The sequence below is a fragment of the Kitasatospora sp. NPDC098663 genome, assembly GCF_044760075.1.
In the GTDB taxonomy this organism is placed as follows: Bacteria; Actinomycetota; Actinomycetes; order Streptomycetales; family Streptomycetaceae; genus Kitasatospora.
Genome location: NZ_JBIWAP010000013.1, coordinates 1 through 57,671, shown reverse-complemented (window position 1 = coordinate 57,671; position 57,671 = coordinate 1). Strand labels below are relative to the sequence as shown.

The following is a 57,671-nucleotide window of genomic DNA, read 5'->3' as shown; positions in this document are numbered from 1 at the left end:
GCGCTCAGCTCGTCGTGGGCGACCAGGTAGGCGCCGGCGGCGAGGGCGCAGCCGAGGGCGATCTCGGGCAGGCCGACGATGACCGCCCAGAGGTTGGCGAGCAGTCCGGCCTTGCGCAGTTCGGTGCGGCGCAGGTCGTGGGCCTGGGCGCGGAAGCGCTCGGCCATCGAGCGGTGGCGGCCGAAGGCCTTGAGGATGCGGATGCCGAGGACGGACTCCTCGATGACGGTGGCGAGGTCGCCGTTCTGGTCCTGGGCGCGGCGGGAGGCGCCGGAGTAGCCGGCCTCGAACCGCCGGGTGAGCACGAACAGCGGGACGGCGGGCAGCAGGATGATCAGGGCGAGTCGCCAGTCCTGGGTGAACATCACCGCCGTGCCGACGAGGAACATCACCGAGTTGACGACCAGGAAGACCAGCGGGAAGGCCAGAAAGAGCCGCATGGTGTACATGTCGGCGGTGGCCCGGGAGAGCAGCTGGCCGGATCCCCAGCGCTCGTGGAAGGAGATCGGCAGCCGCTGGAGCTTGGCGAAGAGGTCGCCGCGCATGGCCGTCTCCAGCCCGGCCAGCGGGCGGGCCAGGACCACCCGGCGGGTGTAGAACAGCGTGGCCTCGACCAGTCCGAGGACCAGCAGCACGCCGATCAGCGGCCAGAGCCCGCTCAGGTCGTGCTCGGCGAGCGGGCCGTCGACGATCCGGCCGAGGACCAGTGGGACGCCGAGGACGCTCAGCATGGCGACCAGGGCGGCGGCCACCGAAACGGCCAACCGGCGGCGAACGGCTCGGGCGTAGGGCCACAGGCGCAGGAGGGAGCGGACCGTGGAGCGGTGCCCGGTCGCGGTGTCGTCGTCTTGTCGGTTCTCGGCCATCGTCGTGAGGGTAGGACGAGGTCGCGTCATTTCTCATCAGGTTTTTCACCCCTGACAGAACGCTTCGGCGAGAACCGGCCACCTGTACGGGTGGGGCGCGGGTGAACAAGCGGGGCGGGTGGGGCCGGTCGCGCGGGCCGAAGTGCGCCGCACGCGCGGCCGACACCGCTCAGTTCGTGGCGGCGGGCGCGCGCAGCAGCCGCAGCGAGCGCCCGGCCAGCAGCGTCGCGCCCTGCGGACAGGGCTCGCCGCCGCCCTCGACGGCGGTGTCGACCACCGTCTCGTACGCCTCCTCCGGCGCGGCCCAGGGCTCGCCGGGGAGGGTGAACAGCACCGGTTCGTGACCGGCGTTGAGCAGCAGCAGGAAGCTGTCGTCCAGCGTCGGCCGCCCGGCCTCGTCCCGTTCGGACATCGCGGTGCCGGACAGCAGCATGCCCAGGCAGGCGGTCGGGGTGAACCAGTCGGCCTCGGTCATCTCCTTGCCCAGCGGCGTGAACCAGGCGAGGTCCGGCTGGCCGCCCGGGGCGGCGGCCCGGCCGGAGAAGAACGCCCGCTGCCGCAGCACCGGGTGGGCCCGGCGCAGCCGGATCAGCCGGGCGGTCAGCTCGCACAGCCCGCGCCAGCGGGGATCCGCCAGGAGCGACCAGTCCAGCCAGCCGAGCTCGTTGTCCTGGCAGTAGGCGTTGTTGTTGCCGCCCTGGGTGCGGCCCAGCTCGTCCCCGGCGGTGAGCATGGGGACGCCGGTGGAGAGCAGCAGCGTGGCCAGCAGGTTGCGCAGTTGGCGCAGCCGCAGGGCGTTCACCTCCGGGTCGGTGGTCTCGCCCTCGACGCCGTGGTTCCAGGACCGGTTGTCGTCGGTGCCGTCCCGGTTGGCCTCGCCGTTCGCCTCGTTGTGCTTGCGGTCGTAGCTGACCAGGTCGCGCAGCGTGAAACCGTCGTGCGCGGTCACGTAGTTGACGGAGGCGTACGGGCGGCGGCCGCCGCGCTGGTAGAGGTCGGAGGAGCCGGACAGCCGGTAGCCCAGCTCGCGCACGTCCGGGCGGGCGCCGCGCCAGAAGTCCCGCACGGTGTCCCGGTACTTGTCGTTCCACTCGGCCCACAGCGGGGGGAAGCCGCCGACCTGGTAGCCGCCCGGGCCGACGTCCCAGGGCTCGGCGATCAGTTTCACCCGGCTGAGCAGCGGGTCCTGGGAGACGGCGGCGAGGAAGGGGTGGTCCATGTCCACGCCGTCGGTGCCGCGGGCGAGGGCGGCGGCGAGGTCGAAGCGGAAGCCGTCCACGCCCATCTCGGTGACCCAGTACCGCAGCGAGTCGGTGACCAGCCGGACCACCTGCGGGCGGCGGGTGTCCAGGGTGTTGCCGCAGCCGGTGAAGTCCGCGTAGCCGCGCGGGCGGTGCGGGGCCGGGCGGTAGTAGGCGGTGTTGTCGATGCCGCGCAGCGAGAGCATCGGGCCGAGTTCGGAGCCCTCCGCGGTGTGGTTGAACACCACGTCGAGGATCACCTCGATCCCGGCGGCGTGCAGGGCGCGGACCATCCGCTTGAACTCGCCGACCTGGCCGCCGCGCGAGCCGGCCGCCGAGTAGCCGGCGTGCGGGGCGAAGTAGCCGATCGTGTTGTAGCCCCAGTAGTTGACCAGGCCGCGCGACTGGAGGTGGTCCTCGCTGGCGTACTGGTGCACCGGCAGCAGCTCGACGGCGGTCACGCCGAGGCGGGTCAGGTGGGCGACGGCGGCCGGGTGGGCCAGGCCCGCGTAGGTGCCGCGGAGCTCCGGCGGGATGTCGGGGTGGCGCATCGTGAAGCCGCGCACGTGCAGTTCGTAGAGCACCGTCTCGGCCCACGGGGTCTTCGGGCGGTGGTCGTCGTACCAGTCGTCGTCATCGTGGACGACCACGGATCTGGGCACGTAGCGGGCCGAGTCGCGGTTGTCCCGGACGGTGTCGGCGACGTCCGCCTCCGGCCAGTTGCGGACGGCGGCGCAGACCGCGTCGTGGCTGGTGTAACAGCCGTCCACGGCACGGGCGTACGGGTCGAGCAGCAGCTTCGCCGGGTTCCAGCGGGCGCCGGTCCACGGGTCCCACCGGCCGTGCACGCGGAAGCCGTACCGGGTGCCGGGGCGGACGCCGGGCAGGAAGCCGTGCCAGGTCTGGAAGTCCTGCTCGGTGAGGCGGTGCCGGCCCTCCCGGCCGTCCTCGTCGAACAGGCAGAGGTCGACCGCCTCGGCGCCGGCCGCCCAGAGCGCGAAGTTGGTTCCCTGGCGGCCCTGTTGGTCGGTCCGGAAGCGGGCGCCGAGCGGCTGCCAGCTGCCGGGCCACGGTGGCTCGGCGGTGTCCCCGCCGGGCGGCCGCACTCCGGCTTCCAGCTCCTGCCCTGACGCCATGGCCGCACCCTCCCTGGACGGGGTGTCCCGGACCCCGTTCACTTCCTCTTTCCCGGATTGCGCAGATCGGAAGCGGCTGAACGGGGGCTTACCGGCGGATGGCGGCCGATGGATGGGGGGATTTCGCGCGGCCGCGCGTGTCCCCGCCGCGATTGCCCTCGTTGTTCCCGGTATCGGGCGTTCCCGCTACCGGACGTTCCCGGCACCGGGACTTCCCGGTAGCGGGCGCCCCCGGTACCGGACCTTCCCGGTACCGGACGTGGACAGTGGGAGGCCCCGGTATGCGGCGCCGAGGACGGGTGTGGGCGCGGCGGGCGGCGGCGGTGGCCTGGGGCCTCGCCGTCCTGACGGGGTGCGGCGGCTCCCCGGCGGCCCCCGCGCAGGACGCCGCCGGGTCCGGGGCGCACACCCCGCCCCCGCCGCCGTCCCGGGCGGTCGTCACGGCGCTGCCCGCCGACGGCGCCCAGGACGTGCCGCCGGAGGGCCCGGTCCGGGTGACGGCGACGCAGGGCCGGCTGGTCACCGTCCGGCTGGCCGACAGCAGGGGCACCGAGATCCCCGGCACGATCGCCCCGGGCGGCGCCGCCTGGACGCCCGACGGCCCGCTGCCGCTGGGCACCGCGTACACCCTGGACGCCGTCGCCGAGGACGACCAGGGCCAACGGGCGGCCCAGCACTCGGCGTTCTCCACGATGGCCCGGGCGCACACCTTCGTCGCCTTCTTCACCCCGGAGGACGGCTCCACCGTCGGTGTCGGCATGCCGGTGTCGTTGCGCTTCAGCCGGCCGATCACGGACCGGGCAGCGGTGGAGAAGGCCGTCCAGGTGAGCGCCGACCCGCCCGTCCCGGTGGCCGCGCACTGGTTCGGCAACCAGCGGCTGGACGTCCGCCCGCAGCAGTACTGGGCGGCCGGCACCAAGGTGACGGTGGCGCTGCGACTGAAGGACGTGCAGGGCGCGCCGGGCGAGTTCGGCACCCAGACCAAGGACCTGCACTTCACCGTCGGCCGGGCGCAGGTCTCCACCGTCGACCTGGACGCGCACACCCTGACCGTCCGGGCCGGGCAGGGCGGCAAGGTGCTGCGGGTGCTCAAGGTGTCCGGCGGCAGCCGTGACCACTCCACCTACCGGGGCGTCATGGTGGTGTCGGAGAAGTACAAGGTGACCCGGATGAACTCGCAGACCGTCGGGATGGGCGACGAGTACGACATCAAGGACGTGCCGCACGCGATGCGGCTGACCAACTCCGGCACCTTCGTGCACGGCAACTACTGGGCGGATCCCGGGGTGTTCGGCGCGGCCAACACCAGCCACGGCTGCATCGGCCTGGCCGACGCCAAGGGCGGTGCGAGCAAGGACTCCCCGGCGGGCTGGCTGTTCGAGCACACCATCCCGGGGGACGTGCTGGAGGCGAAGGCCTCGGCGGGGGACTTCGTGCCGCCGCAGAACGGCCTCAACGGCTGGAACATGCCGTGGGAGCAGTGGGTGGCGGGCAGCGCCCTCGGGCCGGTTGCCGGGCCGGTCTCCGGGCCCGCGGCCGACCCCGTCGCGCAGTAGTCGATCTTCACCGCCGATTCACCCCCGATCCACCCACCTCCCCCCGGGATCCGCTCGGACGGCCCGGCTATCCTGCTCCGGCGCGCCCCGGTCCGGCGCGAAAGATCGGCGCCCGGTGCAACTCATGGGGGCACTCAACGCGTCAAGAGAGTGAATACCGGGAGGGGAGAAACCGTGAAGACGGGGAAGACGGCCGACGCCGCGATACGTACCACCAGCCGCTACGGGCGCAGGGGTGCGATGGCGCTGGTCATGGGCGGGGTGCTGCTGCTCACCGCGGCCTGCGGCGACGACAAGGGCGGAACGGGCGGCGGGGGCGACAACGCGGCGTCCGCGGCGACGGCAGGTGCGGGCGGGACGGCGGCCCCGGCGGGCGCGTCGGGCGAGCCGAAGGCCTCCGCCGCGGTGCTGGCCGTCGAGCCGAAGGACGGCGCCCAGGACGTCGCACCGAGCAACGCGTTGCAGGTGTCCGTCTCGAACGGCAAGCTCACCACGGTCGAGGTGACCGACAAGAACGGCAAGCCGGTCGACGGGGCGATCACCCCGGACGGCATCGGCTGGAAGCCCGCCGCCGCGCTCACCGTCGGCATGGCGTACAAGGTGAACGCGCAGGCCAAGGACGCCGACGGCCTGGTGACCGCGTCCACCACGACGTTCACCACGCTGACGCCGGACAAGAAGGTCTCCACCAACGACAACATCAGCGACGGTGCCACCTACGGCGTCGGCATGATCGTCTCGGTGAACTTCAGCAAGACCGTCAAGAACAAGGACGCCGTCCTCAAGGGCATCACCTTCGAGACGAACAACGGCACCGAGGTGAAGGGCCACTGGTTCGGCGACAACCGGCTGGACTTCCGCCCGGCCGAGTACTGGAAGCCGGACACCAAGGTCACCATCAAGTACCGGCTGAAGAGCGTCGAGGTCGCCCCGGGCGTCTACGGCGACGTGGACAAGGACGAGCCGTTCACCATCGGCCGCTCCCAGATCGCCACCGCCGACGCCAAGACGCACCAGATGACGATCGAGCGGGGCGGCAAGAGCACCACCGTGCCGGTCACCCTGGGCGCGGACGCGACGCCGTCCTGGGGCGGGACGATGGTGATCATGTCCAAGGAGAAGGTCACCCGGATGAACTCGCAGACGGTGGGCCTCGGCGGCGAGTACGACATCCAGGACGTGCCGCACGCGATGCGGCTGACCACCTCCGGCACCTTCGTGCACGGCAACTACTGGGCCAGCCCGTTCGGCAGGACCAACGCCAGCCACGGCTGCGTCTCGATGGCGGACGAGAAGGGCGGCAGCGACACCTCCGTCGCGGGCAAGTTCTTCAACGACTCGATGGTCGGCGACGTGGTCAAGATCGTGAACACCAAGGAGAAGACCGTCGCGCCCTCCAACGGGCTGGGCGGCTGGAACATCGCCTGGGCGAACTGGTAGATCCTGCCCGCCGACCGACCGGATAGTCCCGGTTCGTCGGCGCGGTGCGGACGAGCGGCCCGATCCTCACCCGTTGGGGTCGGGCCGTTCGCGTTTTCGGAGCGCACCGGGCCCCGGATGGCGCAACCTTTCCGGAGGCCGGCGCGTGTAGTGGTCGGGTCCGCCGTGTGCGCGGGGTCGTGTGCGGGGTTTCGGGTCGTGGGGTGCGGTCCGTGGGGTTCGGTCCGTGGGGTTTCTTTCGTGGGGTTTCTGAGGGAGGGATCGACGTTGAGGTCGATACGCAGAGTGGTGGCCGTCGGTCTGGTGGGCGGCGCGATGGCGCTGACCGCCGCGTGCGGCGGCGGGAGTGGCGGGAGCGGTAACGGGGGCGGGAGCGCGGCCAAGGCGGACCTGGGGGCCGGAGCGGCCGCCGGAACTGCCTCCCCGGGCGCCGCAGCGGCGAGCAGCGCGGCGCCGAAGGTGTCGCAGGCCGTGGTGAACATCGAGCCCAAGCCCGGCACGGTGGACGTCGCGCCCGACGCGCTCAAGGTCGGCGCGACCGGCGGCAAGCTCACCACCGTCAAGGTCAGTGACAAGACCGGCGCGGAGGTGCCCGGCACCATCGCCGCGGACGGCTCCAGCTGGACCCCGTCGGCCGGCCTCGCCGTGGGCAGCACCTACCAGGTCAGCGCGATGGCCGCGGACGCCAACGGTGTGGTCGCCAGCGCGGACAGCAACTTCTCCACGCTGACGCCGACGGCCCTCGCCAAGGCCGCCGACAACGTGGACAACGACGCGACGTACGGCGTCGGCATGATCGTCTCGGTGAACTTCAGCAAGGACGTCAAGAACAAGGAGGTCGTCGCGAAGGGCATCACCTTCGAGACCGACAACGGCACCGTGGTCAAGGGCCACTGGTTCGGCAACCGCCGACTGGACTTCCGCCCCGAGCAGTACTGGAAGTCCGGCACCAAGGTGACCGTGCACTACCGCCTCAAGAGCGTCGAGATCGCCCCTGGGGTGTACGGCACCGACCGGGACGAGCCCTTCACGATCGGGCGATCTCAGATTTCGACGGTTGACGCCGCCGCGCACCGGATGACCGTCGAACTGGACGGCAAGCCGTCGGACATCGACATCACCTCCGGCTCGCCCGAACACCCGACCTGGAACGGCACGATGGTCGTCATGTCCAAGGAGGGCGTGGTGCGGATGCAGTCCAGCACCCTCCCCGGCATGAGCGGCTCCCCGTACGACCTCCAGGTGCCGCACTCGATGCGGCTCACCGACAGCGGCACCTACCTGCACGGCAACTACTGGAGCAAGCTCATCGGCGAGGACAACGTCAGCCACGGCTGCGTCGCCCTCAAGGACGTCGAGGGCGGCGGCGAATCCACCTCGATGGGCAAGTTCTACGCCGGCTCGCTCGTCGGCGACGTGGTGGTCGTGAAGAACTCCACCAAGAAGGAGACCCTCGACCCGGCGAACGGCCTGAGTGGCTGGAACGTGCCCTGGAGCGCCTGGTAGGCCGACCGGTAGCCGCCCTGGTCGGGGCGGTTCCGTGGCAACCCGGGATTGACGCGGACGCGCCCCGGGTTGCCTGCTCTCCACCCTCTCCCCACCGTCTGCCGGCCCCCTCCAGGCCTCTGCCTGGCACTCTCCGCGGGGTCTCCTTGCACGCGGCATATGCCGACTCGGAGGAGATCGTTTGCTCATTGTCCGTACGCGGCCGCTTGCGTTCCGCAATGATGGACCGCATGGCGGGTTGGGGCGAAACAGATCAGTCATCAGTTCCCGGGGCCGGATTGGTCGCCGAGGCGTCGTGGATCGATGTCCAGGGCGCGCTGGCGGCGCTGGAGCGGCTCAGCTCGGAGGAACTGGAGGAGATGTATTGCGGCAGGCTGAGCGATCAGTCCGTGCCGAACGAGGTACGACTGCCGTCCAGGCCGGAGACCGGCCCGGTGGCCCGCCGGCTGGTGCTGTCGGTCCTGGAGTCCTGGGACCTCCACCAGCACCTGGAGGCCGGTGAGTTACTCACCAGCGAACTGGTCTCCAACGCCGTCCGGCACGCCGCCGGACGCACCATCGGACTCCAGGTGATCCGCAAGCCGGGCTGGCTCCGCGTCGAGGTCCGCGACTCCTCCCGGGCGCTGCCCTGCATGATCCTCGCCGAGCCGAAGCCGGTGACCGAGCGAGGGCGGGGGCTGCGGGTCATCGACGACCTGGCCGACCGCTGGGGCGCCGACCTGCTGCCGCGCGGCAAGGGCGTCTGGTTCGAACTGAAGGTCCGCGAGCGGCACTGACCGTTCCGGGCTTTCCCGGGTCTTTCTCGACTGTCCGGGTCTTTCTCGGCCGTCCGGGTCTTCCGGGCTTTCCCGGGAAAACGCGCAGGGCCCCCGAAGTCGCCGTGGTCCGGCGGATGGGGGCCCCTGCAAGTCATCGCGCCGGCCAAGGGGGTGCGTGCCGCACGATGGGCGTCGGCCGTGCCAGGTCGGGCCAGCCGAAGTCTCCACGCCCAGGCCGGCGTGCTGTGCCGCCCGCCGTTGGGCTGCTTCGACTATCGCACGAATCTCAGCATGTGGGCAAACCAGGTGACTTGGATTAAAAGGTTTGTAACCTAGTTCACCTTTGGATTTTGCATAGGTTCACGCTGTTGCCTGTGAATATTCACCATCCTCGCCGTCGGGCCTCCGGTGCTTCGTCGCCCGGCCGCCAATTCCTCCGTGAGCCCCACCCCGCCGGAACTGCCGGGTAGCATCGGGCCCGTGAACCTGTACTGGCACGTCGTACTGCCACCGCTCAGCGCCTGATCGGGCGCACACGCCGGCGGCTCGACCCCCGTGCTCCCTGCCGCGGCCCCCTTCGGCCGCCAGGGGTCCGCAGCGTGCGCCCGGTGCGAAACCAACTCCCCTGACGGTCTTCGACGACGGAAGTTCACGACTGTGCCGAACCGCACCTCCACGCCCGCGCCCACCCGGCCCACCGCCACCCCCGCCGCCCGCCGCGCCGGCCCGCTCGGCGGGCCGGTCCCGATCCTGGTCGCCGCACTGCTGTGGGGCACCACCGGGACGGCCAGCTCCCTCGCACCCGACGGCGCCCCCTCGGCGGGCATCGGCGCCGCCGCGCTGGTCCTCGGCGGACTCCTCCTCTTCCTCTCCACCCGCAGCGCCCGCGCGCTGCCCCGGGCCTGCGGCCGCCGGGAGCGGTGGCAACTCGCCGTCGGCGCCGTCGCGGTGGTCGGCTACCCGGTCACCTTCTACCCGGCGGTGACCCGCGCCGGGGTGGCGGTGGCCACCGTGATCGCCCTGGGCAGCGCCCCCGTCTTCGCCGGCCTGCTCGGCTGGCTCACCCGGCAGGGACGGCCGAGCGGCCGGTGGGCCGGCGCCACGGTGACGGCGGTCGTCGGCTGCGCCGTCCTGGTGCTGGGCCCCGAACTCACCGGCGGCGGCGCGGCGGTGGACGCCGTGGGGGTGGCGCTGGCCGCGCTCTCCGGCCTCTCGTACGCGGTGTACTCGCTCATCGGCGGGAGGCTCATCTCGCGCGGGCACCCGTCCGCCGGGGTGATGGGGGCGATGTTCGGCGCGGCCGCGCTGCTCGTCCTGCCGGTGCTGTTCCTCGGCGACCTGCGGTGGCTCGCCTCGCCGCGCGGTGCGGCGGTGGTGCTCCACCTCGCGGTGATCACCACCTTCCTCGCCTACCGCCTCTTCGGCCACGGCCTGCGCCGCACCTCCGCCCAGACCGCCACCACCCTCACCCTCGCCGAACCCGCCGTCGCCGCCCTCCTCGGCGTCGCCGTCCTCGGCGAACGCCTCCCCGCAGCCTCCTGGTGCGGCCTCGCCATCCTCGGCGCGGGCCTCGCCGTCCTCACCGTGCCCGTGGGCACCCGCCGCCGCTGAACTGCGGGCGGCCCCACGCGCTGGAAGTCGGCTCGGCCGACTTCCAGCGCGTGGGGCCGCCCGGCGGTCGGCGGGCCAACACGCCTTGCTTTCCGGACTCTTGCGCCGAGCCGCTTGCCGCCGGGCGCCCCGCTTGGTGGGCTTGGCCGCATGGAAGAGACCGCGAACAGCCGACCGCAGGCGACGTACGACCGCATCGGGGTCGGCTACCGCTCCATCCGGCGGCCCGATCCCCGACTGCACGCCCTGATCGGTGCCGCCCTCCAGGGGGCCCGGTCGGTGGTGAACGTCGGTGCGGGCGCCGGATCCTACGAGCCCGAGGGCGCCGCCGTCACCGCCGTCGACCCCTCCCAGGTCATGCTCGACCAGCACCCGGGGCGCCGGAAGGTCAAGGCCGGCGCCGAGCAGCTGCCCTTTCCCGGCGGCTCCTTCGACGCGGCGATGGCAGTCATGACCGTCCACCACTGGGCGGATCCCGAACGGGGCCTCGCGGAGCTGCGGAGGGTCGCCCGGCGGCAGGTCGTGTTCACCTGGGACCCGGCCCACCGTCCGCAACTGTGGCTGCTGGAGGAGTACCTGCCCGAGATCCGGGAGCTGGAGGAGCGCCGCTTCACACCGCTGGCCCAGGTCGTCGACGCGCTGGACGCGCACACCGTGCTGCCTTTCCCCGTCCCGCACGATTTCACGGACGGTTACCAGATCGCCTACTGGCGGCGGCCCGAGTTCTACCTCGACCCGGTCGTCCGGCAGGCCAGCTCGACCTTCGCCGAGTTGCCGGCCGCAGTGGTGCAGCCGGCGATCGCCCGCTTGCGCGCCGACCTCGAATCCGGTGCCTGGCACCGGCGCCATGCCGAACTCCTCGACCAGGAGCACATGGACTACGGGTACCGGCTGCTCATCGCGGGGGAGCTCTCCTCGGAGTAGGAAGTCGGACGGGTCGACTTCCTGCGCGGGAGGTGCGTGGGGGTGCACTGAAGAGGTAGACCGGTCTGCATATTCCGCGCGTGGGATGTAGACCGGTCTACATAATTTCCCCACCGGTGGGCCGGGGCGCGCTCGGTTGTTCAGGCGCGTTCAGATGCCGAGGTGGGTGGCGATGCCGGCGAGGACGCAGTCGAGGCCGGTTTCGAACTGCCAGGTGGGGTCGTCCTTGCGGGTGGCCTCGTGGAGGTAGCGCTGGTAGGTGGGGTAGCGGCCGGTGCCCATCAGGAAGGACATCCGGGGGGCGAGGCCGGCGCGGGTCTCGTCGCCGTCGGACCAGCCGTGCTCGCGCTGGAGGGTGCGCAGGGCGAGCTCGGCGGCGACGGAGCCGTGGACGTAGCCGGTGACGGTGCGGAAGACCGCCATGGTGGTGTCGGCGTCCAGGCCGTGGTCGGCGAGGGCGGCGAAGGCGCGTTCGGGGATGGCGAGCTGGTTGGGGGTGAGGGGGACGGCGCCGGCGCGGACGATCCACGGGTGGGCCAGGTTCATGGCGCGCAGGTGGAGCGCCAGGGTGCGCATGGTGTCGCGCCAGCCGGTGGAGGGAGTGTCCAGGGAGAGTTCGCCGTAGACGAAGTCGACCATCAGGTCGATGAGTTCGTCCTTGCCGGAGACGTACCGGTAGGCGGCCATCGGGGCGACGCCGAGGGTGGTGGCGAGCCGGCGCATGGTGACGGCGTCGAGGCCTTCGGCGTCGGCGATCGCGATCGCGGCCTCGGCGATCCGCTGCGGGGTGAGGGTGGTGCGCGGCGCGGGGGCCGGGCGGGCGAGGCGCTCCCAGAGTGAGGCCGGGGGCTTGGTCTGGTCGTCGTCCCCGGTGGGGGCCTGCTGGGCGGGCATGACGGCGGGCTCCTTCCGGTCGGGGCTCCCACCGTACCACCGGCGTGTACGCCGTATCGGAAGTGGACGTCGTACACGTCGATGTGTACGTTGTATCCAGTAGATACGGTGTACACATCGTCCCGGAGGGGGATTCCCATGGCTACGGAGAGCGCGGACATCGCGGAGAAGGGCCTGCGGGTCGCGGTCGTCGTCGGCAGCACTCGGAGCGGCCGGTTCGCGCCCGTCGTCGCCGACTGGCTGCTCGGCCACCTCGGCGCGCGCGGCGACATGACCGCCGACCTGATCGATCTGGTCGAGACCCCGCTGCCGACCACCTTCCCGTCCTTCGGTGGTGAACTGGAGCCGGGCGCCGCCGAGTTGCTCGCCGCCGTCACGCCCCGCCTGGAGGCCGCCGACGCCTTCGTGGTCGTCACGCCCGAGTACAACCACAGCTTCCCGGCCCCGCTGAAGAACGCCATCGACTGGCACAACAGCCAGTGGCACGGCAAGCCGGTCGGCTTCGTCTCCTACGGCGGACTCTCCGGCGGCCTGCGCGCCGTCGAGCAACTGCGAGTGGTGCTCGCCGAGTTGAACGCCATGACGATTCGCAACACGGTCAGCTTCCACGGCGCCGCCCAGTGCTTCGACGCCGACGGCAAGCCGCTCGACCCGGCCGCCGACGCCGCCGCCAAGACCATGCTCGACCAACTCGCCTGGTGGGCGGAGGCGTTGCGGGACGCCCGGCGCGTCCGCCCGTTCGCGGCCTGAGCGGGCACCCTCGGGACGCCCCCGAACGCCCCGGGACGCCCCGGAACGCCGAGAGCCCCCGGACGGGTCCGGGGGCTCAGGCGACAGCGGGTGTGATCAGCACTCGATGACGTTGACGGCGAGGCCGCCGCGCGAGGTCTCCTTGTACTTGATCTTCATGTCGGCGCCGGTCTCCTTCATCGTCTTGATCGCCTTGTCGAGCGAGACGTGGTGCCGGCCGTCGCCGCGCAGGGCCATCCGGGCGGCGGTGACGGCCTTGACGGAGGCCATGCCGTTGCGCTCGATGCAGGGGATCTGGACGAGGCCGCCGACCGGGTCGCAGGTGAGGCCGAGGTTGTGCTCGATGCCGATCTCGGCGGCGTTCTCGACCTGTTCGGGGGTGCCGCCGAGGACCTCGGCGAGGCCGCCGGCGGCCATCGAGCAGGCGGAGCCGACCTCGCCCTGGCAGCCGACCTCGGCGCCGGAGATGGAGGCGTTCTCCTTGAAGAGCATGCCGATGGCGCCGGCCGCGAGGAGGAAGCGGACGATGCCGTCCTCGTCGGCGCCCGGGATGAAGTTCAGGTAGTAGTGCAGGACGGCGGGGATGATCCCGGCCGCGCCGTTGGTCGGAGCGGTGACCACCCGGCGGCCGGAGGCGTTCTCCTCGTTGACCGCCATCGCGTAGAGGGTCACCCACTCCATCGCGTTGGCCGGGCCGATGCCCTCGGCGCGCATCGCGCGGGCGGCCGCGGCGGCGCGGCGGCGGACCTTGAGGCCGCCGGGGAGGATGCCCTCGCGGGACATGCCGGCCCGCACGCACTCCTGCATGACCTGCCAGATCTCCAGCAGCCCGGTCCGGATCTCCTCCTCGGAGCGCCAGGCCTTCTCGTTCTCCAGCATCAGGCCGGAGATCGACAGCCCGGTCTCCCGGGTGAGCCGCAGCAGTTCCTCGCCGGTGCGGAAGGGGTAGCGCAGCGCGGTGTCGTCGGGCTTGACCCGGTCCGCGCCGATGGCGTCCTCGTCGACGACGAAGCCGCCGCCGACCGAGTAGTAGGTCTTCTCCAGCAGCGTGGAGCCGTCCGCCGCGTACGCCCAGATGGTCATGCCGTTGGCGTGGTAGGGCAGCGAGCGGCGGCGGTGCAGGACCAGCTGGGTGCCCGGGTCGAAGTCGATGGGGTGGGTGCCGAGGAGGTTGAGCCGCTTCTCGGTGGTGATCCGCTCGACGTCCTTGTCCGCCTGGTCGACGTCGACCGTGCGGGGGGAGTTGTTCTCCAGGCCGAGCAGGACGGCCTTGGGGGTGCCGTGGCCGTGGCCGGTGGCGCCCAGCGAGCCGTACAGCTCGGCGCGCACGCTCGCCACCTCGGCGAGCAGGTCCTCGGACCGCAGGCGCCGGGCGAACATCCGGGCGGCGCGCATCGGGCCGACGGTGTGGGAACTCGACGGGCCGATGCCGATGGAGAAGAGGTCGAAGACGCTGAGGGCCACGGGGGACGTCCTTGTCTGTCTCGTGGAAGGACTGGCGGGCGGGGGACGACACGGGTCGGGGCACCGCGCGCACTGTCCAGTGTGCGCGGTGCCCCGGGATCCCAGGTGCCGCGGCGGGGTGAGGCCGGTCACCCCGCCCGAACGATCACCGAGGTGATCAGAGGTTCGGGTAGAGCGGGTACTTCTCGGCCAGCGCGGTGACGCGGGCCTTGAGCGCGGTGGCGGCGTCCTCGTCGAAGGCGGGCTTGAGCGCCTCGGCGATGATGTCGGCGACCTCGCGGAAGTCCTCGGCCTGGAAGCCGCGGGTGGCGAGCGCGGGGGTGCCGATGCGCAGGCCGGAGGTGACCATCGGCGGCCGCGGGTCGTTCGGGACGGCGTTGCGGTTGACCGTGATGCCGACCTCGTGCAGGCGGTCCTCGGCCTGCTGGCCGTCGAGCCGGCTGTTGCGCAGGTCGACCAGGACGAGGTGCACGTCGGTGCCGCCGGACAGCACCGAGGCGCCGGCCTCGGCGACGTCGGCCTGGAGCAGGCGCTCGGCGAGGATCTTGGCGCCCTCCAGGGTGCGCTGCTGGCGCTCCTTGAACTCCTCGGACGCGGCGACCTTGAAGGCGACGGCCTTGCCGGCGATCACGTGCTCCAGCGGGCCGCCCTGCTGGCCGGGGAACACCGCGGAGTTGATCTTCTTGGCGTACTCGGCCTTGGACAGGATGACACCGCCGCGCGGGCCGCCCAGGGTCTTGTGGGTGGTGGTGGTGACCACGTCCGCGTACGGCACCGGGTTGGGGTGCAGACCGGCGGCGACCAGGCCGGCGAAGTGCGCCATGTCCACCATCAGCAGCGCGCCGACCTCGTCGGCGACCCGGCGGAACGCGGCGAAGTCCAGCTGGCGCGGGTAGGCGGACCAGCCCGCGATGATCAGCTTCGGCTGGTGCTCCTTGGCCAGGCGCTCGACCTCGGCCATGTCGACCTGGCCGGTCTTCTCGTCCACGTGGTACGCGACCACGTTGTAGAGCTTGCCGGAGAAGTTGATCTTCATGCCGTGGGTCAGGTGACCGCCGTGGGCCAGGTTCAGGCCCAGGATGGTGTCGCCCGGCTTGATCAGCGCGAACATCGCGGCGGCGTTGGCCTGTGCGCCCGAGTGCGGCTGGACGTTGGCGTGCTCGGCGCCGAACAGGGCCTTGATGCGGTCGATCGCGATCTGCTCGACCACGTCGACGTGCTCGCAGCCGCCGTAGTAGCGGCGGCCGGGGTAACCCTCGGCGTACTTGTTGGTGAGTACCGAGCCCTGGGCCTCCATGACCGCCACCGGGGCGAAGTTCTCGGAGGCGATCATCTCCAGGGTGGTCTGCTGGCGGTGCAGCTCGGCGTCGACCGCGGCGGCGATCTCCGGGTCGAGGGAGTGCAGGGACTGGTTCAGAACCGTCATGGTGTGGTCTTCCCGGGAGGAGAGAGACGGGAGCAGAGAGGGGGGAGCCTGGCGGGGCGGCCGCCGCGCTGCGGCCGCCCCGTCACGAGCGGGTCAGCCGCCGATGAAGGCGGTGTACTCGTCCGCGCTGAGCAGTTCGTCGGTGGACTCCACCTGGACCTTGAACAGCCAGCCGCCCTCGAACGGGGCGCTGTTGACCAGGCTGTTGTCGTCCAGGACGTCCTGGTTGATCTCGACGATCTTCCCGGTCACCGGGGAGAACAGGTCGCTGACCGACTTGGTGGACTCCAGCTCGCCACAGGACTCGCCCGCGGTCACGTCGGCGCCGACCTCGGGCAGCTGCACGTAGACGATGTCACCGAGCGCGGTGGCCGCGTGGGCGGTGATGCCGACGGTGGAGACACCGCCCTCGACGGCGGTCAGCCACTCGTGCTCCTTGGTGTACTGCAGGTGCTGGGGGTTGCTCATGGCGTCATTCTCCAGGATGGGAAGCGGGTACGACGAAGCGGGCCGCCGCACGGACGGCTTCGACGCGGATCAGGCGTGGTGCGGGCACGGGCCGGACCTGGATCAGGCGTGGCTCAAGCCCGGGTCCACCGGGTTTGCGGGAGGGCGGGGCCTCAGCGGGCGCGCTTGTAGAACGGCAGCGCCACGACCTCGACCGGCTCGTGCTTGCCGCGCACGTCCACCGCGACGGCGGTGCCGGGGGTGGCGTGGGCCGCGTCCACGTAGGCGATCGCGATCGGCCGGCCCAGGGTCGGGGACGGGGCGCCCGAGGTGATCCGGCCGATCGGGGCGCCGTCGGCGGAGACCACGGTGTACTCGGCGCGCGGGACGCGCTTGCCCTCGGAGACCAGGCCGACCAGCACCCGCGGCGGGTTGGCCTCGGCCTCGGCGGCGGCCTTCTCCAGCGCCTTGCGGCCGACGAAGGCGCCCTCGTTGGTGGTCTTGTCGAAGCGCACGACCCGGCCCAGGCCCGCGTCGAACGGGGTCAGGTCGGTGGAGAGCTCGTGCCCGTACAGCGGCATGCCGGCCTCCAGGCGCAGCGTGTCGCGGCAGGACAGGCCGCACGGGACCAGGCCGCGGCCCTCGCCGGCGGCGGTCAGCGCCTGCCAGACCCCCTCGGCGTCGCCCGGGTTGCAGAAGATCTCGAAGCCGTCCTCGCCGGTGTAGCCGGTCCGGGCGAGCAGCACGTCGCGGCCGGCGACCTGGGCCGGGAGGATCGCGTAGTACTTCAGGCCGGGCAGGTCGGCGTCGGTGGTCCCGGCCAGGATCGCGGTGGCCTCCGGGCCCTGGACGGCGATCAGCGCGTAGGTGTCGCGGTCGTCCGTGACGACGGCGTCGAAGCCCTTGGCGCGGGCGATCAGCTCGTCCAGCACCAGCTGGGCGTTGGAGGCGTTGGCGACGACCAGGAAGGCGTCCTCGCGCAGGCGGTAGACGATCAGGTCGTCCAGGATGCCGCCGTCCTCGGCGCAGATCATGGTGTAGCGGGCGCGCAGCACGCCCAGCGCGGAGACGAAGCCGACCAGCGCGTGGTCCAGCATCTCGCCCGCCTGCTGGCCGGTGACGGTGATCTCGCCCATGTGGGAGAGGTCGAACAGCCCGGCCCGGGTGCGGACGGCGAGGTGTTCCTCGCGCTCGCTGCCGTAGCGCAGCGGCATGTCCCAGCCGGCGAAGTCGGTCATGGTCGCGCCGAGGGCGCGGTGCAGCGCGTCGAGCGCGGTGAGGCGGAGGGACGACATGGCCTGGAACTCCTCGGTCGGGGCACTCATGGGTGCACGCGCCGGAACCGGACCCGCTCGGGGGCCGACCCTGCGCGCGGGCATGCGGCGGCGTGGGTCTCCCCATCTGTCGTCGAACCTGAGAGCTTCACCGCCCACGCGCCCGCAGCTGTTTCCAGCATCCAGGACAGCATGGTGGCTTGCACCGTGGGTGGGCGCGCGACAGGGCCGTGCGCCACTTTCCAGATGTGCCTAACCCGTGCGGTAAGGGGGCCTGAGAGATTCCGGGGAGGAGTTGCTCCTTCGGCGCCGGCTGTGCCGCCTGACGGGGCACTCCGGGCTCTCCCGCGCGGGTTCGAGCGGCCGGTATGGAGTTGTCGGTCCGCCGGCGCGCCGCGCCGTCGAACGCGCACATCATGGCACGTCCGCGCCGACGACGGGAGAGGGGACCCGGTCACACCCCGCCACTTCGGACACAGCCCTAGACTGCTGCGCGTCGGCGCAGCAGAGGGCGGCCGACCGGCAGAGGGCGGATCAGGCGCGCATGGGGTACCCGGTGGAGCAGCAGCAGGGGTGGGGCGGGCCGGAGTCGGCGCCGCCGGGCGGCGGGTGGCCGGCCAACGAGCTGGAGCAGGTGCTGACCGCCGCGCTGGGCGACCCGGGTGCGACGCCGCGGGTGATCGAGGTGCTGGCCCGCAGCCAGGTGTGGATCCCGCTGCCGGCCGGTGGCGACCCGCAGGGGCCCGCGCTGGACCTGCCGACCATCGAGCTGGCCGGCGAGCCGTACGTGCCGGTGTTCTCCTCGCAGGAGGTGTTCCTGCGGCAGGCGCCGGGGATGGCCTTCGCGGTGGCGCCGGTCTGGGAGTTCGCCCGCGGGCTGCCGCTGGGCGTGGGCATCGCGGTCAACCCGGAGGCGGCGGTGGGCATCCCGGTGCCGCCGCAGGGTGTGGCGGAGCTGCGGCGCGGCCCGCGCGAGGAGCGCCTGGCCGACCAGGATCAGGGCCTGAACCAGGGCCGGGGACAGAACCAGGGCCGGGGACAGAACCAGGGCCAGGGCCCGGAGGCGCCGACCGGTGGCCGGGTGGCGCTGCGCGAGCCGGTGCCGGGGGAGGACCCGGAGCACTTCCTGGCCGCCTGCCGGGCCGAACTGTCCGCCCTGCCCGGAGTGTTGACGGCGCGCCGGGCGCTCGCCAGCATCGAGGGCGAGCCGACCGTGATGTTCGTGGGCGTCCAGCTGGACCAGACGGCCCCGGCCGACCCGGGCGCGGTGAACGAGGCGCTCGGCCGCGCGCTGGGAACCGCGCCGCTGCCGGGGGGCGTCCACCTCGTACTGCTCGATCTCGCCGATGACCCGGTGGTCGAGTGGCTGCTCACCCGGGTACTCCCTTTCTACGCGCGGGGTTGAGCGGGGTTCGTATCGGAGGCACGTCGCCGTGGCGGTGGTCGGTGCCGCGCCATAGGGTGCGTGCAGACGGCCGACGGGCCGGCAGGCTTGAGGAAAGAGGCGCGGCGAGGTGGGCGCATGAGTGCGGGAGCGGTAGCGGGCGGTGCACCGGGGCCCTGGGGCCAGGCACCCGCCGGGCGCCCCGGAGCGGATCCGGGCGCGCTGGAGCGCACCCTGCGCGAGGTCGCGCCGGAGCGCTACGAGGCGTACGAGCAACTGCTGCACGCACTGGCCGACGGCCAGGTCTGGATGCTGCTGTGGCACGGCACGCCGGGCAGCGCGGACGCCCAGTACGGGAACATGGAGATCAGCGGCCACGGCTACGCGCCGGCCGTCACCTCGTCCGAGCAACTGGCGTCGTCCGGCTGGGAGCGGGCCCACGAGGTCATCTCCGGGCGGGAGATCGCCGCTTCGCTGTACCGGACCCGCTGGGGCCTGTGGCTCAACCCGCACGCGCCCGGCGGCGGGGTCGGGGTGCCCTGGGCGGACCTGCGGCGGATCGCCGCGGGCCTGGAGCGGCTGCCGGCCGGGCCGTTGAAGCTGAGCGAGCCGCAGCTGAACGCCCAGCCGTTCTTCGCGCTGCTGGAGCGGCAGGCCGGTGAGGTGCGCGCGGTGCGGGCGCTGCGCCGGGCCTGGGTGCAGCCGGCCGTGGGGGAGCCGTACCTGGCGATCGGCCTGGAGCTGTACGAGAGTTCACCGCCGGCGGTGGAGGCCGTGCGGGCGCTGATGCAGCGGGCGATCGCGGTGGCCCCGGAGGGGCTGGCGGTGTCCACGGTGGCGATGGCGGACGAGTACGACCCGGTGGCGCTGTGGATGCGGGCCCACGCGCGCCCGTTCTTCGACCGGGAGGCGGGGCGGCCGCCGACCGGCCCGTACCCGCCGGTGCCGCCTCCGCCGTACCCCGCGCAGCAGGGGCCGGGCTATGGCTACGGCACGCAGCAGCCCGCGCCGGGCTGGACCGGGCAGCCGCAGCAGCCGTGGCCCGGATACCCGGGGCGCTGACAACCAAAACCTTTTTCCAGAAGCCGACTTGATCTTGCATCAGGTCGGCTTCGGTGCTTTCCGGGCGAACTTCCGGCCGTTACCGTCGATCACCTTGACATGCCAGTTGCGGCCGTGTGAAGAGGGATATGCCGAAGACGTAGGAGGTGCATGCGCACAGATCACAGTTGGGCATCTGTCGGTTGTCAGGGCTGGCGCAAGCCAGTTCGGATGGCAGAGAGTTCTGCGCAACGCACCGCGCGTACTGGGAACCCCACGAAGGTGAACGCGCACGCCGACCGCCAGAACCACGCGAAGCCCATCCCGCGTTGGGGCAGTACCCGTGCACGACGTACTGCCGCGAACACCCGTTCCAAGCACCTCCGCACGTCCGCAGCCGTACCGCCGAACCGGTGACCGGCGCCCGTGGGCCGGCCACCGTCGGCGAGGGGACCAACTGACCATGACCGCACCCATCGCAACCACCGGGAACGAACCGGAGGCACCCGCCCCCGCGAGCCCGGCCAAGAAGATCGAGGGCCGCTCCCTCGGCCAGATCGCCTGGACCCGCTTCAAGCGCGACAAACTCGCCGTCGCCGGCGGCGTCGTGGTGATCCTGCTGATCCTGCTGGCCGTACTGGCCAAGCCCATCGAGGCCCTGTTCGGCCTCGACCCCGACGCCCTGAACCAGGACCTGCTCGACGCCAACCTGGGCGGCATCCCGCTCGGTGACTGGGGCGGGATGAGCTGGGACCACCCGCTCGGCGTCGACCCGCTCCAGGGCCGCGACCTGCTCTCCCGCGTGATCGAGGGCTCCTGGGTCTCCCTGCTGGTCGCCTTCGGCGCGACCCTGCTGTCGAACACGATCGGCACCGTGCTCGGTGTCATGGCCGGCTACTACGGCGGCTGGGTGGACACCGTGATCAGCCGCATCATGGACGTCTTCCTCGCCTTCCCGCTGCTGCTCTTCGCCATCGCGATCTCGACCTCGCTGCAGGGCGGCGCGTTCGGCCTGCACGGCCTCCCGCTGCACATCATGGTGCTGATCTTCGTGATCGGCTTCTTCAACTGGCCCTACATGGGCCGGATCGTGCGCGGACAGACGCTGTCGCTGCGCGAGCGGGAGTTCGTCCACGCGGCCCGCAGCCTGGGCGCCCGCGGCCCGTTCATCCTGTTCAAGGAACTGCTGCCGAACCTGGTCGGTCCGATCCTGGTCTACTCGACCCTGCTGATCCCGACCAACATCCTCTTCGAGGCCGGCCTCAGCTTCCTCGGCGTCGGCATCCAGCCGCCGCAGGCCTCCTGGGGCGGAATCCTTCAGGACGCGATCAAGTACTACCAGGTGGACCCCCAGTACATGGTGGTCCCCGGTCTGGCGATCTTCCTCACCGTGCTCGCCTTCAACCTGCTCGGCGACGGGCTGCGTGACGCCCTCGATCCCAAGAGCAACTGACGCAACGTCAGGCCCTCCCTCCTTCCCATCCTCAAGGGGTTGATCTCACCCATGCGCAGGTCCCGTACCGTCGCCCTGACCGCGGCGGCAGCCGCCGCGGTCCTGATCGTGACCGGCTGCACCTCCGGCAGCAAGGGCTCCGGCTCGTCCTCCTCCGCCAGCGGCAGCAGCGCCGGTGGCGGCGGTGCCGACGCCGCCACCAAGGGCGTCGTCAACGCCTCGGACAAGAAGGGCGGGACGGTCACCTACGAGATGAAGGGCGCCCCGGACTCCTTCGACCCGGGCAACACGTACTACGCCTACATCTACAACTTCTCGCGCCTGTACGGGCGTCCGCTGACCACCTTCGCCCCGGGCGCCGGTTCGAACGGCAACAAGCTGGTCCCGGACCTCGCCGAGAGCCTGGGCAAGGTCAGCGCGGACGGCCTGACCTGGACGTACAAGCTGCGCGCGGGCCTGAAGTTCGACGACGGCACCGCGATCAGCTCCAAGGACGTCAAGTACGCCGTCGAGCGCTCCAACTTCGCGCCGGACGTGAACTCCAACGGCCCGACGTACTTCCACGACCTGCTGGTCGACAACGAGACCCCGTACCAGGGCCCGTACAAGGACAAGACCGGCGGCCTGAACTCGATCGAGACGCCGGACGACCAGACCATCGTCTTCCACCTGAAGCAGCCGTTCGCGGACTTCGACTACCTGGTCGGCTCCCCGCAGACCGTCCCGGTCCCGCAGGCCAAGGACGACGGCGCCGGCTACGTGAAGCACGTGGTCGCCTCGGGTGCCTACAAGTTCGAGTCCTACGAGGACGGCAAGCAGCTCACCCTGGTGCCGAACACCAACTGGGACCCGAGCACCGACCCGATCCGCAAGCAGCTCGCGGACAAGATCGTGGTCCGGATGGGCATGGAGCAGTCCACCATCGACAAGGACCTGATCGCGGGCAACGCCCAGGTGGACCTGGTCGGCAGCGGCGTCGACCCGCAGACCCAGGCGCAGATCCTGCAGAACCAGAAGCTCAAGGCGAACACCGACAACGCCTACGGCGGCCGCCTGGCGTACGTCGCGATCAACAGCAAGGTCGCGCCGTTCGACAACCTGGAGTGCCGCAAGGCCGTCCAGTACGCGATCGACAAGGTCTCCGTGCAGACCACGCTCGGCGGCCCGATCCGCGGCCAGATCGCCAACACGGTGATCCCGCCGGACGTCCCGGGCCACCAGGACTTCAACACCTGGGCGACCAACGGCAACAAGGGTGACGAGGCCAAGGCCAAGGACGCCCTCAAGGCCTGCGGCAAGCCCGACGGGTTCAGCACGGTGATCACCGCCCGCACCGAGCGCGACCCGGAGGTCCAGGCCGCGACCGCGATCCAGGCCGCGCTGAAGAAGATCAACATCAACGTCGAGATCCAGAAGTACGCGCAGGGCAAGTACTTCTCGGACGCCGCCGGTGTCCCGCAGTTCACCCAGGACCACAACATCGGTCTGATGATGATGCAGTGGAGCGCCGACTGGCCGACCGGCTACGGCTTCCTGCAGCAGATCTCCGACGGCCGCGCCATCAAGGCCTCCGGCAACAGCAACCTGGCCCAGCTGAACGACCCCGAGGTCAACAAGCTGCTCGACGACGCGATCACCAACACCGACCAGTCGGCGCGCGAGAAGATCTACGGCCAGATCGACAAGAAGATCATGGACCAGGCGGTCTACGTCCCGCTGACCTACTTCAAGGTCTTCCTGTACCGCCCGGACAACGCCACCAACCTGGTGTCCACCTCGGGCTTCTCGGGTGAGTACGACTACCTGAACATCGGCACCACCAAGTAAAGAGCCTGGCTCCACATCCCTGAAGGCAGGTGAAGGCAGCGGCCGCCCGCCGCCGTCCGGAAGACCCCGGACGGCGGCGGGCCGCCGGAGCCGCCCAACTGTGTTTGCCTACATCATCCGCAGGATCTTCGCGGCCGTCGTGCTGCTGCTGGTGGTCAGCGCGGTCACCTTCGCGATCTTCTTCCTGCTCCCGCGCATCGCCGGCGAGACCACCGACCAACTGGCCACGCAGTACGTCGGGAAGAACCCCTCGCCCGAGGCGATCGCCGCGGTCAAGAAGAACCTCGGGTTCGACCAGCCGCTGTACACCCAGTACTGGAACTTCCTCAAGGGCCTGGTCAGCGGCGCCGAGTACAAGTTCGGCCCGGACCCGGTCACCTGCCACGTACCGTGCTTCGGCTACTCCTTCAAGAACCACCTGGAGGTCTGGCCCGAGCTGATCAAGCGCGTCCCGATCACCCTCTCGCTCGCCGTCGGCGCGGCCGTGCTCTGGCTGGTCTCCGGCGTCGCCACCGGCGTCGTCTCCGCGCTCAAGCCGCGCTCGGTCTTCGACCGGATCGCCATGGGCATCTCCCTCGCCGGCGTCTCGCTGCCGGTCTTCTTCACCGGCGCGGTGCTGCTCACGCTGTTCAGCTACGAGTGGCCGATCCTGGACAACCTCCAGTACGTCGACTTCGCCGACGACCCGCTGATGTGGGCCCGCAACCTGATCCTCCCGTGGATCTCGCTGGCCTTCCTCTACTCCGCGCTCTACGCCCGGCTCACCCGCGCCGGAATGCTGGAGACCATGAGCGAGGACTACATCCGCACCGCCCGGGCCAAGGGCCTGGTCGAGCGCAAGGTCGTCGCCCGGCACGGACTGCGCGCCGCGCTGACACCCGTCATCACCATCTTCGGCATGGACCTCGGCCTGCTCCTCGGCGGCGCCCTCATCACCGAGCAGGTCTTCTCGCTCCAGGGCGTCGGCGCCTTCGCCGTCCAGGCGATCGCCGACAACGACCTGCCCAAGATCCTCGGCGTCACCCTGCTCGCCGCCTTCTTCATCGTCGCCTGCAACCTCGTGGTCGACCTCCTGTACGCACTCGTCGACCCCCGGGTGAGGCTCTCGTGACCGAGCTCCAGAAGACCGAGGCGGTCGCCGCCCAGGCCCCGTCCGGCGACCCCTTCCTCTCCGTCCGCGACCTGCGGATCCACTTCGACACCGACGACGGCCTGGTCCGCTCGGTGGACGGGGTCAGCTTCGACCTGCACAAGGGCCGCACCCTCGGCATCGTCGGCGAGTCCGGCTCCGGTAAGTCCGTCACCTCGCTCGGCATCATGGGCCTGCACCGCACCAAGCGGGCCCGGATCACCGGCGAGATCCGGCTGGACGGCGAGGACCTGATCGCGGCCGGCCCCGAACGGGTGCGCCAACTGCGCGGCCGCGAGATGGCGATGATCTTCCAGGACCCGCTGACCGCGATGCACCCCTACTACACCGTCGGCGCGCAGATCGTCGAGGCGTACCGGGTGCACCACCCCCAGGCGTCCAAGAAGCAGGCCCGGGCCCGCGCGGTCGAGATGCTCGACCGGGTCGGCATCCCGCAGCCCGACCGCCGGGTGGACGACTACCCGCACCAGTTCTCCGGCGGCATGCGCCAGCGCGCCATGATCGCCATGGCGCTGGTCAACGACCCCTCGCTGCTGATCGCCGACGAGCCCACCACCGCCCTGGACGTCACCGTCCAGGCGCAGATCCTGGACCTCATCCGCGACCTCCAGGAGGAGTTCGGCTCGGCCGTCATCATCATCACCCACGACCTCGGGGTGGTCGCCGAACTGGCCGACGACATCCTGGTCATGTACGGCGGCAAGTGCATCGAGCGAGGCCCCGCCGAGACCCTCTTCGACGCGCCCGAACACCCCTACACCTGGGGCCTGCTGGGCTCCATGCCGCGCCTGGACCGCGAACTCCAGGACCGCCTCGTCCCGGTCAAGGGCACCCCGCCCAGCCTGATCAACGTGCCGTCCGGCTGCGCCTTCCACCCGCGCTGCCCGTACGCCGACCGGACCGGCGGGCGCTCCACGAGCGAGCTCCCGGTGCTGGCCGAAGCCTCGCCCGGCCACTACGCGGCCTGCCACCTCCCGGCCGCCGAACGGCACCGCATCTTCGCCGAAGAGATCGCGCCCCGGCTGTGAGCCCGGCCTCGTACCACCTTTCTGGAGAGAACCGATGACGGACACTCAGGCGGCGACGGCCACCGCGCCCGCGCCCGCCCCCGACCGCGAGCCGCTGCTCCGGGTGACCGGCCTGACCCGGCACTTCCCGATCCGCGGCGGGCTGCTGCGCCGCCAGACCGGCGCGGTGCGGGCCGTCGACGGCATCGACTTCACCGTCAACGCCGGTGAGACGCTCGGGGTCGTCGGCGAGTCCGGCTGCGGCAAGTCGACGATGGGCCGACTGGTCACCCGGCTCGACGAACCGACCGGCGGGAAGGTCGAGTTCGAGGGCACCGACATCACGCACCTGGGCGTCGGCGCGATGCGGCCGCTGCGCCGCGACATCCAGATGATCTTCCAGGACCCGTACTCCTCGCTCAACCCGCGGCACACCGTCGGCACCATCGTCGGCGCGCCGTTCCGGTTGCAGAAGGTGGAGCCCGAGGGCGGCACCAAGAAGGCCGTCCAGGAACTGCTGGAACTGTGCGGGCTCAGCCCCGAGCACTACAACCGCTACCCGCACGAGTTCTCCGGCGGCCAGCGCCAGCGCATCGGCATCGCCCGGGCACTCGCCCTCCGGCCGAAGATGATCATCGCGGACGAGCCGGTCTCCGCCCTGGACGTCTCCATCCAGGCCCAGGTGGTCAACCTGCTGGACGACCTCCAGCGCGAACTCGGCCTGACCTACCTGATCATCGCGCACGACCTCTCGGTGGTCCGGCACGTCTCGGACCGGGTCGCGGTGATGTACCTCGGCAAGATCGTCGAGATCGCCGACCGCGACTCGCTCTACGCGAGCCCGCTGCACCCGTACACCAACGCGCTGATGTCCGCGGTGCCGGTGCCCGACCCGCGCCGGCGCCAGCGGGCCGGCCGCGAGCGGATCCTGCTCACGGGCGACGTCCCCTCGCCGATCAACCCGCCCAGCGGCTGCCGCTTCCGCACCCGCTGCTGGAAGGCCCAGGACGTCTGCGCAAGCCAGGAGCCGCCGCTGACGGCGCTGAAGACCGGGCACGAGGTGGCGTGCCACTTCCCCGAGCTGGGCGAGGGGAACTAGGGCGCGGGTGGGGCGTCGGCCCGCACGCGCGATGCGCCGCACCGGAACACCGGCTTTGAATCGGCCGGTCGTTCCGGTGCGGCGCATCGTGGCGTCCGGGACCCTCATCCCGGTCGGGGTGGCGTGGTTCTGATCACGCGTCAGGGTCGGCGCCCTGGCCGGCGGGCAGCCGGGTCGCCGCGGGCATCGCGAGACCGGCCGCGAGGAAGACGGCCGCCAGCGCCACCCACCCGTACTGACCGGCCCCGACGACCGCGACCAGGGCGACCGGCGCGGCCACGTTGGCGGCTCCGCGGCCGATGGCCAGGACACCCTGGTACTGGCCGGTGGCGTGCTCGGGAGCGAGCTGGAAGCTGAGCCCCCATTCGCCGGAGACCTGGTACATCTCCCCCCACGTGTGGGCGATCATCCCCAGGCCGAGGACGGCCGTCGCGACCAGGGTGTTCCCCCACCCGGCGGCGCCGTACAGCAGGCAGGCGCAGCCGAGGAAGAACCCGCCGAGGCGGGAGATCCGCCCCCACAGGCCCGGGGTGGTGTCGTTGCCCTTGGAGCTCACCTGGACCTGGAAGATCACCACCAGGACCGTGTTCAGGACGATCAGGGCGCTGAACAGCCAGGCGGGTGCCTTGGTGTGGGTGACCAGCCACAGCGGAACGGCGATCTCCATGAGGGCGCCGTTCAGCGACAGCACGGCGTTCAGCCCGGTGAACCGCAGGTACCGGAGGTCCTTGAGCGCCGCCCCCAGCGGCCGCTTCTCGCTGTGCGCGGGAGGCGGGTGCCGCACGGGCATCCGGTTCAGCACGAGGGCCGACCCCGCGTAGGCCAGCGCCGCGACGACCACCATCGCCTCGTACGCGGCCCGGGTGTCCAGGTACAGGGCCAGGCCGGCGGCTCCCGCACCGAGTGAGATCCCGACGTTGCTCACGACCTGCTGGTGCGCGCGTGCGGTCACCCGCTCCTCGGCCGAGGCGATCAGGGCCACCAGGGCGGGCAGGACCGTGCGGCAGCCCCGCTGCACGATGCCCACCGCGCACGCCGTGACGGCGAACGGCCAGAAGGAACCGACGGCCAGGTAGCACAGCACCGCCGGCCCCGCGGCGACGGTGAGGACGAGCAGGACCCGCCGCGGCCCGATGCGGTCGGAGAGGTGTCCGATCGGCAGGGCAGCCAGCAGGCCGGCCAGGCTGGCGACCGTGAGCCCGATGCCCACGTCCACCATCCGCAGACCCACCACCCGGGTGAAGAACAGCACGCTGACGGTGGCGAACAGCCCGTCCCCGAGGGTGGTCAGGAACGTGGACAGCGTCAGTCCGCGCACCGGCCCGGCCGGCGGGACCGCCCTGGCGAGGGCCAGCCGGGCAGCGCTCGTCCGGGTCGGGGGAGCCGTGGTATCCGTTTTCGTCACGTGGCGGCAGCCGCCTGGAAGGTGACCGGCAGCGTCGCCAGGTAGCGCATGGTCGCGGTGCGCTGGCGCAGCGGCTCCCCGGCCGTCCGCAGGCGTGTGGGGCGCCGCAGAATGGCCTTGATCAGCGCCTGCAACGTCACCTGGGTGAACAGGTTTCCGACGCAGGTGTGCGGGCCCCGGCCGAATGCCATGTGCTGGTTCGGTGTCCGGTCCAGAATGATTTCGTCGGGGCGCGTGAATTTTTCGGGATCGCGGTTTGCCGCGCCGAAAAGCACCACGACGACGTCTCCGCGCTTGAGCTGGACGGATCCGATGACGACGGGCTCGGTGACGATGCGACTGGTCCCCTGAACCGAGGCGTCGTAGCGCATGAGTTCGTCGAAACCACTCGACAGCAGCGCCGGGTCGCGCATCGCCTCGAATTTGTCGGGGTTCTCCAGAAGCGCCAGCATGGCATTTCCGGCACCGGCGACGATCGAGCTGTAGCCGGATTGGAAGACGACTCGCACGGTGTTCCGGACGAAGGAGTCGGCGACATCCACCTCGGCGCGGTTGCCGGCGACATGGGCCAGCAGTCCGGGGCGTGGATTGGCCGTGAACCAGGACTCGACCATTTCGCTCAGCTGCCCGCGCGCCTCGATGCCGAGTTTCCTGAGTTCCGCACCGGTCTCGATTCCGTCGCCGGCGGTTTCGGGCGCCAATCCGGCGTCCATGCTCCGCACGATGGCGTCCGATATCGCGGCGAAGGTCCTGACGTCCGGCTGTTCGATGCCCATGAGCTCCGAGATGGTCGCCAGGGCGAGCGGCTCGACGACCTCCGACATGAGGTCGAACTCCGCCCTGCCCTCCAGTCCGTCGAGCAGCGACCCGACGAGGGCCTCGCCCTGCTCGCCGACGGCCTCCAGGTCCTGGGCGCGCAGGGCGTTCATGAAGAGGCTGCGGAGCGGCCCGTGGTCCGGCGGGTCGAGGGTCTGCAGGCTCAGCCACGGCTCGGAGACCGACTCGCCGGCACGCCGCCAGTCCGTCGCGAACACCGCGGGGTCCTGCAGCACCATCTGGCAGTCGCGGTACCGGGTCAGCACCCAGCTCTGCATCTTCTCGTGCCAGTGCACGGGCTCCGACGCGCGCAGCTCCGCGTAGACCGAATAGGGATCGGCGAGCGTGGAGCTGTCGAGGGGGTCATAGCGGACCGGGAGTTTCATGGACAATTCCTAGGATTCTTGAACGGCCTGCCTGTGAGGCCCATGTTCTCGCTGGGCCAAGAGCGTGCGCCGGACCCGGACGCATCCGGGTCCGGCGCCAATTCTCGCCGACGATACCGGGCTCTGCCGCGGTTCGGGCAATATAATTAGTCGTTGTAACGCATGGAAATTCACCTACCCGAGCTAAATGTCCTGGCCATTGGCGCGCGGACTGTCGACGTTCGGACATCGGGGATGCCGGTGCAATCGGCATCAGGGATTTCAGTCGTTGTAGCGCACGGAAGTCTCCTCTCCGGTTGTTCATGTTCGAAGCCCCAGTGCTTCTCTCGATGGAAATGAAACTACCACCGCCATTCGGCCTCGTCCATGAGTTATTTCCGGGATCAATTTCCCAAACCAGCCAACCCGGGCAAAGGGTGCATCGAATTCGGGAGGGAAATGCGAATTGTATTCTCCATACCGTACGACCCGCAGTATTTCGCGAATATGTCGAAATTTGGTGTTCACGTCAACTCTGCGCAGAGTGTCCGGACCGGCGGCGGTCGTCGCCCGGGCCCGCGCGTCCGAGGAGGGGCCCCGGACCGCGGCCGCACGCGGAGGGGGGGAGGGTTCCGAACGGGTCATAGTTGTTCGGTGACCTCGCAGATCTTCCCCTCCGACGTGCAGCAGTCGCTGGACCTCGTCGGCATCTTCGTCTTCGCCCTCTCCGGAGGGCTGCTCGCCGTCCGCAAGAACATGGACATCTTCGGCATCGGGGTGCTGGCCGAGGTCACCGCGCTCGGCGGCGGCGTGATCCGGGACCTGGTGATCGGGGCGACGCCCGTCGCGGCGTTCAGCAACCTCGGGTACTTCATCACCCCGCTGATCGCCGCGCTGGTGGTGTTCTTCCTGCACCCCGAGGTCGAGCGGATCAACCGGGCGGTGCAGACCCTGGACGCCCTCGGCCTCGGCCTGTTCTGCGTCACCGGCACCGCCAAGGCGCACGACTTCGGGCTCGGCGCGGTGTCGGCCGTCGCCCTCGGCATGGTCACCGCGGCCGGCGGCGGGGTGATCCGCGACGTGCTGGCCGGCGAGATCCCCTCGCTGCTGCGCTGGGACCGGGAGATCTACGCCGTCCCGGCCCTGGTTGGCGCCGCCCTGGTGGCGGTGCTGATCGGCGTCGACCGGCTGACCGGCGCCACCGGCACCGCCGCCGCGCTCACCGCCTTCGGGCTGCGGATGCTCGCGCTGAAGTACGGCTGGCGCGCCCCGCGGGCCTGGCGCCGCAACGGTTCTCGCACCAGCGAGGAGTAGGCGAGCCGCCGTACGCGAGCGAGATGGCCTCCGCCGTGCAGAGCAGTTCCGGCACCATCCGGGCGAGTTCGGCCGGCGGCACCTGGCTCGCCGGGGCGCTCAGCGCGCAGGCCGCGACCGTCCGGCCGCCGCTGCCCGCCACCGGCGCGGCCACGCAGGTCACCGGCTCCCGGTGCTCGGCCGACTCGGCCGCCCAGCCTCGCAGCCGTACCGCCGCCAGTTCGGCCGGCAACTCCTCGGCGGGGGTGCCGTCCTCGGGCAGCCCGGCCAGCAGCACCCGGCCGATCGCCGTCCCGCCGGCCGGCGCCCGCCGCCCGATCCGGGACGCCCGGGCGGCGCCCGGCCCGGCCCAGCTGCCGGCCACCTCGTCCAGGTACAGCACCTCGCCGTCCTGGAGCACGGCCAGCTGGACGGTGTAGCCGCAGCGCGCGTTGAGCGCCGCCAGGTACGGCGCGGCGACCTGCCGGACGTCGATCTCCTCCAGCGCCCGGTGGGCCAGCGAGAGCACCCGGCCGCCGAGGCGGTAGCGCAGGTCGGGCTGGCGCTGCGCGAAGCCGTGCTCCTCCAGGGTGCGCAGCAGCCGCAGCGCGGTGGACTTGTGCACCCCGATGCTGGTCGCGGCCTGCTCCAGGGTGACCGGTCCGTCGCCGAGCGACCCGAGCAGGGTCAGGGCGCGGTCGACCGACTGCGACATGGCGCACCGCTCCTGTCCGCGCCGATGGGAAGTGAGAGTGGGACGTGATCCCGGGCCGTGCCCGCGGGCCGGGCCGGGGCCCGTCCGCGGGAGGCGTCCGTCAGGCTAACCGCTCGGCCGCGCGCCGGGTCAAACGGGTGCCGGACACCGGTGTCCGGTGGGCGCGCGGTCCGGGAACCGCCCGGGTGACGCCCGGGAGTCGTCCGGGAGTCGTCCGGTGGCCGCCCGGTGGCCGGATCGGTGCGCACACCGGGACGGGGCCCGGGGAGCGCCCTCTACAATCGGATGGTTATGCCATACCTGGACCATGCGGCGACCACGCCGATGCTGCCCGAGGCGATCGCCGCGATGTCGGCGCACCTGGGGGTGGTCGGCAACGCCTCGTCCCTGCACGCGGCCGGCCGCCGGGCCCGCCGGGTGGTCGAGGAGGCCCGCGAGTCGCTGGCCGACTCACTGGGCGCCCGCCCGAGCGAGATCGTGCTCACCGGCGGGGGCACCGAGTCCGACAACCTCGCCGTCAAGGGCCTGTACTGGGCCCGCCGGGACGCCGACCCGGCCCGTACCCGGGTGCTGTGCAGCCCGGTCGAGCACCACGCGGTGCTGGACGCGGTGCACTGGCTCTCCGAGCACGAGGGCGCCGACGTCGAGTACCTGCCGGTCGACCCGCTCGGCCGGGTGCACCCGCAGGCGCTGCGCGAGGCCATCGAGCGGGACCCGTACTCGGTCGCGCTGGTCACCGTGATGTGGGCCAACAACGAGGTCGGCACCGTCCAGCCGGTGCATGAACTCGCCGCCGTCGCCGCCGAGTACGGCATCCCGATGCACGCCGACGCGGTGCAGGCGTTCGGGCAGGTCCCGGTCTCCTTCGCCGGGTCGGGGCTCACCGCGCTCACCGTCACCGGGCACAAGATCGGCGGTCCGTTCGGCATCGGCGCGCTGCTGCTCTCGCGCGGCGCCGCGCCCGTCCCGCTGCTGCACGGCGGCGGCCAGGAACGCGACGTCCGCTCCGGCACCCTGGACGCGCCCGCCGCCGCCGGCTTCGCCGCCGCCGCGGCGCTCGCGGTCGAGCGCCAACCGGAGCACGCGGTCGTGCTCGGCGCGCTGCGCGACGAGCTGATCGCCGCCGTCCTGGCCGCCGTCCCCACCGCGGTGCTCAACGGCGACCCGGCCGCCGAGGGGCGGCTGCCCGCCAACGCGCACTTCTCCTTCCCCGGCTGCGAGGGCGACGCGCTGCTGATGCTGCTCGACGCCCAGGGCATCGAGTGCTCCACCGGCTCGGCCTGCTCGGCCGGGGTGCCGCAGCCCAGCCACGTGCTGCTCGCGATGGGCGTCGACCCGGCGCTGGCCCGGGCCTCGCTGCGGTTCTCGCTCGGGCACACCTCGGTGCGCGAGGACGTGGCGGCGCTGGTCGAGGCCATCGCCCCGGCCGTCCAGCGGGCCCACAACGCGGGGCTGGCCTCGGTGCGGAGGTAGTTCCTTCGCGCGGCCGGGCATGGACGGCGGCCCCGTACTCTTGTAGTCACCATGACTGACTTCCCGGGTGCCCCGACCGCTCCGTCCACCGGCCGTCTGCGTGTGCTCGCGGCGATGTCCGGCGGCGTCGACTCCGCCGTCGCCGCCGCCCGCGCCGCCGAAGCGGGGCACGAGGTGACGGGCGTCCACCTGGCGCTGTCCGCCAACCCGCAGTCCTTCCGTACCGGGGCCCGCGGCTGCTGCACCATCGAGGACTCCCGGGACGCGTGGCGGGCGGCCGACGTGATCGGCATCCCGTTCTACGTCTGGGACCTCGCCGAGCGCTTCCGCGAGGACGTCATCGACGACTTCGTCGCCGAGTACGCGGCCGGCCGCACCCCCAATCCCTGCCTGCGCTGCAACGAGAAGATCAAGTTCGCCGCGCTGCTCGACAAGGCGATCGCGCTCGGCTTCGACGCTGTCTGCACCGGCCACTACGCCCGGATCGTCGACCTGCCGTCCGGGGAGCGCCAGCTGCACCGCGCGGTCGACGCGGCGAAGGACCAGTCGTACGTCCTCGGCGTGCTCGACGCCGACCAGCTCGCCCACTCCCTGTTCCCGCTCGGCGACACCACCAAGGACGTCATCCGCGAGGAGGCCGAGCGCCGCGGCCTGGCCGTCGCCAAGAAGCCGGACAGCCACGACATCTGCTTCATCGCCGACGGCGACACCCAGGGCTTCCTGGCCAAGCACCTCGGCACCGCCACCGGCGACATCCTCGACGCCGACGGCACCAAGCTCGGCGAGCACGACGGCGCGTACGGCTTCACCATCGGCCAGCGCAAGGGCCTGCGGATCGGCCGCCCGGCGGCGGACGGCAAGCCCCGCTACGTCCTCGACATCTCGCCGGTGAACAACACCGTCACGGTCGGCCCGCTGGAGGGTCTGGACGTCACCGGGCTCACCGCGATCCGGCCGCGCTGGTGCGGCACCGAGCCGCTCGCCGACGGCCGGTACACCGCCCAGCTGCGCGCCCACGGCGAGGAGGTGCCGGTGAGCGCGTCGGTCGTGGACGGCGAGCTGCGGGTGCGGCTGGACAGTGCGGTGCGCGGCATCGCCCCCGGCCAGGCCGTCGTGCTGTACGACGGCACCCGGGTGGTCGGCTCCGCCACCATCGCCAGCACCGAGCGCCCGGCCGTCCGGGCGTAGTCCGGTTTCCCGGGCCCGGCCGTCCGGTGCGGACGGCCGGGCTGTTCAGTGCTGCGGAACGGGGTTGTCCGGGGAGTCCAGCCACACGTGCTGGCCCTCCAAGGTGACCGTCGGGCCGAACCGGTCGTGGTCCGCCCACCACCGGTAGGCGGCTTCCAGTTCGTCCCAGAGGTTCCGGCGGCCGGACTGGTACACCTCGTACTCCGTGCGGTCCCGCCCGTCGTCGGCGGAGGCCCACGACAGGGTGTCGCGGCTGTAGAAGGATGCCGGGCGGCAACTCCCCGAGGGCGCGCGACCGCCCTCGGGGATGCTTCCGCTGGCTTCCGCTGTCGCCGTGGATCGCGCTCAGCCCGGACAGCGGGAGCCGGTGGGGTTGCTGCTGTCGCCCGTGTCGCCGGCCCGGCGGCAGGGGTGGGAAGTCAGTGGGCGCGGGTGGACAACACCACGGCGACGGCCGCGAGGTGCAGCAGGGCCGTCACCGACACGGCGTAGGCGCTCCAGACGCGGAGGTCGTCGGGTCCGGCTGTCCGGTCGTGGTCATCGGTGCGCTGGCTCGCAGGCGATTCACTCATCGTGTGATGTCAGCGTGGACGACTTTGCCGAATGCTTCGACGGTGACTCCCCACCGTCCGTTGGTGAGCCGGTGAACGAGGCCGAGGCCACGATGGCCTTCGTCGTCGTCCGAGGCCTGGATCAGCACCGGAGGGGTCCGCGACCCGTCACGCACCGAGATGCGTACGGTCGTCTTGGCGACGAGATGGACGGTGACCGTCATCCGCCGACGGCACCCGGTCTTCGCCGCGTTGGTCACCAGCTCGCTGGTGACCAACGCGGTGGAGTCGACCAGGTGGGGCAAGCCCCACATCGTCAGCGTCTCTCGGACCAGCCGCCGGGCTCGGCCCACAGACTCGGCCTGGTAGGGAAGCAGCACTTCCGCTGTCGTGGAAACCGGCGTCGATCCGATATCAGGTGGCGTGTGGGCCTCCGACAACGCGCGCTGCATGACAACTCCAAGGAGGTGGGGCGTGGACGCCGATCTCTGAGGCGCACGAAGGCGAGCCCCCGATCTGGCTGAAGATCTGGGCGTTCTCGACCACGGAGAGGAACGGTGGAACTACGATTCCGGAGCCACGCGGAGTCTGTTCGTATCCATGACGCTACGCCGCGTGACGAATCATTTCGACGGACTGTCAGTGCGGGTTATCCGGACGACCGAGGCCGAGAGGAGGCCCGATGGCTGCTCATCCGTCGCAAGGGCGAAGGGAAAGACTGACTGGCAGTCAGGCTTTGGCGGATCGTGTCCCGGCAGGTGTCATCACCGGCTACCTCTTCAAGGTCATTCGCGAGCAGATCCCGCGCACCCAGGACGAGTTGGCAGATGAGCTCGGTGTCGACAAGAGCACTTTGCAAGGGTGGGAATCTGGACGTCGCCCGCTCTCGTCGACCAGAGCGGGCAATCTCGTGGCGATGCGGCGAAAACTCATCCGGCTCGGCGCCCCGAGCGGCCTTGTGGAGATGCTGAGTACTGCCATGGATGCCGATCTGCTCCTGGCCGAGATTCTGCGCGTTGAGTCGATGCGCGGGCGCCTGAGTCAGCACCCGCTGGCCGGGTGGGTGCTCACTCGCGAATCCACCCACATGATCGGTTGGGCGGTCAGCGGTGTGCTTCCCGCAGTGGTGGCAGGGCACTCGACGCTTCCTGCCGCACGCCGTGGGCCGGTTTCGTCGTCGCCGCTCCTGGAGCAAAGCATCCGGAGGCGGTTCTTCGAGGGGCTTCGGGTGACGTCTGAGGCAGCAGAGCAGGCGGGAGAAGGGGCGGCGCTGCTGCGCAGACAGGTTTGGTACCTCTCCTCATATGATCGGGACTGGGATGCTGCGGCCTGGTTTGACGGGCTCCGTCGTAGAGGCGCCGTGACGGCCACCGTCGAGGGCTGGTCGCCTGGTTGGGTCGAAGCGAGGTCGGTTGCTGCGGCCCTGGCCAGGCAAGGTGATCCATCACTGATGCGGGACTTCATCAACTGCTCCATCGCCGATCACGACGAAGCCGAGGCTGCCAACCTGAACTACTGGGCGCATTGGCTCGGACTCGACGGCCGGCCGCAGACGGGCGACGGTTTCATGGCCGAGCGCGATCGGCCGATGTGGGACGCCGCTGCATTGCTTCGGGCTCTTGCTCTGCGGCTCGACCGGGCTGTGGAGTGCACGGATCTGTACATTCACTCGATTTGGGCTTTGATCGTCTCCCGCCGGGGCCTGCTCGAATCAGATCCGCACACAGCGCGGGAGTTGGCTGAAAGGGTGAGCCGCCTGCTCGACGGCAGCACTCTGTCTATCGAGTCCCGGCGGGAGTTGGAGTCCGTGCACTACGGTCTCCGGATAAGCGGCTAACGCGTGATCGAGAGGGCGGCTATGGCGGAGGACGGGCAGGCCAAGGGCACGGCGGGCTATCTCTTCGAGGCGGGGATGCTCAAGCGGGCGAAGCGGTCGGGCTGGTGGATCGCCGGAGTGAAGGATCCCGAGACGATCGCGGAGCACTCCTTCCGCACTGGTGTCGTCGGCGCGGTTCTCGCGATGATGGAGGGTGTGGACCCGGCCAAGGTCGCTCTGCTCTGCCTCTTCCACGACACGCAGGAGACCCGGATCGGCGACATCCCGCACGTCGGCCGGCGCTACCTGGACGCTGCCTCGAACGAGCGGGTGACTGCCGACCAGGTCAGTGCCGCGCACCCGGCTGTCGTCTCGGGTGTCCAGGCGATCGTGGCGGAGTACGAGAACGCGGACAGCCCGGAAGTCGGCGTGGCGCACGACGCGGACAAGCTCGAATGCCTGCTCCAGGCGGTCGAGTACCGCGAGCAGGGGTACCAGAACGTGCAGCCGTGGATCGACAGCAGTCTCGGCAGCCTCAAGACCGAATCCGCCCGCCAACTCGCCGAGGCGGCACTGTCGATGACCTCGCTGGAGTGGCAGCAGGTCTACCTCGCGTAGCGTGCATCCCGAACTCGTGAGCGAGCACTCACCGCAGTGAATCTATGACTGTCCGTCAAATTCGCTGATCTGTCGGCGTAAACTGCAATGGCCACCGCCCAGTTGGGCGGTGGCCATTCACCGCGTACGCCTACAACTTTGGCGGTTCCGGCGCACGCGCATAACACCTCGGCCAGTATGCCAGCCCGGTCGCGCTCCGGCTCGCATATCGGCCACGAAAGGTCGAACGTGCCCGTCGTCGTCACCACCGAAGCCCTCGCCCTCTCCCGCCCCACCGGCACCCCGCCCGCGAACGAGTACCGGATCCGCGTCGGGCAGTGGATGCAGAGCGTCCCGACCGGTGGGCCCTGGAAGTCCCTCGGGCCGTCCTTCGTCCTCTTCCTCATGCACGCGGCGCAGAAGGCCGACGCGGACGGGACCAACCTCCACTGTCCGCCGTCCAACCTCTGGTTCTCCCGGGCCTGCCGGGTCTCCAAGGACTCCGTCCCCGGCTTCTACCGGGCCGCCGAGGCGGCCGGGGTCATGGCCCTCGTCCACGGCCCCTCCGGCGCCCGGGTGCGCGGCTACGCCGTCACCGCGCCCCTGGGCGGCGTCCCCGACTGGGACGCCGCCCTCGCCGTCCTGCGCGCCGACGCCCGGCGCGTCAAGCAGGAGCAACTCCGCTGCGCCGCCGGTAAGTCCGCACGTGTGGAGTCGGTGAAGTCCGCACCTGTGGCGCTGCCGAGGCCGCGCTGCGGCGCCGGTAAGTCCGCACGTGCGGAGCCGGACAAATCCGCACGTGCGGGCTCGTCGCTCCGCACGTGCGGACGCAACCAGGAAGTCCCTTACCAGGACAAGAAGACGGTTGCTGTCGTAGTGACAGGTACCACTTCGCGCGCGAGCGAACAGCCCGCACCGGCACCGCTGCCGCCGCCGCCCGACCCCACGGGTTGGGAGCGGATGACCGAGCACCTGCCGCCCGACCTCCAGGAGCCCGCCCGCGCCGTCCCGGAGGACGACCTGCTGCGCCGGTTCACCACCACGGCCGTCCGGGCGGGCTGGGCGTCCCCGGGTTGGCTGGCCGCCCGCCTGGCGTCCCACCGGCCCGAGAACCCACCCGGCGCCGACCCCGCGGATCGTCTCGCCGCCGGTCTGGTCGCCGTCCTGGGTGTCCTCTCGGACCGGCATGCCCACCCGGGCCGGGGGATCCTGGCCTCCTGCACGTGAGCGGCAGCGTCGGCCAAGGGGGGCGATCGCCCTGTCGACCCGGCCGGATCGAACGCTCCTGGCATACTCGGAGTGCCGGCTGCGCGGCTTCCTCGCACGGGACAACGCGACTGCCCGGGCCCGGGAGATGGACCACTACCAGCTCTCAGCAGTCCGAAGGCCGAATCGGCAACTCGCCGCGGCCGCCGGCGCACCCTCCGGAGAGGACGGCATGACCTTCTACGAGCAGCACCGCGACTTCATCGAGGAACTGGAGCGGATCGCCCCGGAAGGCGTCCGGATCGAATGGTCCGGCGACACACTGATCATGCAGGCGTCGCCGTCCAACATCCATCAGCTCAACGTGGCCCAGGTGCGCAGGCAGTTCGAGCAGCATGCTCCGGACGGCTATCTGCCCAGCGAGCGGAGCGAGATCGTCAGCCCGGATGTCTCCAAGGGGCGCGAGCCGGACCTGACCTACCTCCCGCTGGACGTCCTCTCCCAGCCGGGCAACAAGGCTCCCGCCGCAGAAGCCCTGATCGCGGTGGAGATCGTATCGCCGTCCAATCCGGGCAACGACTGGATGGACAAGCTGCACGACTACGCCGTGATGCGCATCCCGCTGTATCTGATCGTGGACCCGCGCCAGCAGACGGTGACGCTGTTCTCCGAGCCGAACCACGACCGGTATCACACCCGCAGTGACCGGAAGTTCGGCGACGTGATCAGCATTCCGGAGCCCTTCGGCTTCCCGCTGAGCCTGGCGAAGCTCGTCCCGTACCAGGACTGATGGTCGGAGGGAGCCGGCCGAGGCCTGAAGCCGGTGAGCGGTCCCGCCGGGCGTGATAGACCAGACGCACTATGAACATCACTGTCTTCTGCTCCGCGTACTCGCTCGACGACCGCTACACCGCTCCCGCCGCCGAGTTCGCCCGGCTCCTCGGCGAGGGCGGGCACACCCTGGTGTGGGGCGGCTCGAACGCCGGGCTGATGGGGCTGCTGGCCGACGAGGTGAAGGCGGCGGGCGGCAGGCTGGTCGGGGTGCTCGTCGAGATGCTGAGGCACAAGGGGTACGTCGGTGCCGACGAGCTGGTCATGACCCGCGACCTCGCCGAGCGGAAGGCGGAGCTGGCGGCCCGGGCGGACGCGATCGTCGTGCTGGTGGGCGGGCTGGGCACCCTCGACGAGGTCACCGAGGTGCTGGAGCTCAAGAAGCACGGCATGTTCGACAAGCCGGTGGTCGTCCTGGACACCGAGGGCTTCTACACGGGCCTGCGCACGCAGCTGGAGCGGATGGACACCGAGGGCTTCCTGCCCCGCCCGCTCGCCGAGCTGATCCGGTTCGCCGACTCCCCGGCTCAGGTGTTTGAGCAGCTCAAGGCCTGATTAGATCAGCACCATGGCTGCACATCTGATCACCGGCGCCGGCTCCGGCATCGGCGCCGTCCTGGCCGAGCGCCTCGCCGAGCGCGGCGACGACCTCTGGCTGTTCGCCCGCGACGCCCGCCGCGCCGCCGAACTGCGCGAGCGCTTCCCCGGGGCGAAGACCCTGGTCGGCGACCTCGGCGACCCGGCCAAGCTCTCCTGGGCCCTCGGCCACCAGGCGCTGCCCGTCGAGCTCGACTCCCTCCTGCACGTCGCGGGCATGGTCGAGCTGGGCACGGTCGGCGAGCTGCCGGTCAAGGCCTGGCAGGAGACGCTCAACGTCAACCTGGTCGCCCCCGCCGAGCTGACCCGGCTCCTGCTGCCCTCGCTGCGCCTGGTCAAGGGGCACGTGGTGTTCGTCAACTCCGGTGCCGGGCTCTCGGCCCATGCCGAGTGGTCGGCCTACGCCGCGAGCAAGCACGGCCTCAAGGCGTTGGCCGACGCGCTGCGCCAGGAGGAGCACCCGAACGGCGTCCGGGTCACCTCGGTCTACCCGGGCCGCACCGCCACCGCGATGCAGGCCAAGGTGCACCAGCAGGAGGGCAAGGCCTACGACGAGGACCGCTTCATCGCCCCGGAGTCGGTGGTGAAGGCGATCCTCGCCGCCCTGGACGCCTCCCGCGACGCGGAGCTCACCGACATCACCGTCCGCCCCGGGCGCTGACCTGGAGCCGGTGGCGGCGCACTAGGCTCGGGCGGGTGAGCACCGGAGACACCTTCCCCGACCTGCGCGGCGCCGCCACCGGCGTCGGTTCGCTGCCCGGCACCGACGCCCGGGAGGCCGCCAAGACCTCCACCGGCGCGCTGGAGCAGCTGCCGTTCCTGCCCGAACTCCCCGCCCGGGGGCCGGGCGCCGACATGATCGGCCGTGGCGCCGGCCTGCTGGTCGAGCTGTTCGCGCAGACCGAGCCGAGCGGCTGGCGCTTCGCCGACCGGCCGGGCCGGGACACCCGGCGCGCCCACTCCTGGCTGGGCGAGGACCTGGACGCGCTGGAGGAGTTCACCCAGGGCTACCAGGGCGCGCTCAAGCTCCAGGCCGTCGGGCCGTGGACGCTGGCGGCGGGCATCGAGCTCAAGTACGGCGAGAAGGCGCTCTCCGACCCCGGCGCCTGCCGGGACATCGCCGGCTCGCTCACCGAGGGACTGCGCCGCCACCTGGCGGACGTCCGGCGGCGGGTGCCCGGCGCGCAGCTGGTCCTCCAGCTCGACGAGCCCTCGCTGCCCGCCGTGCTGGCCGGTTCGGTGAAGACCGCCAGCGGCTTCCAGCGGCTGCGCCCGGTGGACCGGCAGGTCGCCGAGGAGGTGCTGCGCGAGACGATCCGCGGCCTGGACGTGCCGGTCGTGGTGCACTGCTGCGCCCCGCAGGTCCCGGTTCCGCTGCTGCGCCGGGCCGGGGTGGCCGGGGTCTCCCTCGACTTCTCCCTCCTCACCGAGCGGGAGGACGACGACCTCGGCGAGGCGGTCGAGGCGGGCACGGCGATCCTCGCTGGTGTCGTGCCCTCCACTGACCAGGAGGTGTCCGACCCGGCCGGTAGTGTCCAGGGTGTCAGGACCTTGTGGCGCAGGCTCGGGTTCGCCCCGGAGCTGCTGGGCCGCCGCGTGCTGGTGACGCCGACCTGCGGGCTGGCCGGGGCGTCCCCGGCGTACGCGCGCAAGGCGCTGTCGCTTGCGGCGCGGGCGGCGCAGAGCCTGGTGGACAACCCGGAATGAGAACGTAGGAGGGCTTGCGGTGGTGGCTGTCGAGGGCTGGGAGGACGTCCCTGCGGAGGTGCGCAGGCGGCACGCCGAGCTGGTCGTGGAGATCACCGAGCACCGCGCCCGGTACTACGTGCAGGACGCCCCGGTCGTCAGCGACGCCGAGTTCGACGTCCTGATGCGCGAGCTGGAGGCGATCGAGGCCGCGCACCCGGCCCTGGTGACGCCGGACTCGCCGACGCAGGAGGTCGGCGGCGACGTCGCGGAGGGCTTCACCAAGGTCGAGCACCGCGAGCGGCTGCTCAGCCTCGACAACGCCATGGACGACGAGGAGCTGGCGGCCTGGGCGGACCGGGTCGCCCGCGAGCTGGACGGCATCGACTACCACTACCTGTGCGAGCTCAAGGTGGACGGCCTGGCCGTCAACCTCACCTACGAGCGCGGCCAGTTGGTCCTCGCCGCGACCCGGGGCACCGGCCGGGTCGGCGAGGACATCACCGCCAACGTCCGCACCATCAAGGAGATCCCGCAGCAGCTCACCGGCGACGACCTGCCCGAGCTGGTCGAGATCCGCGGCGAGGTCTACCTGCCGACCGAGGCCTTCGAGGAGCTGAACGCCTCGCTGGCGGCGGAGAACGAGCGCCGCCGGGCGGAGAACGAGGAGCGCGCCAAGGAGGGCAGGCGTCCGCAGGCGCTGGTCCACCTGTTCGCCAACCCCCGCAACGCCGCCGCCGGTTCGCTGCGCCAGAAGGACCCGCTGGTCACCGCGTCCCGTCCGCTACACATGGTGGTGCACGGCATCGGCGCCCGGGTCGGCTTCGACATCGACTGCCAGTCGCACGCCTACGACCTGCTGCGCGCGTGGGGCCTGCCGACGGCCCGGCACAACAGGGTGGTCGGGACGCTCGACGAGGTGCGGGCGTTCATCGGGCACTTCGGCGAGCAGCGGCACTCGGTCGAGCACGAGATCGACGGCGTCGTGGTCAAGGTGGACGAGATCGCCCTGCAGGGGCGGCTCGGTTCCACCTCCAAGTCCCCGCGCTGGGCGATCGCCTGGAAGTACCCGCCGGAGGAGGTCACCGGCAAGCTGGCCGCGATCAAGGTCGGCATCGGCCGCACCGGCCGGGCCACCCCGTACGCGGTGCTGGCCGAGCCGGTGAAGGTGGCCGGCTCGATGGTGCAGTACGCGACGCTGCACAACCAGCAGGTCGTCAAGGCCAAGGGCGTGCTGCTCGGCGACACCATCGTGCTGCGCAAGGCCGGTGACGTCATCCCGGAGATCCTCGGCCCGGTGGAGAGCCTGCGGGACGGCACCGAGCAGGAGTTCGTGATGCCCTCGCACTGCCACGAGTGCGGGGCCGAGCTGCGCCCGATGTCCGAGGGGGACATCGACCTGCGCTGCCCCAACGCGCAGTTCTGCCCGGCGCAGATCCGCGAGCGGATCGCCTTCCTGGGCGGCCGTTCCTCGCTGGACATCGAGGGCCTGGGCTATGTCGCGGCGACGGCGCTGACCCAGCCGCTGGAGCCGGCCGAGGCGCCGGTGCGGGACGAGGGCGACATCTTCGGCTTGACGATGGAGCAGTTGCTGCCGATCGAGGTGCTGGTCCGCGACCAGAAGACGGGCATGCCCAAGCTGGACGACCGCACCGGCAAGGAGAAGAAGGCCACCTTCTTCGCGAACCAGAAGGGCGAGCCCAAGAAGACGGCGGGCGTGCTGCTGGAGAATCTGGAGAGGGTGAAGGAACGTCCGCTGTGGCGCTTCCTCAACGGCCTCTCGATCCGGCACGTCGGGCCGGTCGCGGCGCAGGAGCTGGCGCGCGAGTTCCGGGACCTCGACCGGATCTTCTCGGCCACCGAGGAGGAGCTGGCCGCCGTCGAGGGGGTCGGGCCGATCATCGCCCGCTCCGTCGTCGAGTGGTACCAGGAGGAGTGGCACCGGGGGATCCTGGAGAAGTGGCGCGCGGCCGGCGTCCGCTTCACCGAGGAGCCCGCCGACGAGGAGGAGGCGGAGCGCCCGCTGGAGGGCCTGACCGTCGTGGTCACCGGCACCCTGGCCGGGCACACCCGGGACGGGGCCAAGGAGGCGCTGACCTCGCGCGGCGCGAAGGTGACCGGTTCGGTATCGAAGAAGACAGATTTTGTCGTGGCCGGTGACAACCCCGGGTCCAAGTACGACAAGGCCGTTCAGCTCGGACTGCCCGTCCTGGACGACGCCGGCTTCGCCGTGCTGCTCGCCGACGGAGCGGCCGCGGCCCGTGCCCACCTCGGCCTGCCCGAGGTCGGGAAGGCCCCCGCCGAGGCCGCTCCGGAGGCCGACCCGAGCGGAGCGTGACCGAGCCCGTCTTGTTATCGTCCTGATGCAACGTCACCGGGTGTCGTGCCGTGGAAGCGGGCATTGTGTCACTGTGCGACACCCGGGCGCGGTGGCGCGTTTCCGGTTGTCCGAAAGTCTGCCCACCGGGTGGACCCCGGCATACCCTGGAGCGCAACAGAGTGTCAGCAGGGGTGGGGGCACCGGCTGAGCCGGTGCTCCGCGGGGTCGCTCCATGCCCGGCAGCTGTCGGTACCGGCACGGTGCCTCACCGTAAGGCGGCCTGACGGGGCGGGCCCGACGGAGGACAGGGCTTATGGATCATACGACCGGCGGTGCGCCCACACGCCCGCCGCAGGGGGTGGCAGGTGCGGTCCTGCTGCTCGGCGTGCTGCTGGCCGGTGCCGCGCCGCTCATCCCGCTGGCCGTCCTGGTCTACCGGTACGAGCCCGAACTGCTGCCGCTGTTCGCGGTGCCGCTGGCGGTGCTGGTCGCCGCCTGGCGGATCGCCCGCGACCGCGCCCGTGACCAGCTGACCGACCCGCTGACGGATCTGCCCAACCGTCAGGCCCTGTTGATGGCCGCCCAGGAGGCGATCGCAGAGCGTGCGGAAGGCTACAGCGTCGGTCTTATCCTGCTCGATCTCGATCGCTTCCGATCGCTCAACGACACCCTCGGTCACACCGCCGGCGACCGGCTGCTGGTGCACATCGCCCGCCGGCTGCACCGCGCGCTGCGCTCCGGAGGCCCGGCCGGCAGCGCCACCCGGGAGTCCATCGACGACGTCTTCGCAGGCCTGCCCCGGAACTACCGGCGCGGCCGCCCGATGGTGGCCCGGATGGGCGGCGACGAGTTCGCCGTGCTGCTGCCCGGCATCAACTGCCCGGACAGCCTGGAGCGGGTCGCCAAGGCGCTGATCGCCGAACTCGCCGCGCCGATCCGGCTGGACGGACTGCTGCTCGTGCTGGAGGCCAGCGCCGGCGTCTGCGTCTACCCGCAGCACGCCCAGGACGCCGAGGCGCTGCTGCGCCGCGCCGACGTGGCGATGGGCCACGCCCAGCGCGGTTGCAGCGGCGTCGCGCAGTACGACGAGACCCAGGACGCCGACACGCCGTACCGGATAGGGCTGCTCGGCGACCTGCGGCGGGCCCTGGAGACCGGCGAGGTGCAGCTGCACTACCAGCCCAAGGTGGCCTTCGACGGCCGGGTGGTCGGCCTGGAGGCGCTGCTGCGCTGGGAGCGCCCCGGCCAGGGCCGGGTCTCGCCGGACGAGTTCGTCGGGCTCGCCGAGTCCAGCGGCCTGATGCCCCGGCTCACCGACTACGTGCTGGAGGCCGCCGTCGGGCAGCTCGCCTACTGGCGGGAACAGGGCCTCCAGGTGCAGGTCGCGGTCAACGTCTCCCCGCGCGACGTGCTCAACCCCGGCTTCGCCCAGCGCGTCGCCGGCCACCTCGTCCGCCACCAGGTGCCGGCCCACGCGCTCCAGCTGGAGATCACCGAGCGGCTGCTGTTGGACGACTCCCGCCGGGCCGCCGACACCCTCGCCGAACTGCGCGGCTACGGCGTCGGGATGTCCCTGGACGACTTCGGCACCGGCCACTCCTCGTTGGTGCGGCTGCGCAGCCTGCCGGTCGGCGAGCTGAAGATCGACCGCTCCTTCGTCTCCCGGATGGTCGCCGACGACCACGACGCGGCGGTGGTGCGCTGCTCGGTGGAGCTCGCCCACTCGCTGGGCCTGACCGTGGTCGCCGAGGGCGTGGAGGACGACGAGACCTGGGAGCGGCTGCACTGCATGGGCGTGGACGCCGTCCAGGGCTGGCTGGTGTCGGCGGCGCTGCCGGCCGAGCAGGCCACCGCCTGGCTGCGGGTGCACCGCACCGGCGCCCCGCCGGTGGAGCGGCTGGTCCCCCCGCCGGGCCGGCTGCCGTCGGCCCTCCACGCGGTGCAGGGGGGCCAGGGCCTGCCGGTCCAGCCGGTGCTGCCGCCGGCCGGCCAGCCGGTGGTCCAGCAGGCCATCGCGCCGGTGCTGCCCCCCGTGCTGCCCCCGACCCTCCCGCAGGCCGTGCAGGCCGTGCAGGCCGTTCAGACGGTCCAGGCCGCGCCCGCGCCCCAGCCCGTGTCGGCCGCGCAGATCGAGATCAAGGCGCCGGGCACGCAGAGTTGGGCCCGCACCAGGCCGCAGTGACGGGCGCGCAGGCTTACTCGTTGGCCGGTGGCCGGGCCGGGCCCCATAGGATGGGTCCAAAGACCACGAGGACGGAGCACCGGACCGGTTGCTCCTGCCCGGGCCCGGCACCGCCTGCGCGCGGCGTCGGGCCTCACCAGAACTCACCCTGAGGATCGCTGCATGCCTGGCATCACGCGCGAGGAGGTCGCCCACCTCGCCCGGCTGTCGCGTCTTGAGCTGAAGCCCGAAGAGCTGGACCACTTCGCCGAGCAGCTCGACGTGATCATCGGCGCGGTCGCCCGCGTTTCCGAGGTCGCCGGACAGGACGTCCCGCCGACCTCCCACCCGCTCCCGCTGACCAACGTGATGCGCGCGGACGAGGTGCGGCCGTCGCTCACCCCGGAGCAGGCGCTGTCCGGCGCCCCCGCCGCCGAGGAGCAGCGTTTCCGTGTGCCGCAGATCCTCGGGGAGGACTGACCGAGATGACCGAGTTGATCAAGTACACCGCCGCTGAGACGGCCTCCGCCATCGCCAAGGGCGAGGTGTCCGCCGTCGAGGTGGCGCAGGCGCACCTGGACCGCATCGGCGCCGTCGACAAGAAGGTCAACGCCTTCCTGCACGTCGATACCGAGGGCGCGCTGAACGCCGCCAAGGCCGTCGACGAGAAGCGCGCCAAGGGCGAGGAGCTGGGCCCGCTGGCCGGCGTCCCGCTCGCGCTGAAGGACGTCTTCACCACCAAGGGCGTGCCGACCACCTGCGGCTCCAAGATCCTCGAAGGCTGGATCCCGCCGTACGACGCCACGCTGACCACCCGTCTCAAGGACGCCGGCGTGGTCATCCTCGGCAAGACCAACATGGACGAGTTCGCGATGGGCTCCTCCACCGAGAACTCCGCCTACGGCACGACCGGCAACCCGTGGGACCTCTCCCGCATCCCCGGCGGCTCCGGCGGCGGTTCGGCCGCCGCGCTGGCCGCCTTCGAGGCCCCGCTGGCGATCGGCACCGACACCGGCGGCTCGATCCGCCAGCCCGGCGCCGTCACCGGCACCGTCGGCGTCAAGCCGACCTACGGCTCGGTCTCCCGCTACGGCCTGGTCGCCTTCTCGTCCTCGCTGGACCAGGGCGGCCCGTGCGCCCGCACCGTGCTGGACGCGGCGCTGCTGCACGAGGCCATCGCCGGGCACGACCCGCTGGACTCCACCTCGATCGACGCGCCCGTCCCGGCCGTGGTCGAGGCCGCCAAGCTGCGCGACGTGCGCGGCATGCGGATCGGCGTGGTCAAGGAGTTCGCCGGCGAGGGCTACCAGGCCGGCGTGATGGAGCGCTTCAACGAGTCGGTGGAGCTGCTGCGCGAGCTGGGCGCCGAGGTCGTCGAGGTCTCCTGCCCGTCCTTCACCCTGGCGCTGCCCGCGTACTACCTGATCGCGCCCAGCGAGGCCTCGTCCAACCTGGCCCGCTTCGACGCGATGCGCTACGGCCTGCGGGTCGGCGACGACGGCTCCCGCTCGGCCGAGGACGTCACCGCCCTGACCCGCGAGGCCGGCTTCGGCCCCGAGGTCAAGCGCCGCATCATCCTCGGCACCTACGCCCTCTCCTCGGGCTACTACGACGCCTACTACGGCTCGGCCCAGAAGGTCCGCACGCTCATCTCGCGCGACTTCGACGCCGCCTTCGCGGGCGTGGACGTGCTGGTCTCGCCGACCACGCCGACCACCGCCTTCCCGATCGGCGAGCGCGCCGACGACCCGATGGCGATGTACCTGGCCGACCTCTGCACGATTCCGTCGAACCTCGCGGGCAACGCGGCCATGTCGCTGCCCTGCGGTCTGGCCCCGGAGGACAATCTCCCGGTCGGCCTGCAGATCATCGCACCCGCGATGGCGGACGACCGCCTGTACCGGGTGGGCGGCGCCGTCGAGGCCGCACTCAACGACAAGTGGGGGCACACCCTGCTGGAGGAGGCACCGGCACTGTGAGCAAGATCGAGAAGGCCAAGGCCCCGTCGTCCCTCAAGGCACCGTCGTCCCTGAAGGGCTTCAAGCACAGCAAGCCGGGCCTCTGGCTGTCCATCGGCACCAGCGCCTTCGGCGCGGTCTCGGTCGTCAAGGACGTGCGGAAGGCCCGCGAGGAGAGCGACACCCTCAAGCTGGTCAACGCCCTGGTCGGCGCCGCCGCGCTGATCACCGGTACCGCCCTGCTGGTGCGCGAGCTGCGCCAGCTCGGCTCCGACGACGTCCTGCTGGGCTGAGCTGAGCGCCCCGGCCCGGCCCCGCGCGAGCGGCGGCCGGGCCCGTACCTCCCAAGTCTTTTAGTGAAGGGGACGCTGTGAGCGTCATGAACCTGGTCTCCTACGAGGACGCTCTCGCGTCGTACGACCCGGTGATGGGCCTTGAGGTCCACGTCGAGCTGGGCACCAAGACCAAGATGTTCTGCGGTTGCTCGACCGAGCTGGGCGCCGAGCCGAACAGCCAGACCTGCCCGACCTGCCTGGGCCTGCCCGGCTCGCTGCCGGTGGTCAACGCGATCGGCGTGGAGTCGGCCGTCAAGATCGGCCTGGCGCTGAACTGCGAGATCGCCGAGTGGTGCCGGTTCGCGCGGAAGAACTACTTCTACCCGGACATGCCCAAGAACTTCCAGACCTCGCAGTACGACGAGCCGATCGCCTTCAACGGCTACCTCGACGTGCAGCTGGAGGACGGCTCGACCTTCCGCGTGGAGATCGAGCGCGCCCACATGGAGGAGGACACCGGCAAGTCCAGCCACGTCGGTGGCGCCACCGGCCGCATCCACGGTGCCACCCACTCGCTGCTCGACTACAACCGGGCCGGCATCCCGCTGATCGAGATCGTCACCAAGCCGATCGTCGGTGCCGGCGAGCGCGCCCCCGAGGTCGCCAAGGCGTACGTCGCCGAGCTGCGCGAGCTGATCAAGGCGCTGGGCGTCTCCGAGGCGCGGATGGACAAGGGCCAGATGCGCTGCGACGTCAACCTGTCGCTGCGCCCCAACGGCACCGAGACCTTCGGCACCCGTTCGGAGACCAAGAACGTCAACTCGCTGCGCAGCGTGGAGCGGGCCGCCCGGTTCGAGATCCAGCGGCACGCCACGGTGCTGACCGACGGCGGCACGATCATCCAGGAGACCCGGCACTTCCACGAGGAGGACGGCAGCACCACCTCGGGCCGGATCAAGGACAACGCCGAGGACTACCGCTACTTCCCCGAGCCGGACCTGGTGCCGATCGCCCCCGCCCGCGCCTGGGTCGAGGAGCTGCGGGCGGGCCTGCCCGAGCTGCCGCGGGTGCGCCGGGCCCGGCTGCAGGCCGAGTGGGGCCTGTCCGACAAGGACATGCAGTCGGTGCTGAACGCCGGCGCCGTCGAGCCGATCCAGGAGACCATCGCCGCCAGCGCCCCGGCCGACCAGGCCCGCAAGTGGTGGATGGGCGAGCTGGCCCGCCGGGCCAACGAGACCGGCACCGAGCTGAGCGAGCAGCCGATCACCCCGGCGCAGGTCGCCCGGGTCACCGCGCTGGTCGCCGAGGGCAAGCTGAACGACAAGCTGGCCCGTCAGGTCATCGAGGCCGTGCTGGCCGGCGAGGGCGAGCCGGACGAGGTCGTCGAGAAGCGCGGCCTGGCCGTCGTCTCGGACGACTCCGCGCTCGGTGCGGCCGTCGACCAGGCCATCGCCGAGAACGAGGCGATCGCCGCCAAGATCCGGGACGGCAAGGTCGCCGCGGTCGGCGCGCTGGTCGGTGCGGTCATGAAGGCCACCCGCGGCCAGGCCGACGCGGCCCGCGTCAAGGACCTGATCCTGGAGCGGCTGGCCGTGGAAGGACAGTAGGCGCAGTCTGGAGCGGCTGGCCGTGGAAGGACAGTAGGCGCAGTCTGGAGCGGCTGGCCGTGGAAGGACAGTAGGCGCAGTCTGGAGCGGCTGGCCGTCGAGGGGCAGTAAGCACAACCCAGGGAATCTGGGCATCTTTGCCTGAGGTCCTAAGGCGTCTAAGGCACCTAAGGCCCTCTAAGTAAGGCCTAAGGCTCGGTCTCACCTCTAAAACGAGGTAAGACCGGGCCTTTGTCGTTCCCCGGGCCCCGATCTAAGGCATCCGGGGCCCGGAAGATCGGTAGGGCTTCCGATGCGGCACCCCCCGCTGGGAGAGGAGGCTCTTACTCGACAGCGAAACGCAGTGAGACCCACAGGGGGAACCGAAAGTGATCGAGTACGAGCTCATCCAGCAGCACGCCCACGAGCTGGCCGTCCGCGCCGAGCACGAGCGCCTGGTCCGGGAGGCCAAGGAGGGACGCCGCCTGCGGCAGCGTCCGGTGGCCGCCCGCTTCCAGCGGCGCCCCGCGCGCCAGCGCGAATGCTGACGGACCGGCACCACGACGGTGCCGAGGGAGTTTCGGAGGGGGAGGCGCAGCAGGGGAGCGCCTCCCCCTCCGGGCGTTCGCCAGGGGAGATAACCCCTCGGCCCGCCACCTCCGGCTATGGCATGCTCGCCTCCATGCAGCAGATATCGGTGAGTCCCGTCTTCGTCGGCCGCGGCAGCGAGATCACCGAACTGACCGACGCGCTGCGCCGGGCCGGCTCCGGCAGCCCGCAGGCCGTGTTGATCGGCGGCGAGGCGGGCGTCGGCAAGACCCGGTTGCTGGAGGAGTTCCTGCAGCGGGCCGCCGCCGGGGGAGCGGTCACCACGCTCGGCGGCTGCCTGGAGATCGGCGCCGAGGGCCTGCCGTACGCCCCGCTGGCCGCGGCGCTGCGCCGGCTGCACCGCTCGCTGGGCGCCGAGCTGGAAGCCGCGGCGGCCGGCAGCGAGGGGCACCTGGCCCGGCTGCTGCCCGAGTTCGGCGAGGCCGACGGCGAACCCAACGACGAGTACGGCCGGGCCCGGCTGTTCGAGCACACCGCGAGGCTGTTCGAAAGGCTCGGCGCGGAGCGTACCCTCGTGTTCGCCGTCGAGGACCTGCACTGGTCCGACCGCTCCACCCGCGAACTGCTCGCCTTCCTGGTCCGCACCCTGCACCGGTCCCGGGTGCTGCTGGTCGCCACCTACCGCTCCGACGACCTGCACCGGCGCCACCCGCTGCGCCCCTTCCTGGCCGAGCTCGAACGGCTGCGCACCGTCCAGCGGCTGGAGCTGGAGCGGTTCGGCCGCGGCGAGGTCGCCGCCCAGCTGGCCGGCATCCTCGGCACCGCCGACCCCGACCGGAAGCTCGTGGACCGCATCCACCGCCGCTCCGAGGGGAACCCGTTCTTCGTCGAGGAGCTGGCCACCGCCTTCGAGGACGGCTGCGGCGCCGGGCTCACCGACTCGCTGCGCGACATCCTGCTGGTCCGGGTGGAGAGCCTGGACGAGGAGGCCCAGCGGGTGGTGCGGATCGCCGCCGAGGGCGGTTCGCACGTCGAGCACGCCCTGCTGGCGGCCGTCCTGCACGACGACGAGGAGGCGCTGATCGAGGCGCTGCGGGCGGCCGTCGGCGCCAACATCCTGCGCCCGGACGGCGAGGGCGAGGGCTACCGCTTCCGGCACGCGCTGGTCCGCGAGGCGGTCTCGGACGACCTGCTGCCCGGTGAACGGCACCGGATCAACCGCAAGTTCGCGCTCGCCGTGGAGGCGAAGCCGCAACTGGTCTCCTGCGACGCCCTGCCCGCCCGGCTGGCCAACTACTGGTACCACGCGCACGACCCGGCCCGCGCCCTGCCGACCGCCCTGGACGCCGCCCGGGCGGCCCGGCGCCGCAACGCCTTCGCCGAGCAACTGGGCATGCTGGAACGGGCCCTGGAACTGTGGGACATGGTCTCCGAGGAGGTGCTGGCGCACACCCTGCGCCCGTACGACTGGGCCGAGACCTACCCGCCCGGCTCCTGCGACCACAGCACCGCCGACGGGGACTGCGACCGGATCCAGCTGGTCGACGTACTGGCCGAGGCGGTGGTCGCGGCCCGGCGCTGCGGCGACCGCGAGCGCGGGCTGAGCCTCGCCAGGCGGGGGCTGCGGCTGGTCGACGAGGCCGTGCACCCGGTGCGCGCGGCCTGGTTCCGGATCAACCGGGCCCGGATGCTGGGCAATCTGCGCCGCTCCGGCGACGACGAGGAGATCCTCCACGCGCACCGGCTGGTCGACCACCTGCCGCCGTCCGCCGTCCAGGCCGAGGTGTTCGCGCTCGGCGCCGGGGTGGCGATGCTCAAGAAGCCCGGCCCCGAGCACATCGAGCTGGCCGAGCGGGCGATCCGGATCGCCCAGGAGGTCGGCGCGCACTCCGTCGAGGTGCACGCCCGGATGACGCTCGGCGGTCTGCGCTACGACGTGCACGGCGACGCCGACGGCGGGCTGGCCGAACTGGCCGGGGCGGTCGAGGCGGCCCGCCGGCTGGGCGTGCCCGACCTGCTGCTGCGCGGCGTCAACAACCTGGCCAGCATGCAGCGCGGGGTGGGCCGGGCCGAGGAGGCGGTGGTGCTGGCCCGCGAGGGCCTGGTCTACGCGGACGGCAACGGCCTGCTGCGCAACATCGGCACCATCCTGACCGGCAACCTGGCCGAGGCGCTGACCGACCTGGGGCGGATCCGGGAGGCCGCCGAGGTGCTCGACGCCTGCGAGCTGACCAGCCTGACCGGCACCCACGCCGAGTTCCTGGACCGGATGCGCGGCGACCTCGCGCTGCTGCGCGGGGACCTGGCCGGCGCGGCGACCATGCTGGCGCAGGCCCGGTCGGCCAACCGGGTCGGCCAGCTCCAGCACAGCGTGCCGATCAGCCGGCTGGCGGTGCGGATCGCCGCGCTCGCCGGCCGGCCGCTGGAGGCCCGGGAGGAACTGCTCGCCGCGCTGGCGGAGGAGGGGCGGCTCGGCCACGAGTCCGACGTGTACCCGCTGCTGGTCGAGGCCGCCACGGTGGAGGCGGACAGCCGGGGCCTGCCGGAGGCCGCGCCCGGCCGGGCCGAGGCGCTGGCCGCGATCGCCGCGCGGGCGGCCCGGCTGCGGCCGCGGGCGCCGGTACACCACGGCTGGGCCCGGCTGCTGGAGGGCGAACTGGCCCGCGCCGAGGCCGCCGACACCCCGGAGCACTGGGCCGCGGCGGTCGCCGTGCTGCGGCCGACCGGGCTGCCGTACCCGCTGGCGGTCGCCCTGCTGCGGGCCGGCGAGGCCGAGGTGCTGGCCGGGCGGCGCGAGGCCGGGGCCGAACTGCTGCGCGAAGCGCGGGAACTGGCCACCATCCGGGGCGACCGTCCGCTGCTGGCGGAGGTCGCGGGCCTGGCCGACCGGGCCGGGCTGACGCTGACCCCGGTGGCGGCCGCGCGGCCGGCCGCCGGGCCGACCGCGACCCCGCCCGCCGGGGAGTCGTTCGGCCTCACCCCCCGTGAGCGGGACGTGCTCCGGTTGCTGGCGCGCGGCTGGAGCAACCGGCAGATCGCGGAGGAGCTGTACATCTCTCCGAAAACCGCGAGCGTGCACGTTTCCAACATCCTGGGCAAGCTCGCGGTCACCGGCCGGGGCGAGGCGGCGGCGCTGGCGCACCGGTTGCGGCTGTTCCCGGACGATCCGGCTTAGGGCAGGGACTGGGCCCTGTCCGGCCAGGGCCTCCCGCTGACCCGTGCGCCCGGCGCCGGGCCCCCCGACCGTCTCCGGTCCGGGCGGGCCCGGCGCCGGGCGCCGTCGCGTGCTCCCGTGCGCGCCGCGTGAGCCCCCGGCCGCGCGCCGCCGCCAACCGGGCCGATCCGCCGGAATCGGGTGCATTTCCCCACCCTCTCGCCATTACTCTAAGTTGAGTGCATGTGTCATTGAGTGACGGATTTGGTGTAGGGTCCCGATCGGGAACATCGGTGCGGTGTGGTGACCGGAAGGCCGCCCACCCCCTGGGCCTCCGTCCTGACGGGGCGCCAGGCCACCGCGTACGGCCAAGAGGCGCGCGGCCGGTGGCCCGTGGCCGGGGCGCCAGGCCCCGGGCCGGAGGGGGAGAGGCCGAGTGAGCTCCACCGATACGGTGCTGCCCGGGGCCGGACGGCCGGGCGTGCCACCCGCCGACGCGTCCGAGCCCGACACGTCCACGCCCGGCGCGGCCGAGGCCTGCGCGTCCGCCCCCGGCCGGCGCGGCCCGCTGGGCCGGCTCCGGGAGAGCCGGACGCTGCCCGGACTCGTCCTCGGCACGCTCTGCCTGGCCTACGCCCTGGGCGCCGCCACCGGCTGGGGATCCTTCCAACTCTCCATCTTCATGGGCGACTTCGGCCTGGCCGCGGCGGCGCTCGCGGCCGCGCTGTCCTGCCTGGTGTACGGCTGCACGGCGGGCGGGCGCGCCCGCCCGGCCTGGCTGCTGTTCGGCCTCTCCTCGCTCATGGTGGCCTGCGGCAACGGCACCTGGGGCTGGTACGAGCTGGTCGCCCGCAGCCCGCTGCCGCAGGACTCGCTCGCCGAGTACGCCTTCCTGCTGTTCTCCCCGCTCGCCATCACCGGCGTCCTGGTGCTCGCCCAGCGCCCGCGCTCGGCCGCCGGCTGGCTCTGCCTGCTGCTCGACGGCTGGCTGATCGCCGGCTCGCTGTTCACCCTCAGCTGGAGCCTGGCGCTCGGCCGGATCGCCGCCGGCGAGGCCGGCTCGCCGCTGCGGCTGGCCCTCAACCTGGCCTACCCGGTCCTGGACATCCTGCTGGTCAGCCTGGTCGTCGGACTGCGCTTCGGCGGCCGGGACGGCAACCGGGCGGCCGTGCACACCGCGATGGTGGCGCTGGCCGTCACCGTCCTGTGCGACGCCCTGTTCACCTCCCCGGAGCTGCGCAGCAGCTACCGCTCGGGCGAACTGCTGGACGCCGGCTGGTTCTCCGGCAGCCTGCTGCTGGCCTGGGCGCCGTGGTCGCCGCGCTGGCGCCGCCCGCTGCGCGAGCACCCCTCGGCCGGAGGCCTGCCGCGCCGCCGGGTGGCCACCACCTTCAGCGCGCTCACCCCGTACGCGGCCGCCGCGGTGTGCACCGCCGGGATCCTCTACAACGCCCTCGGCGGGCGGGAGTTGGACCGGGTGGTGGCCGCGGCGGCCTGCACCGTCGGCCTGGCGCTCATCCTGCGCCAGGGCGTGATGCTGCTCGACAACCTCTCGCTCGCCCAGGAACTCGCCCACAAGGAGGCGCACTTCCGCTCCCTGGTGCAGGGCTCCAGCGACGTCATCATGATCGCCGGTGCCAACGGCGTGCTCTCCTACGTCTCCCCGGCCGCGCTCGGCGTCTACGGGCGGGACCCGGAGGAGCTGGTCGGCGGCAACCTGCTGGACCTGGTCCACCCGGAGGACGTGGACCGGGTGCTCGCCGAGGTCCGCCGCTACCTGGCGAGGGTCCGGCTCACCGCCCACCGCTCCCCGGGCACCGCCGAGCCGTCCGCCCGGGTGGAGTGCCGGATCAGCTCCGGCGGCGGCGAGTGGCTGCACGTCGAGTCGACGGTCAGCCGGCACCGCGACGGCCTGATCCTCAACAGCCGGGACGTGACCGAACGCGTGATACTGCAGGCCCAGTTGCAGCACAACGCCTTCCACGACCCGCTCACCGACCTGCCCAACCGGGCGCTGTTCGCCCAGCGGCTGCGGGCCGCCCTCGGCGCCCGCGGCCAGCAGGGCGAGGGCGGCGCCGGGGTCGCGGTGCTCTTCCTCGACCTGGACGGCTTCAAGGCGGTCAACGACACGGCCGGCCACCAGGTGGGCGACGAACTGCTGGTGCAGGCGGCCCGCCGGCTCCAGGGGGCCGTCCGCTGCGGGGACACCGTCGCCCGGTTCGGCGGCGACGAGTTCGCCGCGCTGGTCTGCGGCCCGCTGGGCCGGCTCCAGGTCCAGGAGCTCGCCGAGCGGCTGCGGATCGCGCTCTCCGAGCCGTACTGGATCGGCGGCGCCGAACTCGGTGTCGCCGCCAGCATCGGCATCGCCTTCGGCACCCCCGAACGCGGCCCGGCCGCCGACCCGAGGGCGGCCACCGACGAGCTGATGCGCAACGCCGACCTCGCGATGTACCGGGCCAAGTCCGAGGGCAAGGGCCGGGTGGTGCTCTACAACCCCGCGATGCGGGCCGATCTGGAGCGCCGCACCGAACTGGAGGAGCGGCTGCGGGCCGCCGTCCGCGAGGGCGGCTTCACCCTGCTCCACCAGCCCGTGGTGGACCTCGCCAGCGGCGCGGTGACCGGCGTCGAGGCGCAGGCCCGCTGGCGCTCGGCGGGCGGCCTGCTGCTCACCCCGGCCGAGTTCCTGCGCTCGGCCGACCACGGCGACGCGGCCACCCGGTTCTCCCGCTGGCTGGTCCAGGAGGCGGTGATGGCCGCGGCCGACCGGCGCGGCCAGTCCGGTCGCAGCCGCAGCGGCCCCGCGCCCGTCCCGGTCGCGGTCCGGCTCTCCACCGAGCGGCTGTGCTCGCCCGGCCTGTACGAGACGGTGGCCGCGGCGCTGCGCGACAGCCGGCTGCCGCCCGGCGAACTGGTGATCGAGGTGGCCCGGATGGGCCCGGACTCGCTCGCCGACGAACTCGGCCGCCGGCTGGCCGCGTTGCGTCGGCTCGGGGTGACCACCGTGCTGGCCGGCTACGGCGCCGGCAGCGGCTCGCTCGGCGAACTGGCCCGGCTGCCCCTGGACGGCCTCAAGCTGGACCGCACGCTGGTGCAGGACCTCGGGGAGTCCGCGCTCAGCCGCACGCTCGCCGGGCACGCCCTGCGGCTCGGCCACGACCTCGGTCTGGTCACCGGCGCCGAGGGGGTGGATCTGCCCCGCCAGGTCGCCGCGCTCCAGGAGCTGGGCTGCCGGCAGGGCCAGGGTTCGGCCTTCGCGCCGCCGCTGGACGAGACCCGGCTGCGCCGGGCGCTGGTGCGCCGGGGCTACCCGCTGCCCAGGCCGCTCGGTTCGGTCTCGGCCCGGCGCGCGTACCTGGCCGCGGAGGCCCGGACGGGTGGCCGCGGGGAGGGCGGCGGGGGGCGTGTCGTGCATCACCACGGTGCCCCCGACCTGCCCGAACGCCGCGCGGTGAGCGGTCCAGGGTCGGGTCCGCATGGCGAGACGGTCATCCCACCTGCTTGACACGCGCCCCCGGACAGGAGGAGGGTCGTTGCCATGCGCACCCGAATTCTCGTACTTGGCGGGCGCGTCGGCTGAGCGGGCTCACACGCCCCGCTTGTGACAGACCGACGCGCCACCCCTCGCATGCCCTTGGCACGAGGGGTTTTTTGTTGCACTGACGCTGTTCCACCACCGCAAGACCCCTGGTCCCGACCGCCCGATCCGCTCCGATTTCCGGGGAGGAAGCGGGACGATTGGGGCAGAGCCGGCGATCGGCCCGAAACCGGGACCCCACCCTCGCACCACCGGGGCCCGCAACCACCGGGCCGGCACATTCCGAGAAGAGACAGGCAGATGACTGAGCACGCCGCATCCCCCCGCCGCGGGGACGCCACGGCCGCCCACGCTCCCGCTCCCCAGCACGTCGTCGAAACCATGACCGGCGCCCAGTCGCTCATCCGCTCGCTGGAGGCCGTGGGCGCGGACACCGTCTTCGGCATCCCGGGCGGGGCCATCCTTCCCGCGTACGACCCGCTGATGGACTCGGCCAAGGTGCGCCACATCCTGGTCCGGCACGAGCAGGGCGCAGGCCACGCCGCCACCGGATACGCCCAGGCCACCGGCCGGGTCGGGGTCTGCATGGCCACCTCCGGCCCGGGCGCGACCAACCTGGTGACCCCGATCGCCGACGCCTACATGGACTCCGTGCCGATCGTCGCGATCACCGGCCAGGTCTCCTCCAAGGCGATCGGCACCGACGCCTTCCAGGAGGCGGACATCTGCGGCATCACCATGCCGATCACCAAGCACAACTACCTGGTCACCGACCCCGCCGAGATCCCCCGGGTGATCGCCGAGGCGTTCCACATCGCGGCCACCGGCCGCCCCGGCCCGGTCCTGGTCGACATCGCCAAGGACGCCCTCCAGGCCACCACCACCTTCCGCTGGCCGGTCGAGCTCTCGCTGCCCGGCTACCGCCCGGTCACCAAGCCGCACGCCAAGCAGATCCGCGAGGCCGCGAAGATGCTGGTGGCCGCCAAGCGCCCGGTGCTGTACGTCGGCGGCGGCGTGATCAAGGCGCAGGCCACCGCCGAGCTGCGGATCCTCGCCGAGCTGACCGGCGCCCCGGTGGTCACCACCCTGATGGCGCTCGGCGCCTTCCCCGACAGCCACCCGCAGCACCTGGGCATGCCCGGCATGCACGGTTCCGTCCCGGCCGTGACCGCGCTGCAGAAGGCCGACCTGCTCTTCACCCTCGGCGCCCGCTTCGACGACCGCGTCACCGGCAAACTGGACGGCTTCGCCCCGCACGCCAAGGTCGTCCACGCGGACATCGACCCCGCCGAGATCGGCAAGAACCGCCCCGCCGACGTGCCGATCGTCGGCGACGCCCG

The 57,671-nt window shown here is 71.9% G+C and carries 47 protein-coding genes and 1 riboswitch (1 of these 48 running past the window's edge); of the genes, 34 read left to right on the top strand and 13 right to left on the bottom strand.

Going from position 1 to position 57,671, the window contains the following annotated elements:
• Together ACIQVZ_RS16530 and glgX are read right to left on the bottom strand one after the other, a co-directional pair.
• On the bottom strand, positions 1 to 866 hold the 5' portion of the coding sequence (locus ACIQVZ_RS16530) for an ABC transporter ATP-binding protein (RefSeq protein WP_402450579.1). The gene continues 952 nt to the left of window position 1, outside the view; 866 of the gene's 1,818 nt are visible here — the first part of the coding sequence; its start codon is at positions 864 to 866; its stop codon lies beyond the left edge, outside the window.
• A gap of 169 nt (positions 867 to 1,035) precedes the next feature.
• A complete protein-coding gene (glgX, locus tag ACIQVZ_RS16525; protein WP_402450577.1) occupies positions 1,036 to 3,243 on the bottom strand; it encodes a glycogen debranching protein GlgX in 2,208 nt (735 codons plus the stop codon).
• A gap of 281 nt (positions 3,244 to 3,524) precedes the next feature.
• On the opposite strand from glgX, the gene ACIQVZ_RS16520 reads away from it, so the two are divergent.
• The 6 genes from ACIQVZ_RS16520 (at position 3,525) to ACIQVZ_RS16495 (ending at position 11,038) form a co-directional block, all read left to right on the top strand.
• Complete coding sequence (locus ACIQVZ_RS16520; RefSeq protein WP_402450574.1) at positions 3,525 to 4,799, top strand: Ig-like domain-containing protein; 1,275 nt, start codon at positions 3,525 to 3,527, stop codon at positions 4,797 to 4,799.
• A 174-nt stretch (positions 4,800 to 4,973) separates the two neighbouring features.
• A complete protein-coding gene (locus ACIQVZ_RS16515; RefSeq protein ID WP_350884679.1) occupies positions 4,974 to 6,239 on the top strand; it encodes an Ig-like domain-containing protein in 1,266 nt (421 codons plus the stop codon).
• A 267-nt stretch (positions 6,240 to 6,506) separates the two neighbouring features.
• Positions 6,507 to 7,745: an Ig-like domain-containing protein gene (locus tag ACIQVZ_RS16510; protein WP_402450572.1), complete on the top strand. Its 1,239-nt coding sequence runs from the start codon at positions 6,507 to 6,509 to the stop codon at positions 7,743 to 7,745.
• Between the two features lie 278 nt (positions 7,746 to 8,023).
• Complete coding sequence (locus ACIQVZ_RS16505) at positions 8,024 to 8,521, top strand: ATP-binding protein (RefSeq protein ID WP_244293363.1); 498 nt, start codon at positions 8,024 to 8,026, stop codon at positions 8,519 to 8,521.
• Positions 8,522 to 9,160: 639 nt separating this feature from the next.
• Positions 9,161 to 10,114, top strand: a complete 954-nt coding sequence (locus ACIQVZ_RS16500) for an EamA family transporter (RefSeq protein ID WP_350884675.1) — start codon at positions 9,161 to 9,163, stop codon at positions 10,112 to 10,114.
• 150 nt (positions 10,115 to 10,264) lie between these two features.
• Positions 10,265 to 11,038, top strand: a complete 774-nt coding sequence (locus ACIQVZ_RS16495; protein WP_402450569.1) for a class I SAM-dependent methyltransferase — start codon at positions 10,265 to 10,267, stop codon at positions 11,036 to 11,038.
• 150 nt (positions 11,039 to 11,188) lie between these two features.
• Here ACIQVZ_RS16495 and ACIQVZ_RS16490 read toward each other — a convergent pair whose 3' ends face one another.
• Positions 11,189 to 11,932, bottom strand: coding sequence for a TetR/AcrR family transcriptional regulator C-terminal domain-containing protein (locus ACIQVZ_RS16490; RefSeq protein WP_402450567.1), 744 nt, complete (start codon positions 11,930 to 11,932; stop codon positions 11,189 to 11,191).
• A gap of 138 nt (positions 11,933 to 12,070) precedes the next feature.
• On the opposite strand from ACIQVZ_RS16490, the gene ACIQVZ_RS16485 reads away from it, so the two are divergent.
• Positions 12,071 to 12,682 (top strand): NADPH-dependent FMN reductase, encoded by a 612-nt coding sequence (locus ACIQVZ_RS16485; RefSeq protein ID WP_402450565.1) that lies wholly within the window; start codon positions 12,071 to 12,073, stop codon positions 12,680 to 12,682.
• 96 nt (positions 12,683 to 12,778) lie between these two features.
• Here the strand turns inward: ACIQVZ_RS16485 and ACIQVZ_RS16480 are convergent, their stop codons facing one another.
• The 4 genes from ACIQVZ_RS16480 to gcvT form a co-directional block, all read right to left on the bottom strand.
• Entirely contained in the window at positions 12,779 to 14,146 is a 1,368-nt protein-coding gene (locus ACIQVZ_RS16480) for an L-serine ammonia-lyase (protein ID WP_363619269.1), read from the bottom strand.
• A gap of 157 nt (positions 14,147 to 14,303) precedes the next feature.
• Positions 14,304 to 15,572 (bottom strand): serine hydroxymethyltransferase, encoded by a 1,269-nt coding sequence (gene glyA, locus ACIQVZ_RS16475; protein WP_402450562.1) that lies wholly within the window; start codon positions 15,570 to 15,572, stop codon positions 14,304 to 14,306.
• A 93-nt stretch (positions 15,573 to 15,665) separates the two neighbouring features.
• Entirely contained in the window at positions 15,666 to 16,040 is a 375-nt protein-coding gene (gcvH, locus tag ACIQVZ_RS16470; protein WP_402450560.1) for a glycine cleavage system protein GcvH, read from the bottom strand.
• Positions 16,041 to 16,192: 152 nt separating this feature from the next.
• Complete coding sequence (gene gcvT / locus ACIQVZ_RS16465) at positions 16,193 to 17,314, bottom strand: glycine cleavage system aminomethyltransferase GcvT (RefSeq protein WP_350884661.1); 1,122 nt, start codon at positions 17,312 to 17,314, stop codon at positions 16,193 to 16,195.
• Between the two features lie 231 nt (positions 17,315 to 17,545).
• Positions 17,546 to 17,651, bottom strand: a riboswitch (glycine riboswitch).
• A gap of 186 nt (positions 17,652 to 17,837) precedes the next feature.
• On the opposite strand from gcvT, the gene ACIQVZ_RS16460 reads away from it, so the two are divergent.
• The 7 genes from ACIQVZ_RS16460 to ACIQVZ_RS16430 all read left to right on the top strand — a co-directional run bounded on the left by ACIQVZ_RS16460 (position 17,838) and on the right by ACIQVZ_RS16430 (position 26,254).
• Positions 17,838 to 18,698, top strand: coding sequence for an enhanced serine sensitivity protein SseB C-terminal domain-containing protein (locus ACIQVZ_RS16460; RefSeq protein WP_402450559.1), 861 nt, complete (start codon positions 17,838 to 17,840; stop codon positions 18,696 to 18,698).
• Between the two features lie 117 nt (positions 18,699 to 18,815).
• Positions 18,816 to 19,739, top strand: a complete 924-nt coding sequence (locus ACIQVZ_RS16455; protein ID WP_402450557.1) for an enhanced serine sensitivity protein SseB C-terminal domain-containing protein — start codon at positions 18,816 to 18,818, stop codon at positions 19,737 to 19,739.
• Positions 19,740 to 20,181: 442 nt separating this feature from the next.
• Positions 20,182 to 21,171: an ABC transporter permease gene (locus ACIQVZ_RS16450; RefSeq protein WP_350884655.1), complete on the top strand. Its 990-nt coding sequence runs from the start codon at positions 20,182 to 20,184 to the stop codon at positions 21,169 to 21,171.
• Positions 21,172 to 21,222: 51 nt separating this feature from the next.
• A complete protein-coding gene (locus ACIQVZ_RS16445) occupies positions 21,223 to 22,998 on the top strand; it encodes an ABC transporter substrate-binding protein (RefSeq protein WP_402450555.1) in 1,776 nt (591 codons plus the stop codon).
• A gap of 100 nt (positions 22,999 to 23,098) precedes the next feature.
• On the top strand, positions 23,099 to 24,109 hold the full coding sequence (locus ACIQVZ_RS16440) for an ABC transporter permease (protein WP_350884652.1): 1,011 nt from the start codon (positions 23,099 to 23,101) through the stop codon (positions 24,107 to 24,109).
• Positions 24,106 to 25,176: an ABC transporter ATP-binding protein gene (locus tag ACIQVZ_RS16435; RefSeq protein ID WP_402450553.1), complete on the top strand. Its 1,071-nt coding sequence runs from the start codon at positions 24,106 to 24,108 to the stop codon at positions 25,174 to 25,176. Before ACIQVZ_RS16440 ends, ACIQVZ_RS16435 begins: the two co-directional genes overlap by 4 nt.
• 34 nt (positions 25,177 to 25,210) lie before the next feature.
• Positions 25,211 to 26,254 (top strand): ABC transporter ATP-binding protein, encoded by a 1,044-nt coding sequence (locus tag ACIQVZ_RS16430; protein WP_402450552.1) that lies wholly within the window; start codon positions 25,211 to 25,213, stop codon positions 26,252 to 26,254.
• A 133-nt stretch (positions 26,255 to 26,387) separates the two neighbouring features.
• Here the strand turns inward: ACIQVZ_RS16430 and ACIQVZ_RS16425 are convergent, their stop codons facing one another.
• Positions 26,388 to 27,659, bottom strand: coding sequence for an MFS transporter (locus tag ACIQVZ_RS16425; RefSeq protein WP_402450550.1), 1,272 nt, complete (start codon positions 27,657 to 27,659; stop codon positions 26,388 to 26,390).
• Positions 27,656 to 28,861 carry a cytochrome P450 gene (locus ACIQVZ_RS16420; protein WP_402450548.1) on the bottom strand — a complete coding sequence of 402 codons (1,206 nt, stop codon included), beginning with the start codon at positions 28,859 to 28,861 and terminating at the stop codon, positions 27,656 to 27,658. The genes ACIQVZ_RS16425 and ACIQVZ_RS16420 overlap by 4 nt, the downstream gene beginning before the upstream one ends.
• 633 nt (positions 28,862 to 29,494) lie before the next feature.
• Between ACIQVZ_RS16420 and ACIQVZ_RS16415 the strand changes: the two genes are divergently transcribed.
• Positions 29,495 to 30,154, top strand: coding sequence for a trimeric intracellular cation channel family protein (locus ACIQVZ_RS16415; protein ID WP_350884642.1), 660 nt, complete (start codon positions 29,495 to 29,497; stop codon positions 30,152 to 30,154).
• On the opposite strand, the gene ACIQVZ_RS16410 is transcribed toward ACIQVZ_RS16415, so the two are convergent.
• Complete coding sequence (locus ACIQVZ_RS16410) at positions 30,060 to 30,848, bottom strand: IclR family transcriptional regulator (protein WP_350884640.1); 789 nt, start codon at positions 30,846 to 30,848, stop codon at positions 30,060 to 30,062. The two genes, ACIQVZ_RS16415 and ACIQVZ_RS16410, sit on opposite strands and share 95 nt — an antisense overlap.
• 291 nt (positions 30,849 to 31,139) lie before the next feature.
• Between ACIQVZ_RS16410 and ACIQVZ_RS16405 the strand changes: the two genes are divergently transcribed.
• Together ACIQVZ_RS16405 and mnmA are read left to right on the top strand one after the other, a co-directional pair.
• Entirely contained in the window at positions 31,140 to 32,321 is a 1,182-nt protein-coding gene (locus ACIQVZ_RS16405) for a cysteine desulfurase family protein (protein ID WP_402450543.1), read from the top strand.
• 51 nt (positions 32,322 to 32,372) lie between these two features.
• A complete protein-coding gene (gene mnmA, locus ACIQVZ_RS16400) occupies positions 32,373 to 33,509 on the top strand; it encodes a tRNA 2-thiouridine(34) synthase MnmA (RefSeq protein WP_402450542.1) in 1,137 nt (378 codons plus the stop codon).
• A gap of 45 nt (positions 33,510 to 33,554) precedes the next feature.
• On the opposite strand, the gene ACIQVZ_RS16395 is transcribed toward mnmA, so the two are convergent.
• The 3 genes from ACIQVZ_RS16395 to ACIQVZ_RS16385 all read right to left on the bottom strand — a co-directional run bounded on the left by ACIQVZ_RS16395 (position 33,555) and on the right by ACIQVZ_RS16385 (position 34,512).
• Positions 33,555 to 33,704, bottom strand: a complete 150-nt coding sequence (locus ACIQVZ_RS16395; protein WP_402450540.1) for a hypothetical protein — start codon at positions 33,702 to 33,704, stop codon at positions 33,555 to 33,557.
• Positions 33,705 to 33,928: 224 nt separating this feature from the next.
• Positions 33,929 to 34,081: a hypothetical protein gene (locus ACIQVZ_RS16390; RefSeq protein ID WP_402450539.1), complete on the bottom strand. Its 153-nt coding sequence runs from the start codon at positions 34,079 to 34,081 to the stop codon at positions 33,929 to 33,931.
• Entirely contained in the window at positions 34,078 to 34,512 is a 435-nt protein-coding gene (locus ACIQVZ_RS16385; protein WP_402450537.1) for an ATP-binding protein, read from the bottom strand. Before ACIQVZ_RS16385 ends, ACIQVZ_RS16390 begins: the two co-directional genes overlap by 4 nt.
• A gap of 230 nt (positions 34,513 to 34,742) precedes the next feature.
• Here ACIQVZ_RS16385 and ACIQVZ_RS16380 point away from each other — a divergent pair, with 230 nt between their 5' ends.
• From ACIQVZ_RS16380 to ACIQVZ_RS16300, 17 genes are all read left to right on the top strand, one after another.
• A complete protein-coding gene (locus tag ACIQVZ_RS16380; RefSeq protein ID WP_402450535.1) occupies positions 34,743 to 35,897 on the top strand; it encodes a helix-turn-helix domain-containing protein in 1,155 nt (384 codons plus the stop codon).
• A gap of 21 nt (positions 35,898 to 35,918) precedes the next feature.
• The gene (locus tag ACIQVZ_RS16375; RefSeq protein WP_402450532.1) at positions 35,919 to 36,494 is read left to right on the top strand and encodes an HD family hydrolase; all 576 of its coding nucleotides are present in this window, start codon (positions 35,919 to 35,921) and stop codon (positions 36,492 to 36,494) included.
• 228 nt (positions 36,495 to 36,722) lie between these two features.
• The gene (locus ACIQVZ_RS16370) at positions 36,723 to 37,700 is read left to right on the top strand and encodes a hypothetical protein (RefSeq protein WP_402450529.1); all 978 of its coding nucleotides are present in this window, start codon (positions 36,723 to 36,725) and stop codon (positions 37,698 to 37,700) included.
• Between the two features lie 211 nt (positions 37,701 to 37,911).
• Positions 37,912 to 38,469, top strand: a complete 558-nt coding sequence (locus ACIQVZ_RS16365) for a Uma2 family endonuclease (RefSeq protein ID WP_402450527.1) — start codon at positions 37,912 to 37,914, stop codon at positions 38,467 to 38,469.
• A gap of 71 nt (positions 38,470 to 38,540) precedes the next feature.
• The gene (locus tag ACIQVZ_RS16360; protein WP_350884615.1) at positions 38,541 to 39,065 is read left to right on the top strand and encodes a TIGR00730 family Rossman fold protein; all 525 of its coding nucleotides are present in this window, start codon (positions 38,541 to 38,543) and stop codon (positions 39,063 to 39,065) included.
• 13 nt (positions 39,066 to 39,078) lie between these two features.
• Positions 39,079 to 39,768, top strand: a complete 690-nt coding sequence (locus ACIQVZ_RS16355) for an SDR family oxidoreductase (protein WP_350884613.1) — start codon at positions 39,079 to 39,081, stop codon at positions 39,766 to 39,768.
• 35 nt (positions 39,769 to 39,803) lie between these two features.
• Entirely contained in the window at positions 39,804 to 40,814 is a 1,011-nt protein-coding gene (locus ACIQVZ_RS16350) for a methionine synthase (RefSeq protein WP_350884611.1), read from the top strand.
• A 22-nt stretch (positions 40,815 to 40,836) separates the two neighbouring features.
• Positions 40,837 to 43,131, top strand: coding sequence for an NAD-dependent DNA ligase LigA (gene ligA, locus ACIQVZ_RS16345; RefSeq protein WP_350884711.1), 2,295 nt, complete (start codon positions 40,837 to 40,839; stop codon positions 43,129 to 43,131).
• Positions 43,132 to 43,426: 295 nt separating this feature from the next.
• Positions 43,427 to 45,295: a putative bifunctional diguanylate cyclase/phosphodiesterase gene (locus ACIQVZ_RS16340; RefSeq protein ID WP_402450523.1), complete on the top strand. Its 1,869-nt coding sequence runs from the start codon at positions 43,427 to 43,429 to the stop codon at positions 45,293 to 45,295.
• Positions 45,296 to 45,457: 162 nt separating this feature from the next.
• Positions 45,458 to 45,754, top strand: coding sequence for an Asp-tRNA(Asn)/Glu-tRNA(Gln) amidotransferase subunit GatC (gene gatC, locus ACIQVZ_RS16335; RefSeq protein ID WP_030057414.1), 297 nt, complete (start codon positions 45,458 to 45,460; stop codon positions 45,752 to 45,754).
• 5 nt (positions 45,755 to 45,759) lie between these two features.
• Complete coding sequence (gatA, locus tag ACIQVZ_RS16330; RefSeq protein WP_350884606.1) at positions 45,760 to 47,253, top strand: Asp-tRNA(Asn)/Glu-tRNA(Gln) amidotransferase subunit GatA; 1,494 nt, start codon at positions 45,760 to 45,762, stop codon at positions 47,251 to 47,253.
• Entirely contained in the window at positions 47,250 to 47,525 is a 276-nt protein-coding gene (locus ACIQVZ_RS16325; protein WP_350884604.1) for a hypothetical protein, read from the top strand. The genes gatA and ACIQVZ_RS16325 overlap by 4 nt, the downstream gene beginning before the upstream one ends.
• Before the next feature lie 77 nt (positions 47,526 to 47,602).
• Entirely contained in the window at positions 47,603 to 49,114 is a 1,512-nt protein-coding gene (gene gatB, locus ACIQVZ_RS16320; protein WP_402450520.1) for an Asp-tRNA(Asn)/Glu-tRNA(Gln) amidotransferase subunit GatB, read from the top strand.
• A 368-nt stretch (positions 49,115 to 49,482) separates the two neighbouring features.
• The gene (locus tag ACIQVZ_RS16315; protein WP_159398431.1) at positions 49,483 to 49,641 is read left to right on the top strand and encodes a hypothetical protein; all 159 of its coding nucleotides are present in this window, start codon (positions 49,483 to 49,485) and stop codon (positions 49,639 to 49,641) included.
• 134 nt (positions 49,642 to 49,775) lie between these two features.
• A complete protein-coding gene (locus ACIQVZ_RS16310) occupies positions 49,776 to 52,817 on the top strand; it encodes a helix-turn-helix transcriptional regulator (RefSeq protein ID WP_402450517.1) in 3,042 nt (1,013 codons plus the stop codon).
• A gap of 547 nt (positions 52,818 to 53,364) precedes the next feature.
• A complete protein-coding gene (locus ACIQVZ_RS16305; RefSeq protein WP_402450722.1) occupies positions 53,365 to 56,298 on the top strand; it encodes a putative bifunctional diguanylate cyclase/phosphodiesterase in 2,934 nt (977 codons plus the stop codon).
• A 333-nt stretch (positions 56,299 to 56,631) separates the two neighbouring features.
• On the top strand, positions 56,632 to 57,671 hold a 1,040-nt coding region (locus tag ACIQVZ_RS16300), incomplete at its 3' end, for a thiamine pyrophosphate-binding protein (protein ID WP_402450516.1).

What these genes read in the sequence shown, in the direction of transcription:
- glgX (WP_402450577.1), bottom strand. Translation starts at nt 3,243, where the DNA reads ATGGCGTCAGGGCAGGAGCTGGAAGCCGGAGTGCGGCCGCCCGGCGGG.
- ACIQVZ_RS16390 (WP_402450539.1), bottom strand. Translation starts at nt 34,081, where the DNA reads ATGAGTGAATCGCCTGCGAGCCAGCGCACCGATGACCACGACCGGACA.
- ACIQVZ_RS16450 (WP_350884655.1), top strand. Translation starts at nt 20,182, where the DNA reads ATGACCGCACCCATCGCAACCACCGGGAACGAACCGGAGGCACCCGCC.
- gatA (WP_350884606.1), top strand. Translation starts at nt 45,760, where the DNA reads ATGACCGAGTTGATCAAGTACACCGCCGCTGAGACGGCCTCCGCCATC.
- ACIQVZ_RS16485 (WP_402450565.1), top strand. Translation starts at nt 12,071, where the DNA reads ATGGCTACGGAGAGCGCGGACATCGCGGAGAAGGGCCTGCGGGTCGCG.
- ACIQVZ_RS16520 (WP_402450574.1), top strand. Translation starts at nt 3,525, where the DNA reads ATGCGGCGCCGAGGACGGGTGTGGGCGCGGCGGGCGGCGGCGGTGGCC.
- ACIQVZ_RS16310 (WP_402450517.1), top strand. Translation starts at nt 49,776, where the DNA reads ATGCAGCAGATATCGGTGAGTCCCGTCTTCGTCGGCCGCGGCAGCGAG.
- ACIQVZ_RS16355 (WP_350884613.1), top strand. Translation starts at nt 39,079, where the DNA reads ATGGCTGCACATCTGATCACCGGCGCCGGCTCCGGCATCGGCGCCGTC.
- ACIQVZ_RS16405 (WP_402450543.1), top strand. Translation starts at nt 31,140, where the DNA reads ATGCCATACCTGGACCATGCGGCGACCACGCCGATGCTGCCCGAGGCG.
- ACIQVZ_RS16495 (WP_402450569.1), top strand. Translation starts at nt 10,265, where the DNA reads ATGGAAGAGACCGCGAACAGCCGACCGCAGGCGACGTACGACCGCATC.
- gatC (WP_030057414.1), top strand. Translation starts at nt 45,458, where the DNA reads ATGCCTGGCATCACGCGCGAGGAGGTCGCCCACCTCGCCCGGCTGTCG.
- glyA (WP_402450562.1), bottom strand. Translation starts at nt 15,572, where the DNA reads ATGACGGTTCTGAACCAGTCCCTGCACTCCCTCGACCCGGAGATCGCC.
- ACIQVZ_RS16430 (WP_402450552.1), top strand. Translation starts at nt 25,211, where the DNA reads ATGACGGACACTCAGGCGGCGACGGCCACCGCGCCCGCGCCCGCCCCC.
- ACIQVZ_RS16460 (WP_402450559.1), top strand. Translation starts at nt 17,838, where the DNA reads ATGGGGTACCCGGTGGAGCAGCAGCAGGGGTGGGGCGGGCCGGAGTCG.
- gcvH (WP_402450560.1), bottom strand. Translation starts at nt 16,040, where the DNA reads ATGAGCAACCCCCAGCACCTGCAGTACACCAAGGAGCACGAGTGGCTG.
- gcvT (WP_350884661.1), bottom strand. Translation starts at nt 17,314, where the DNA reads ATGTCGTCCCTCCGCCTCACCGCGCTCGACGCGCTGCACCGCGCCCTC.
- ACIQVZ_RS16410 (WP_350884640.1), bottom strand. Translation starts at nt 30,848, where the DNA reads ATGTCGCAGTCGGTCGACCGCGCCCTGACCCTGCTCGGGTCGCTCGGC.
- ACIQVZ_RS16360 (WP_350884615.1), top strand. Translation starts at nt 38,541, where the DNA reads ATGAACATCACTGTCTTCTGCTCCGCGTACTCGCTCGACGACCGCTAC.
- ACIQVZ_RS16365 (WP_402450527.1), top strand. Translation starts at nt 37,912, where the DNA reads ATGACCTTCTACGAGCAGCACCGCGACTTCATCGAGGAACTGGAGCGG.
- ACIQVZ_RS16380 (WP_402450535.1), top strand. Translation starts at nt 34,743, where the DNA reads ATGGCTGCTCATCCGTCGCAAGGGCGAAGGGAAAGACTGACTGGCAGT.
- ACIQVZ_RS16340 (WP_402450523.1), top strand. Translation starts at nt 43,427, where the DNA reads ATGGATCATACGACCGGCGGTGCGCCCACACGCCCGCCGCAGGGGGTG.
- ACIQVZ_RS16420 (WP_402450548.1), bottom strand. Translation starts at nt 28,861, where the DNA reads ATGAAACTCCCGGTCCGCTATGACCCCCTCGACAGCTCCACGCTCGCC.
- ACIQVZ_RS16490 (WP_402450567.1), bottom strand. Translation starts at nt 11,932, where the DNA reads ATGCCCGCCCAGCAGGCCCCCACCGGGGACGACGACCAGACCAAGCCC.
- ACIQVZ_RS16445 (WP_402450555.1), top strand. Translation starts at nt 21,223, where the DNA reads ATGCGCAGGTCCCGTACCGTCGCCCTGACCGCGGCGGCAGCCGCCGCG.
- ACIQVZ_RS16455 (WP_402450557.1), top strand. Translation starts at nt 18,816, where the DNA reads ATGAGTGCGGGAGCGGTAGCGGGCGGTGCACCGGGGCCCTGGGGCCAG.
- ACIQVZ_RS16385 (WP_402450537.1), bottom strand. Translation starts at nt 34,512, where the DNA reads ATGCAGCGCGCGTTGTCGGAGGCCCACACGCCACCTGATATCGGATCG.
- ACIQVZ_RS16375 (WP_402450532.1), top strand. Translation starts at nt 35,919, where the DNA reads ATGGCGGAGGACGGGCAGGCCAAGGGCACGGCGGGCTATCTCTTCGAG.
- mnmA (WP_402450542.1), top strand. Translation starts at nt 32,373, where the DNA reads ATGACTGACTTCCCGGGTGCCCCGACCGCTCCGTCCACCGGCCGTCTG.